This is a genomic window from Streptomyces sp. NPDC001858 (genome assembly GCF_053594615.1).
On the sequence record NZ_JBSFEV010000004.1, the window covers coordinates 56,858 to 111,970 of the forward strand.

At 71.8% G+C, this 55,113-nt stretch carries 52 protein-coding genes, 1 pseudogene and 1 riboswitch (2 of these 54 only partly in view); of the genes and pseudogenes, 28 read left to right on the forward strand and 25 right to left on the reverse strand.

Annotated features, from left to right (window positions below; all coding sequences use genetic code 11):
* The 3 genes from ACWCPF_RS06960 to otsB all read left to right on the forward strand — a co-directional run.
* Nucleotides 1-922, forward strand: the 3' portion of a protein-coding gene (locus ACWCPF_RS06960) for an extracellular solute-binding protein (RefSeq protein ID WP_451043920.1). 374 nt of this gene lie to the left of the window's left edge; the window shows 922 of its 1,296 coding nt (coding positions 375-1,296); the start codon falls outside the window, past its left edge; it ends in the stop codon at nucleotides 920-922.
* Between the two features lie 69 nt (nucleotides 923-991).
* Nucleotides 992-1,249 (forward strand): DUF3263 domain-containing protein, encoded by a 258-nt coding sequence (locus tag ACWCPF_RS06965; RefSeq protein WP_451043921.1) that lies wholly within the window; start codon nucleotides 992-994, stop codon nucleotides 1,247-1,249.
* 42 nt (nucleotides 1,250-1,291) lie between these two features.
* A complete protein-coding gene (gene otsB, locus ACWCPF_RS06970; RefSeq protein ID WP_451043922.1) occupies nucleotides 1,292-2,125 on the forward strand; it encodes a trehalose-phosphatase in 834 nt (277 codons plus the stop codon).
* Here the strand turns inward: otsB and ACWCPF_RS06975 are convergent.
* Together ACWCPF_RS06975 and ACWCPF_RS06980 are read right to left on the reverse strand one after the other, a co-directional pair.
* Nucleotides 2,113-3,516, reverse strand: coding sequence for an alpha,alpha-trehalose-phosphate synthase (UDP-forming) (locus ACWCPF_RS06975; protein ID WP_451043923.1), 1,404 nt, complete (start codon nucleotides 3,514-3,516; stop codon nucleotides 2,113-2,115). The genes otsB and ACWCPF_RS06975 overlap by 13 nt on opposite strands.
* A 94-nt stretch (nucleotides 3,517-3,610) precedes the next feature.
* Nucleotides 3,611-4,555, reverse strand: a complete 945-nt coding sequence (locus tag ACWCPF_RS06980; protein WP_451043924.1) for a glucosyl-3-phosphoglycerate synthase — start codon at nucleotides 4,553-4,555, stop codon at nucleotides 3,611-3,613.
* A 134-nt stretch (nucleotides 4,556-4,689) separates the two neighbouring features.
* Nucleotides 4,690-4,836: riboswitch (SAM riboswitch) on the forward strand.
* Nucleotides 4,837-4,853: 17 nt separating this feature from the next.
* Here ACWCPF_RS06980 and thrC point away from each other — a divergent pair.
* The 4 genes from thrC (at nucleotide 4,854) to groL (ending at nucleotide 9,187) form a co-directional block, all read left to right on the forward strand.
* Complete coding sequence (gene thrC / locus ACWCPF_RS06985; protein WP_451043925.1) at nucleotides 4,854-6,152, forward strand: threonine synthase; 1,299 nt, start codon at nucleotides 4,854-4,856, stop codon at nucleotides 6,150-6,152.
* Between the two features lie 53 nt (nucleotides 6,153-6,205).
* Nucleotides 6,206-6,481, forward strand: a complete 276-nt coding sequence (locus ACWCPF_RS06990) for a MoaD/ThiS family protein (RefSeq protein ID WP_451043926.1) — start codon at nucleotides 6,206-6,208, stop codon at nucleotides 6,479-6,481.
* A 463-nt stretch (nucleotides 6,482-6,944) separates the two neighbouring features.
* The gene (locus ACWCPF_RS06995; RefSeq protein WP_007493268.1) at nucleotides 6,945-7,151 is read left to right on the forward strand and encodes a cold-shock protein; all 207 of its coding nucleotides are present in this window, start codon (nucleotides 6,945-6,947) and stop codon (nucleotides 7,149-7,151) included.
* A gap of 413 nt (nucleotides 7,152-7,564) precedes the next feature.
* Nucleotides 7,565-9,187 carry a chaperonin GroEL gene (gene groL / locus ACWCPF_RS07000; RefSeq protein ID WP_351904467.1) on the forward strand — a complete coding sequence of 541 codons (1,623 nt, stop codon included), beginning with the start codon at nucleotides 7,565-7,567 and terminating at the stop codon, nucleotides 9,185-9,187.
* A 72-nt stretch (nucleotides 9,188-9,259) separates the two neighbouring features.
* On the opposite strand, the gene ACWCPF_RS07005 is transcribed toward groL, so the two are convergent.
* A complete protein-coding gene (locus ACWCPF_RS07005) occupies nucleotides 9,260-10,525 on the reverse strand; it encodes an acyltransferase family protein (RefSeq protein ID WP_451043927.1) in 1,266 nt (421 codons plus the stop codon).
* 312 nt (nucleotides 10,526-10,837) lie between these two features.
* Here ACWCPF_RS07005 and ACWCPF_RS07010 point away from each other — a divergent pair, with 312 nt between their 5' ends.
* The 5 genes from ACWCPF_RS07010 to ACWCPF_RS07030 all read left to right on the forward strand — a co-directional run bounded on the left by ACWCPF_RS07010 (nucleotide 10,838) and on the right by ACWCPF_RS07030 (nucleotide 16,382).
* Complete coding sequence (locus ACWCPF_RS07010; RefSeq protein ID WP_451043928.1) at nucleotides 10,838-11,977, forward strand: NADH:flavin oxidoreductase; 1,140 nt, start codon at nucleotides 10,838-10,840, stop codon at nucleotides 11,975-11,977.
* 79 nt (nucleotides 11,978-12,056) lie between these two features.
* Entirely contained in the window at nucleotides 12,057-12,911 is an 855-nt protein-coding gene (locus ACWCPF_RS07015) for a metallophosphoesterase (protein ID WP_451043929.1), read from the forward strand.
* Nucleotides 12,912-13,100: 189 nt separating this feature from the next.
* Entirely contained in the window at nucleotides 13,101-14,576 is a 1,476-nt protein-coding gene (locus ACWCPF_RS07020; protein ID WP_451043930.1) for an MFS transporter, read from the forward strand.
* Between the two features lie 281 nt (nucleotides 14,577-14,857).
* Nucleotides 14,858-15,088: a hypothetical protein gene (locus tag ACWCPF_RS07025; protein ID WP_451044226.1), complete on the forward strand. Its 231-nt coding sequence runs from the start codon at nucleotides 14,858-14,860 to the stop codon at nucleotides 15,086-15,088.
* Nucleotides 15,021-16,382, forward strand: a complete 1,362-nt coding sequence (locus tag ACWCPF_RS07030; RefSeq protein WP_451043931.1) for an RNA-guided endonuclease TnpB family protein — start codon at nucleotides 15,021-15,023, stop codon at nucleotides 16,380-16,382. The genes ACWCPF_RS07025 and ACWCPF_RS07030 overlap by 68 nt, the downstream gene beginning before the upstream one ends.
* 7 nt (nucleotides 16,383-16,389) lie before the next feature.
* On the opposite strand, the gene ACWCPF_RS07035 is transcribed toward ACWCPF_RS07030, so the two are convergent.
* Nucleotides 16,390-16,965: a hypothetical protein gene (locus ACWCPF_RS07035; RefSeq protein WP_451043932.1), complete on the reverse strand. Its 576-nt coding sequence runs from the start codon at nucleotides 16,963-16,965 to the stop codon at nucleotides 16,390-16,392.
* Nucleotides 16,966-17,163: 198 nt separating this feature from the next.
* Between ACWCPF_RS07035 and ACWCPF_RS07040 the strand changes: the two genes are divergently transcribed.
* A complete protein-coding gene (locus ACWCPF_RS07040) occupies nucleotides 17,164-18,696 on the forward strand; it encodes a subtype B tannase (protein ID WP_451043933.1) in 1,533 nt (510 codons plus the stop codon).
* Between the two features lie 8 nt (nucleotides 18,697-18,704).
* On the opposite strand, the gene ACWCPF_RS07045 is transcribed toward ACWCPF_RS07040, so the two are convergent.
* From ACWCPF_RS07045 to ACWCPF_RS07055, 3 genes are read right to left on the reverse strand one after another with little or no spacing between them, the layout of a single operon-like run.
* Nucleotides 18,705-20,126, reverse strand: a complete 1,422-nt coding sequence (locus tag ACWCPF_RS07045; protein ID WP_451043934.1) for a PTS transporter subunit EIIC — start codon at nucleotides 20,124-20,126, stop codon at nucleotides 18,705-18,707.
* A 16-nt stretch (nucleotides 20,127-20,142) separates the two neighbouring features.
* Nucleotides 20,143-21,066 (reverse strand): N-acetylmuramic acid 6-phosphate etherase, encoded by a 924-nt coding sequence (murQ, locus tag ACWCPF_RS07050; protein WP_451043935.1) that lies wholly within the window; start codon nucleotides 21,064-21,066, stop codon nucleotides 20,143-20,145.
* 40 nt (nucleotides 21,067-21,106) lie between these two features.
* Nucleotides 21,107-22,066: a MurR/RpiR family transcriptional regulator gene (locus ACWCPF_RS07055; protein WP_451043936.1), complete on the reverse strand. Its 960-nt coding sequence runs from the start codon at nucleotides 22,064-22,066 to the stop codon at nucleotides 21,107-21,109.
* Nucleotides 22,067-22,121: 55 nt separating this feature from the next.
* On the opposite strand from ACWCPF_RS07055, the gene ACWCPF_RS07060 reads away from it, so the two are divergent.
* Together ACWCPF_RS07060 and ACWCPF_RS07065 are read left to right on the forward strand one after the other, a co-directional pair.
* Complete coding sequence (locus ACWCPF_RS07060; protein ID WP_451043937.1) at nucleotides 22,122-22,505, forward strand: hypothetical protein; 384 nt, start codon at nucleotides 22,122-22,124, stop codon at nucleotides 22,503-22,505.
* The gene (locus tag ACWCPF_RS07065) at nucleotides 22,502-22,771 is read left to right on the forward strand and encodes a DUF4031 domain-containing protein (protein ID WP_451043938.1); all 270 of its coding nucleotides are present in this window, start codon (nucleotides 22,502-22,504) and stop codon (nucleotides 22,769-22,771) included. Before ACWCPF_RS07060 ends, ACWCPF_RS07065 begins: the two co-directional genes overlap by 4 nt.
* On the opposite strand, the pseudogene ACWCPF_RS07070 reads toward ACWCPF_RS07065, so the two are convergent.
* Both ACWCPF_RS07070 and ACWCPF_RS07075 read right to left on the reverse strand, forming a co-directional pair.
* Nucleotides 22,764-23,264 (reverse strand): annotated as a pseudogene (locus ACWCPF_RS07070) (GNAT family N-acetyltransferase); the annotation flags it as partial. The gene ACWCPF_RS07065 and the pseudogene ACWCPF_RS07070 sit on opposite strands and share 8 nt — an antisense overlap.
* 47 nt (nucleotides 23,265-23,311) lie before the next feature.
* Nucleotides 23,312-23,956 (reverse strand): HD domain-containing protein, encoded by a 645-nt coding sequence (locus tag ACWCPF_RS07075; RefSeq protein WP_451043939.1) that lies wholly within the window; start codon nucleotides 23,954-23,956, stop codon nucleotides 23,312-23,314.
* A gap of 112 nt (nucleotides 23,957-24,068) precedes the next feature.
* On the opposite strand from ACWCPF_RS07075, the gene ACWCPF_RS07080 reads away from it, so the two are divergent.
* On the forward strand, nucleotides 24,069-24,770 hold the full coding sequence (locus tag ACWCPF_RS07080; RefSeq protein ID WP_451043940.1) for a copper homeostasis protein CutC: 702 nt from the start codon (nucleotides 24,069-24,071) through the stop codon (nucleotides 24,768-24,770).
* A 131-nt stretch (nucleotides 24,771-24,901) separates the two neighbouring features.
* Here ACWCPF_RS07080 and ACWCPF_RS07085 read toward each other — a convergent pair whose 3' ends face one another.
* A complete protein-coding gene (locus ACWCPF_RS07085; RefSeq protein ID WP_451043941.1) occupies nucleotides 24,902-26,971 on the reverse strand; it encodes a HelD family protein in 2,070 nt (689 codons plus the stop codon).
* Between the two features lie 289 nt (nucleotides 26,972-27,260).
* Between ACWCPF_RS07085 and ACWCPF_RS07090 the strand changes: the two genes are divergently transcribed.
* Complete coding sequence (locus ACWCPF_RS07090; RefSeq protein ID WP_451043942.1) at nucleotides 27,261-27,449, forward strand: hypothetical protein; 189 nt, start codon at nucleotides 27,261-27,263, stop codon at nucleotides 27,447-27,449.
* Nucleotides 27,450-27,505: 56 nt separating this feature from the next.
* Here the strand turns inward: ACWCPF_RS07090 and ACWCPF_RS07095 are convergent, their stop codons facing one another.
* Complete coding sequence (locus ACWCPF_RS07095; RefSeq protein ID WP_451043943.1) at nucleotides 27,506-29,152, reverse strand: DNA repair helicase XPB; 1,647 nt, start codon at nucleotides 29,150-29,152, stop codon at nucleotides 27,506-27,508.
* 173 nt (nucleotides 29,153-29,325) lie between these two features.
* Between ACWCPF_RS07095 and ACWCPF_RS07100 the strand changes: the two genes are divergently transcribed.
* Nucleotides 29,326-29,880, forward strand: a complete 555-nt coding sequence (locus ACWCPF_RS07100; RefSeq protein WP_451043944.1) for a hypothetical protein — start codon at nucleotides 29,326-29,328, stop codon at nucleotides 29,878-29,880.
* Between the two features lie 63 nt (nucleotides 29,881-29,943).
* On the opposite strand, the gene ACWCPF_RS07105 is transcribed toward ACWCPF_RS07100, so the two are convergent.
* Entirely contained in the window at nucleotides 29,944-32,523 is a 2,580-nt protein-coding gene (locus ACWCPF_RS07105; RefSeq protein WP_451043945.1) for a helicase-associated domain-containing protein, read from the reverse strand.
* Between the two features lie 186 nt (nucleotides 32,524-32,709).
* Between ACWCPF_RS07105 and ACWCPF_RS07110 the strand changes: the two genes are divergently transcribed.
* Entirely contained in the window at nucleotides 32,710-33,726 is a 1,017-nt protein-coding gene (locus ACWCPF_RS07110) for a hypothetical protein (protein WP_451043946.1), read from the forward strand.
* 156 nt (nucleotides 33,727-33,882) lie between these two features.
* Nucleotides 33,883-34,533, forward strand: coding sequence for an HAD family hydrolase (locus ACWCPF_RS07115; protein WP_451043947.1), 651 nt, complete (start codon nucleotides 33,883-33,885; stop codon nucleotides 34,531-34,533).
* Here the strand turns inward: ACWCPF_RS07115 and ACWCPF_RS07120 are convergent.
* A complete protein-coding gene (locus ACWCPF_RS07120) occupies nucleotides 34,509-34,760 on the reverse strand; it encodes a hypothetical protein (protein ID WP_451043948.1) in 252 nt (83 codons plus the stop codon). The two genes, ACWCPF_RS07115 and ACWCPF_RS07120, sit on opposite strands and share 25 nt — an antisense overlap.
* A 211-nt stretch (nucleotides 34,761-34,971) precedes the next feature.
* Here ACWCPF_RS07120 and ACWCPF_RS07125 point away from each other — a divergent pair, with 211 nt between their 5' ends.
* Entirely contained in the window at nucleotides 34,972-35,355 is a 384-nt protein-coding gene (locus ACWCPF_RS07125; protein WP_451043949.1) for a cold-shock protein, read from the forward strand.
* A 12-nt stretch (nucleotides 35,356-35,367) separates the two neighbouring features.
* Here ACWCPF_RS07125 and ACWCPF_RS07130 read toward each other — a convergent pair whose 3' ends face one another.
* From ACWCPF_RS07130 to ACWCPF_RS07145, 4 genes are all read right to left on the reverse strand, one after another.
* The gene (locus tag ACWCPF_RS07130) at nucleotides 35,368-36,240 is read right to left on the reverse strand and encodes a 1,4-dihydroxy-6-naphthoate synthase (RefSeq protein WP_451043950.1); all 873 of its coding nucleotides are present in this window, start codon (nucleotides 36,238-36,240) and stop codon (nucleotides 35,368-35,370) included.
* On the reverse strand, nucleotides 36,209-36,943 hold the full coding sequence (locus tag ACWCPF_RS07135) for a futalosine hydrolase (RefSeq protein ID WP_451043951.1): 735 nt from the start codon (nucleotides 36,941-36,943) through the stop codon (nucleotides 36,209-36,211). Before ACWCPF_RS07135 ends, ACWCPF_RS07130 begins: the two co-directional genes overlap by 32 nt.
* A 17-nt stretch (nucleotides 36,944-36,960) precedes the next feature.
* The gene (locus ACWCPF_RS07140; RefSeq protein WP_451043952.1) at nucleotides 36,961-37,479 is read right to left on the reverse strand and encodes a DUF2771 domain-containing protein; all 519 of its coding nucleotides are present in this window, start codon (nucleotides 37,477-37,479) and stop codon (nucleotides 36,961-36,963) included.
* 74 nt (nucleotides 37,480-37,553) lie between these two features.
* Nucleotides 37,554-38,897 carry an MFS transporter gene (locus ACWCPF_RS07145; protein ID WP_451044227.1) on the reverse strand — a complete coding sequence of 448 codons (1,344 nt, stop codon included), beginning with the start codon at nucleotides 38,895-38,897 and terminating at the stop codon, nucleotides 37,554-37,556.
* A 557-nt stretch (nucleotides 38,898-39,454) separates the two neighbouring features.
* Here ACWCPF_RS07145 and ACWCPF_RS07150 point away from each other — a divergent pair.
* Nucleotides 39,455-40,381, forward strand: a complete 927-nt coding sequence (locus tag ACWCPF_RS07150) for a DUF3027 domain-containing protein (protein WP_451043953.1) — start codon at nucleotides 39,455-39,457, stop codon at nucleotides 40,379-40,381.
* Nucleotides 40,382-40,458: 77 nt separating this feature from the next.
* On the opposite strand, the gene ACWCPF_RS07155 is transcribed toward ACWCPF_RS07150, so the two are convergent.
* Nucleotides 40,459-40,707, reverse strand: coding sequence for a hypothetical protein (locus ACWCPF_RS07155; RefSeq protein ID WP_451043954.1), 249 nt, complete (start codon nucleotides 40,705-40,707; stop codon nucleotides 40,459-40,461).
* A 154-nt stretch (nucleotides 40,708-40,861) separates the two neighbouring features.
* Between ACWCPF_RS07155 and ACWCPF_RS07160 the strand changes: the two genes are divergently transcribed.
* Both ACWCPF_RS07160 and ACWCPF_RS07165 read left to right on the forward strand, forming a co-directional pair.
* Nucleotides 40,862-44,011: a sacsin N-terminal ATP-binding-like domain-containing protein gene (locus ACWCPF_RS07160; protein ID WP_451043955.1), complete on the forward strand. Its 3,150-nt coding sequence runs from the start codon at nucleotides 40,862-40,864 to the stop codon at nucleotides 44,009-44,011.
* 226 nt (nucleotides 44,012-44,237) lie between these two features.
* A complete protein-coding gene (locus ACWCPF_RS07165) occupies nucleotides 44,238-45,170 on the forward strand; it encodes a hypothetical protein (protein WP_451043956.1) in 933 nt (310 codons plus the stop codon).
* A gap of 61 nt (nucleotides 45,171-45,231) precedes the next feature.
* Here the strand turns inward: ACWCPF_RS07165 and ACWCPF_RS07170 are convergent, their stop codons facing one another.
* Nucleotides 45,232-47,598 carry an HAD-IC family P-type ATPase gene (locus tag ACWCPF_RS07170; protein ID WP_451043957.1) on the reverse strand — a complete coding sequence of 789 codons (2,367 nt, stop codon included), beginning with the start codon at nucleotides 47,596-47,598 and terminating at the stop codon, nucleotides 45,232-45,234.
* Nucleotides 47,599-47,747: 149 nt separating this feature from the next.
* On the reverse strand, nucleotides 47,748-48,017 hold the full coding sequence (locus tag ACWCPF_RS07175; protein WP_451043958.1) for a DUF2530 domain-containing protein: 270 nt from the start codon (nucleotides 48,015-48,017) through the stop codon (nucleotides 47,748-47,750).
* A 123-nt stretch (nucleotides 48,018-48,140) separates the two neighbouring features.
* Between ACWCPF_RS07175 and ACWCPF_RS07180 the strand changes: the two genes are divergently transcribed.
* Entirely contained in the window at nucleotides 48,141-49,526 is a 1,386-nt protein-coding gene (locus ACWCPF_RS07180; protein WP_451043959.1) for an NCS2 family permease, read from the forward strand.
* 43 nt (nucleotides 49,527-49,569) lie between these two features.
* Here ACWCPF_RS07180 and ACWCPF_RS07185 read toward each other — a convergent pair whose 3' ends face one another.
* Nucleotides 49,570-49,752 (reverse strand): ribbon-helix-helix protein, CopG family, encoded by a 183-nt coding sequence (locus ACWCPF_RS07185; RefSeq protein ID WP_451043960.1) that lies wholly within the window; start codon nucleotides 49,750-49,752, stop codon nucleotides 49,570-49,572.
* Nucleotides 49,753-49,903: 151 nt separating this feature from the next.
* Between ACWCPF_RS07185 and ACWCPF_RS07190 the strand changes: the two genes are divergently transcribed.
* On the forward strand, nucleotides 49,904-50,341 hold the full coding sequence (locus ACWCPF_RS07190; RefSeq protein WP_451043961.1) for a MarR family winged helix-turn-helix transcriptional regulator: 438 nt from the start codon (nucleotides 49,904-49,906) through the stop codon (nucleotides 50,339-50,341).
* A 133-nt stretch (nucleotides 50,342-50,474) separates the two neighbouring features.
* Nucleotides 50,475-51,752 carry an MFS transporter gene (locus ACWCPF_RS07195; RefSeq protein WP_451043962.1) on the forward strand — a complete coding sequence of 426 codons (1,278 nt, stop codon included), beginning with the start codon at nucleotides 50,475-50,477 and terminating at the stop codon, nucleotides 51,750-51,752.
* 21 nt (nucleotides 51,753-51,773) lie between these two features.
* Here the strand turns inward: ACWCPF_RS07195 and ACWCPF_RS07200 are convergent, their stop codons facing one another.
* Nucleotides 51,774-52,295 (reverse strand): GNAT family N-acetyltransferase, encoded by a 522-nt coding sequence (locus tag ACWCPF_RS07200; protein ID WP_451043963.1) that lies wholly within the window; start codon nucleotides 52,293-52,295, stop codon nucleotides 51,774-51,776.
* 50 nt (nucleotides 52,296-52,345) lie between these two features.
* Here ACWCPF_RS07200 and thpR point away from each other — a divergent pair, with 50 nt between their 5' ends.
* Nucleotides 52,346-52,918: an RNA 2',3'-cyclic phosphodiesterase gene (thpR, locus tag ACWCPF_RS07205; protein ID WP_451043964.1), complete on the forward strand. Its 573-nt coding sequence runs from the start codon at nucleotides 52,346-52,348 to the stop codon at nucleotides 52,916-52,918.
* 228 nt (nucleotides 52,919-53,146) lie between these two features.
* Here thpR and ACWCPF_RS07210 read toward each other — a convergent pair whose 3' ends face one another.
* The 3 genes from ACWCPF_RS07210 to ACWCPF_RS07220 all read right to left on the reverse strand — a co-directional run.
* The gene (locus ACWCPF_RS07210) at nucleotides 53,147-54,139 is read right to left on the reverse strand and encodes an aldo/keto reductase (RefSeq protein WP_451043965.1); all 993 of its coding nucleotides are present in this window, start codon (nucleotides 54,137-54,139) and stop codon (nucleotides 53,147-53,149) included.
* A 49-nt stretch (nucleotides 54,140-54,188) separates the two neighbouring features.
* Nucleotides 54,189-54,776, reverse strand: a complete 588-nt coding sequence (locus ACWCPF_RS07215; protein WP_451043966.1) for a Uma2 family endonuclease — start codon at nucleotides 54,774-54,776, stop codon at nucleotides 54,189-54,191.
* Between the two features lie 84 nt (nucleotides 54,777-54,860).
* Nucleotides 54,861-55,113: the final stretch of an SGNH/GDSL hydrolase family protein gene (locus ACWCPF_RS07220; protein ID WP_451043967.1), read on the reverse strand. It continues 428 nt past the right edge of the window; only the last 253 of its 681 coding nucleotides appear in the window; its start codon lies beyond the right edge, outside the window; it ends in the stop codon at nucleotides 54,861-54,863.

A 55,113-nucleotide genomic window follows, 5' to 3' on the forward strand; every position in this document is an offset into this window, starting at 1 on the left:
CCTCTCCATCCCCGTCGAGGCCGACTTCGTGTCCCGGCTCGCCAACGCGGGCGAGGTGCGCGGGATCCAGTACGGCATGCCGTTCGCCTCCTCCACGCGCCTGCTGTTCTACAACAAGACCCTCTTCGCCAAGGCCGGGCTCACCCCGCCGACCACCTGGGCCGAGCTCGCCGAGGACGCGCAGGCGCTCAAGGACGACGGCGTGACGTACCCGTACGCGCTGCCCCTGGGCTCCGAGGAGGCGCAGGCCGAGACCCTGCAGTGGCTGCTCAGCGGCGGGGGCGGCTACTCCCGGACCGTCAGCAGCTACAGCATCGACTCCGCCGAGAACGTCGACACCTTCAACTGGCTGAAGAACGACCTGGTCGGCAAGGGACTGACCGGGCCGGTCGCGCCGGGCGAGCTGAACCGGGCCACCGCGTTCGCCGCGTTCGCCGCCGGCGAGGTGGGCATGCTCAACGGGCACCCCTCGCTGATGAAGGCGGCCGAGGCCAAGGGCGTCGAGTTCGGCATGGTGCCGATGCCCGGCGTCGACGGCCCCAGCGAGGTCTCCATGGGTGTCGCCGACTGGATGACCGCGTTCAAGCAGAACGGGCACGGCGAGCAGATCGGCGACTTCCTCGACTTCGTCTACAGCGAGGCGAACGTGCTCGACTTCTCCCGCGAGTACGACCTGCTGCCGGTCACCAACTCCGCCTCCCAGGTCATGGGCTCGGCCGAGGAGGACGCCGACCTCGAACCGTTCCTCGCGGAACTCCCGCTCTCCGAGTCCTACCCCGTCGGGCGGACCTCCTGGGCGAAGGTCAGCGCGCAGATCAAGAAGCGGATCGGCCGCGCCGTCACGGCGAACGGCAGCCCGGCCGAGGTGCTCGGCGAACTCCAGACCACGGCCACGACGCTGGAGAGCGCCTCCGGCGAGTAGGGCCTGTCCGGGTCGGGGGTCGGGTCGGGTGCCGGGTCGGGTGTCAGTCGGGCGCGTTACCTTGCGGGTATGGAGCAGCGAGCGGACGAGCCGCAGGAGACGGGCGGGCTGGGGGCGGTGGAGCGGCGGATCCTCGCCCTGGAGCGGCGCGGGTTCTCCGGCCCCGGCGTGAAGGAGCGGGCGATACGCGAGGAACTCGACCTGTCCCCGGTCCGCTACTACCAGCTCCTCAACGCCCTTCTCGACGACATCCGGGCGCTGGCCCACGATCCGGTCACGGTGAACAGACTGAGAAGGGTGCGGGACACCCGGCGAGCCGATCGCTGAGGCGTGGGTCCGACGGGTGGATCGCGTGGCTATCGTCGCCGTATGGGCATCCACGCACCCACCACCGCAGCCGGACGCACCGCACTCGACGCGATCCTCGCCGAACCCTCCCGCACCCTCGTCGCCCTCGACTTCGACGGCACCCTCGCCCCGATCGTCGAGAACCCCGAGGACGCCCGGGCGCACCCCGACGCCGTGCCCGCGCTCGCGGCCCTCGCACCGAAGCTCGGGGCCGTGGCCGTCGTCACGGGGCGGCCCGCCGAGGTCGCCGTACGGCACGGCGGGTTCGCCGGGGCGGCGGGGCTCGCGCACCTGACCGTCCTCGGGCTCTACGGCGCCGAACGCTGGGACGCGCGCACCGGCGCCCTGACCGCCCCCGCCCCGCACCCGGGGGTCGCCGCCGTCCGCGCGGAGCTGCGGCAGGTCCTGGCGGCGGCCGGGGACCCGCCGGGCGTGTGGGTGGAGGAGAAGGCCGGCCAGGCCGTCGCCGTCCACACGCGCCGCGCCGACGATCCCCAGGGCGCGTTCGAAGCGCTGCGCGCGCCCCTCGGCGACCTCGCGGCCCGGCACCAACTGATCGTCGAGCCCGGCCGGATGGTCCTGGAGCTGCGCCCGCCGGGCATGGACAAGGGCATGGCCCTGCTGGAGCACGTCCGCGAGACCGGCGCGCGCAGTGTTCTGTACGCCGGTGACGACCTCGGCGACCTGCCCGCCTTCGCCGCCGTCGAGCGGCTGCGCGCCGACGGCGTCCCCGGGCTGCTGGTGTGCAGCGGCAGCTCCGAGGTCGGTGAACTGGCCCAGCGCGCGGACCTCGTCGTCGACGGGCCCGCCGGGGTCGTGGCGCTGCTGCGGGAGCTGGCCGGTCAGCTCGGCTGAATCTCCCGCAGGGCGTTCAGCTGGTCCAGGAACCACTGGGCCGGGGGGAGCGCGGTCGCCGCCGCGGACAGCCGTTTCGTGCGCTCGGCCCGCTCCTCCGGCTTCATCGACAGGCCCTCGTGCAGGGCGCGGGCGGTCTCCAGGACGTCGTACGGGTTCACCGTGATCGCGTCGTCGCGCAGCTCCCAGTACGCCCCCGCCTCCCGGGACAGCACCAGCGCGCAGCCCTCGTCGGAGACCACCGGGACCTCCTTGGCGACCAGGTTCATGCCGTCGCGGACGGGGTTGACCAGGGCGACGTCCGCGAGGCGGTAGGCGGCCAGGGAGCGGGCGAAGTCGTCCTTGAGGTTCAGCAGGACGGGCGTCCAGTCGGGCGTGCCGTACGCGGCGTTGATCTCGTCCGTCACCCGCCGCACCTCGGCCATGTAGTCGCGGTAGACGGCGAGGTCCTGGCGGGAGGGGTAGGCGAACGCCACATGGACGACGCGCTCGCGCCACTCGGGGCGGTCGTCGAGCAGCTGCCGGTAGGCCAGCAGTCCGCGCACGATGTTCTTGGACAGCTCGGTGCGGTCGACCCGGACGATCGCCTTCCGGCCCTCCCCGCCGATCTCCTCGCGCAGGGCGGCGATCCGCTCCTCGACGTCCGGCCGGTGCGAGCGCTCCCGCAGGAAGTCGGCGTCGGCCCCGAGCCCGTGCACGCCGACCTGTGTCTTCCCCGGCCCTCCGGCGAACTCCGCGCAGCACGCGGTGAACGCGTCCGCCCAGCGGTGGGTCAGGAAGCCCAGGCGGTCCGCGCCGAGCATGCCGGTCAGCAGCTGCTCCCGGATGTCCTGCGGCAGCAGCGCGAAGTAGTCCACCGGGGCCCACGGCGTGTGGGAGAAGTGGCTGATCCGCAGGTCGGGGCGGAGTGCGCGGAGCATGCCCGGGACCAGGCACAGGTGGTAGTCCTGGACGAGGACGGCCGCGCCGTCCGCCGCCTCCTCCGCCAGGGCCTGCGCGAACGCGCGGTTGTACGTCTCGTACGCGGCCCACTGGCGGCGGAACTCCGCGTCGAACACCGGTTCGAGCGGGGTCTGGTAGAGCAGATGGTGGATGAACCACAGGACCGAGTTCGCGATGCCGTTGTACGCGTCGGCGTGCACGTCGGCCGGGATGGGCAGCATGCGCACGCCCTCCTCGCCGACCCCGCGCCGGACCGCCTCCCGGTCGCCGTCGGACAGCGCCGAGCACACCCACAGCGCGCCCGCGTCCGGCCCGATGGCCGACAGGCCGGAGACCAGCCCGCCGCCGCCGCGTTTCGCGCGCAGCGAGCCGCCCTCGTCGACCGTGTACGAGACCGGGCCGCGGTTGGACGCGACCAGGACCTGAGCAGCTCCACCGGTGGTAGCCATAGACCTCAACCTAGCCCGCTCCGGAAACGCTCAAACGTACGGTCGCCCTGTGTGGCCAGGACGTATACAACAGGTGTGCGGTGCCGCGACGGCGTCACGCGACCTTGCGGGACTGGTACTCCGCGATCTCCGCCATCGGCGGCCGTTCCTCGGTGTCCACCGAGTAGGTGCGCGGTTCGAACCCGTCCGAGCTGCGTTCGAACTGGGTGAGCGAGGGGCGGATCAGATGCCCGCGGGCCAGCCGGAGCTGGGCGGTGCGGTAGATCGCCGCAGCCATCCGGCCCAGGGCCTGACCGTCCTGATGGCGGTGTTTGCGCACGCCGACGTCGACCTGGGCGAGGGCGTCGAGGCCCACCAGGTGCAGGGCGTCGACCAGCATGCCCAGCTCCACGCCGTAGCCGACCGGGAACGGCAGCTGCTCCAGCAGGCTGCGGCGGGCCGCGTACTCGCCGCCGAGCGGCTGCACGAACCCGGCCAGCTGCGGCCAGTGCATGTTGAGCAGCGGCCGGGCCATCAGCTCGGTGACCCGCCCGCCCTGGCCGGCGGCGCCGCTCAGCGGACGGTCGTACATGCCCTTGACGAGGTCCACGTCCGGGTCGGTGAGCAGCGGGCCGACGATGCCCGAGACGAAGTCGGAGGAGAACTCCTTCAGGTCGGCGTCGATGAAGCAGACGATGTCCCCGCCGGTGACCAGCAGCGAGCGCCACAGGACCTCGCCCTTGCCGGGCACGGCCGGTATGCGCGGCAGGATGTCGTCCCGGTGCACGACCCGGGCCCCGGCCGCCGCGGCGACCTCGGCGGTCCGGTCGGTCGATCCGGAGTCGACGACGACGATCTCGTCGACGAGCGGGACCTGCCGCATGAGGTCGTGGCGGATGATCGCGACGATGTCGCCGACCGTGGCCTCCTCGTTCAGCGCGGGCAGGACCACGGACACCGACCGGTTCGTGGCGCGCTTGGCGGCCAGGATCCGGTGCAGCGGGCGATCGGTCACCGACCAGGAACGGGTGGCCAGCCAGCGCTCGACCTCTTCCAGCACGGCGGCTCCTCACATCTCGCGGTACATCTCGCGGTTCGGACGACTATCTCAACGATCCTGGGCTTCGGTTACAGTCTTGAACAACGCGGATGACCATCGCATGTCCGAGGTCGCTGTCGTCTACAACTTAATACCGCTCATCCAGAGGGGCAGAGGGATACGGCCCGATGAAGCCCCGGCAACCCTCCAGCCGGTCTGACCACGTCGTCGTGGTGAGGCTCCCGGCTCGGGAAGGTGCCAAATCCGTCTCACGGCGAAGTGCGTCGTGAGGAAGATGAGGAGAAAGGGCCTCCCCTCCATGGCTGCGCAGCCTGTTGCAACCGAATCCACCGCTTCCTCCGCTTCCGGGGTCGACCTCGGTCCCGCGGCGGCGTTGAACTGCCGGGAGTGCGGTCACCGCGTCCCCCTCGGGCCCGTCTTCGCCTGCGAGGAGTGTTTCGGCCCGCTGGAGATCGCGTACGACTTCTCCTCCTACGACACGGAGGAGCTCCGCAAGCGCATCGAGGCGGGCCCCGCGAACATCTGGCGCTACGCGCCCCTCCTGCCGGTCCCGGCCGACGTCGCGGACAAGCCGAACATCAACCCGGGCTGGACCAAGCTCGTCCAGGCCGACAACCTCGCCCGTGAGCTGGGCGTCGACGCCGGAAAGCTCTTCGTCAAGGACGACTCCGGCAACCCGACGCACTCCTTCAAGGACCGCGTCGTCGCACAGGCCATCGAGGCGGCGCGCGCCTTCGGCTTCACCACCCTCTCGTGCTCCTCGACCGGCAACCTGGCCGGCGCCGTGGGCGCGGCGGCGGCCCGCGCCGGCTTCCGCTCCTGCGTGTTCATCCCGCACGACCTGGAGCAGGGCAAGGTCGTCATGGCCGCGGTCTACGGCGGCGAACTCGTCGGCATCGAGGGCAACTACGACGACGTCAACCGCTTCTGCTCCGAGCTCATCGGCGACCCGGCGGGCGAGGGCTGGGGCTTCGTCAACGTCAACCTGCGGCCGTACTACGCGGAGGGGTCCAAGACCCTGGCGTACGAGATCTGCGAGCAGCTCGGCTGGAAGCTTCCCGATCAGCTGGTCGTGCCGATCGCCTCCGGCTCGCAGCTCACGAAGATCGACAAGGGGCTGCAGGAGCTGATCAAGCTCGGGCTCGTCGAGGACCGGCCGTACAAGATCTTCGGCGCTCAGGCCGAGGGCTGCAGCCCGGTGTCCGTCGCGTACAAGGCGGGGCACGACGTCGTCCGTCCGCAGAAGCCGAACACCATCGCCAAGTCGCTGGCCATCGGCAACCCGGCGGACGGTCCGTATGTGCTCGACATCGCGCGTCGGACCGGCGGTGCGGTGGAGGACGTGACGGACGAGCAGATCGTCGACGCGATCAAGCTGCTGGCGCGGACCGAGGGCATCTTCGCGGAGACCGCCGGCGGGGTGACGGTGGGTGTGACGCGGAAGCTGATCGAGAACGGTCTGCTCGACCCGACGCTCACGACGGTCGTGCTGAACACGGGCGACGGTCTCAAGACGCTCGACGCGGTGGCCGGCACGGGACTGACCGCGACCATTCGGCCCAACCTGGAGTCGTTCCACGAGGCGGGTCTCGGCTAGTCACTGCCCTGTGCCCCTGTGGGGGCGCGTCACCTGACCGGAGGTCGAAAGTCATGAGCGTCACCGTCCGCATCCCCACCATCCTGCGCACCTACACCGGCGGTTCGGCCGAGGTGAAGGCCGAGGGGGCGACCCTCGGCGAGGTCATCGCCGACCTGGAGCAGCACCACACCGGCATCGCCGCCCGCGTTCTCGACGATCAGGGCAAGCTGCGCCGGTTCGTCAACGTGTACGTCAACGACGACGACGTCCGCTTCGAGCAGGGTCTGGAGACGCCGACCCCGGACGGCGCCGGCGTCTCGATCATTCCGGCGGTCGCGGGCGGCTGAGAGGTCGCTGTACCCGCCGGTAGTACCCATCGGTAGTAACCGTCGGTAACAGTGATTACCGAGCGTTCATCGAATTGCCCTCTCCGCGATAGAAGCGGAGGGGGCAATTCAGTGTGGTTGAGCGCGGTACAGTTGGGGAACCCGGTCCGGATCAACGGATCCGGAGCCTTTGATTTCTGCCCCACGCCCGATAAGAAGCAGCCAAAGTGTGCATACCTTTCGCGGCTTTTGTGGCCTTTGTGGGGCCCGACTTGCCCCGAATTCAGGCGAATTCTCGCCACATTCCCGATCCTTTGCGTCCAGAATTCTCGTCCAAGTGACCTGTTGCAGAGGGCAGTTGGACAGATACATTCAGCCGCGGTCGACGCGTTCCGGCGCACGCCCCCAATCGTTGGGGGGTGAGGTCTGACCCGGATCCGCGAAGTGTGGATCTGTGCAAGGGCCAGTAATAGGGGAGTTAGGCATGGCTCAGGGCACCGTCAAATGGTTCAACGCGGAGAAGGGGTACGGCTTCATCGCGGTCGACGGTGGTGCGGATGTTTTCGTCCACTACAGCGCGATTCAGATGGACGGCTACCGCACCCTGGAAGAGGGTCAGCGGGTCGATTTCGAGATCTCGCAGGGTCAGAAGGGGCCGCAGGCGGACATGGTCCGTCTCGCGACCGGCTGAAGCGCGCGCCGACTGACAGCGTCGTTCTTCTGTACGTCACGTCCGAAGGGCTTGTACCTCCTGGGGGGTACGAGCCCTTCGGTGCGTCTGGTGCGCCTGCGAAGCGCCCGGAGCCTCTGGCGCCCCTCCGCTCGCACCGTTGTTCACCTGCGGATCCTCCCGAGTCGCTTGCGCCCACCCGTCGCCCGACCGCCACCCCCCAACGAGCCCGCTTCGCGGGCGCACCTTGCACTCTCGCATGCCGAGTGCTAATCATTGGCGTTAGCACTCTGAAGGTGAGAGTGACAACGAGGACCGGGTCGGTGAGGCCCGCAGGCCAGGTGGGGCAAGGAACCACGGGGCCGGCGAGCCGTCCGTCGCGGGCGCCAGCGCGGTCCGGAGCAATCCACCCCAGTCCGGGAGGACCACTTCACATGGCCAAGATCATCGCGTTCGACGAGGAGGCACGGCGCGGCCTCGAGCGCGGCATGAACCAGCTCGCGGACGCCGTGAAGGTGACGCTCGGCCCCAAGGGCCGCAACGTCGTCCTCGAGAAGAAGTGGGGCGCCCCCACGATCACCAACGATGGTGTCTCCATCGCCAAGGAGATCGAGCTCGAGGACCCGTACGAGAAGATCGGCGCCGAGCTGGTCAAGGAAGTCGCGAAGAAGACGGACGACGTAGCCGGTGACGGCACGACGACCGCGACCGTCCTGGCCCAGGCCCTGGTGCGCGAGGGTCTGCGCAACGTGGCCGCCGGCGCCAACCCGATGGCTCTGAAGCGCGGTATCGAGAAGGCCGTCGAGGCCGTCTCCGGTGCCCTGCTCGAGCAGGCCAAGGATGTCGAGACCAAGGAGCAGATCGCTTCCACGGCCTCCATCTCCGCCGCCGACACCCAGATCGGCGAGCTCATCGCCGAGGCGATGGACAAGGTCGGCAAGGAAGGCGTCATCACCGTCGAGGAGTCCCAGACCTTCGGTCTGGAGCTGGAACTCACCGAGGGCATGCGCTTCGACAAGGGCTACATCTCGGCGTACTTCGCCACCGACATGGAGCGTATGGAGGCCGTCCTCGACGACCCGTACATCCTGATCGCGAACTCCAAGATCGCGAACGTCAAGGACCTGCTCCCGCTCCTGGAGAAGGTCATGCAGTCGGGCAAGCCGCTGCTGATCATCGCCGAGGACGTCGAGGGCGAGGCCCTGTCGACCCTGGTCGTCAACAAGATCCGCGGCACCTTCAAGTCCGTCGCGGTCAAGGCCCCGGGCTTCGGCGACCGCCGCAAGGCGATGCTGAACGACATCGCCATCCTCACCGGTGGCGAGGTCATCTCCGAGGAGGTCGGTCTCAAGCTCGAGAACACCTCCCTGGACCTGCTGGGCAAGGCCCGCAAGGTCGTCATCACCAAGGACGAGACGACCATCGTCGACGGCTCCGGCTCCTCGGACCAGGTCGCCGGCCGGGTCAACCAGATCCGCGCCGAGATCGAGAACAGCGACTCGGACTACGACCGCGAGAAGCTGCAGGAGCGCCTGGCGAAGCTCGCCGGCGGTGTCGCGGTCATCAAGGCCGGCGCCGCCACCGAGGTGGAGCTCAAGGAGCGCAAGCACCGCATCGAGGACGCCGTCCGCAACGCGAAGGCCGCCGTCGAGGAGGGCATCGTCGCCGGTGGTGGCGTGGCGCTCATCCAGGCCTCCGCCGTCTTCGAGAAGCTGGAGCTCGAGGGTGACGAGGCGACCGGCGCCAACGCCGTGCGGCTCGCCCTGGAGGCCCCGCTCAAGCAGATCGCCATCAACGGCGGTCTCGAGGGTGGCGTCGTCGTGGAGAAGGTCCGCAACCTCCAGGTCGGTCACGGCCTGAACGCTGCGACCGGCGAGTACGTCGACATGATCGCCGAGGGCATCATCGACCCGGCGAAGGTGACGCGTTCCGCGCTGCAGAACGCGGCCTCCATCGCCGCGCTGTTCCTCACCACCGAGGCCGTCATCGCCGACAAGCCGGAGAAGGCGTCCGCGCCGGCCGGCGGCGGCATGCCGGGCGGTGACATGGACTTCTGAGCCCGCTCCAAGGCTCGGCTTTCCACCGAGGGCGGTACCCCTGTTCCCACAGGGGTACCGCCCTCGGGCGTTTTACTCCACGTACTCCTTGAATTCCTCGGTGTCGCGGGTTCGGGGCCTGTCGGGCTGGTTTCGTGGGGCCTGTGGGGCCTGTGAGGGCGCTGCGGGGCGGGACAGGCGGCGGCCCCAGTTCTGGGCTGGGGTTTCGATGTAGCGGTAGGTCAGGGCGCTCAGCGGGAGGAGGGCCGCCAGGAATGCCGCTTCGAGGAGGAGGCTGTCCTGGGGGCGGCGGCCGATCGTGGCGTCGGTGACCGCGAGCAGGGCCGGGTGCACCAGGTAGAGCGAGTAGCTGATCGTGCCCAGGGCCAGCAGCGCGCGCGGTATGCGGCGGTCGCGCAGCGCCAGGCCGATGCCGAAGGTGAGGACGGCCAGCAGGAAGGCCGTGATCCAGCCGCGCTGGGTGGCATGGGTTCCGTCGCCGTGCCAGCAGGCGCTCGCCACCGCGCAGCCGATCACGAGGACGGCCGTGGCGGCCGCGTACCGCCAGGTGGTCAGGCCGTGTTCGGCCCGGTGGACGACCGTGCCGAGGAACATCACGGCGAGGATGACCAGGCCCTCCCACAGGGGGACCGTGCCGTTGAGGGCGACCAGGGCCAGTGCCAGCAGGCCGCCCAGGACGCCGCCGAAGACGCGCAGCGCGCGGGAAGCGGAACTCGCGCAGCAGACGGCGAGCAGCAGGACGATCGCGGTGAGGGCGATCAGGGAGCCGGAGCCGAGCCGGTCGGAGAGGGCGGAGGCGGGGAGCGCGACCCCCGCCGCCGCACTCGCCGCGGCCAGTACCGCCAGGGTCGCCGAGACCGCCGCCGACCGCTGGTGCCGGCGGACCGTGAACAGGGCGACGACCAGCAGGTAGAAGGCCATCTCGTAGGAGAGCGTCCACAGGACGAGCAGGAGGTTGGGCGTTCCCAGCAGCTCCTGGAGGAGGGTGGCGTGGGCGGCGGCCACCGTCAGCGGGTTCTGGCCGCCGAATTCCGTGCGCAGCTCCGCGAAACCCAGCAGCTGTGCGGTCAGGACCGCCAGCACGACGGCCGCGGCCAGCGGGTACACGCGGAACAGCCGGCCGATCCAGAACGTCCGGACGCAGCCTCGGCGTTCCAGCGACGCCGGGATGATGTAGCCGCTGACCAGGAAGAACACCATGATGCCGTAGCGGCTGGTGTTGAACTCCGGCATCACGGCCTGGCGGGTCTCGGCCATGAAGGAGTACGACGAGTGGTCGAACACGACGACGAGCGCCGCGATCCCGCGCAGCGCGTCCAGCCAGCCGAGCCGGGACATCGCACCTCTCCCGCCCGCCGCTGCCCGGTCCCGGTGAGCGGGTAATCGCGCGGAGGGGGCACGGGAAGCGGAATGGGAACTTCCCGTTTCAGGATAAAACAGGTCAAGGGATCTCATGCTCCTCTTCACGTGGGAGCGCTCCCCTCTGTTCATGTGCGCCGCACGCGTCCGCGGGTGGTGGCCCGGATCACAGGACGTATCCCGTACGGGCCGGAATGCGGGCGGGGGGCGGGGAGGTTCTCGTTGCAAAGACACTTGATGCATGTGCACATACCAGCTGGTCCACCGTCCCCGTCAAGAGGAGCCCCCCACGTGAGCGTCAGCCAGCCCGTTCCCGCCGCCGCCCCCGAGCGCGCCGCCGAGATCCTGTCCCGGCCGGTCTCCATCAACGGACTGACCGTCCCGAACCGCATCGCCATGGCGCCCATGACCCGTATGTTCTCGCCGGACGGCATTCCCGGCGAGGACGTGACGTCGTACTACTCGCGGCGCGCCGCGGCCGGTGTCGGTCTCATCGTCACCGAGGGGACGTACGTCGGACACGAGTCCGCCGGGCAGAGCGACCGGGTTCCCCGGTTCCACGGCGAGGAGCAGCTCGCGGGCTGGGCGAAGGTCGCCGAGGCCGTGCACGCGGCCGGCGGGACGATCGTGCCGCAGCTGTGGCACATAGGCATGGTGCGCAAGCAGGGCGAGCCGCCCTTCGCGGACGCCCCGGCCGTCGGCCCCTCCGGTCTGCGCCTCGACGGCACCGAGGGCACCGGCAAGGCGATGACCCAGCGCGATCTGGACGACGTCATCGGCGCGTTCGCCGAGGCCGCGGCCGCCGCCGAGCGCATCGGCTTCGACGGCGTCGAGCTGCACGGCGCCCACGGCTATCTGCTCGACCAGTTCCTGTGGGCCGGCACCAACCGCCGGACCGACGCCTACGGCGGCGACCACGTGGACCGGACGAAGTTCGCCGCCGAGATCGTCGCCGCCGTCCGCGAGACCGTCTCGGCCGAGTTCCCGATCATCTTCCGCTACTCGCAGTGGAAGTCGGACGCCTACGACGCGCGGCTCGCCGAGACCCCCGAGGAGCTGGAGGCCATCCTGGCCCCGCTCGCCGCGGCCGGCGTCGACGCCTTCCACGCCTCCACTCGCCGCTACTGGCTCCCGGAGTTCGACGGCTCCGACCTCAACCTCGCGGGCTGGACGAAGAAGCTCACCGGCCGCCCGGCCATCACCGTGGGCTCGGTCGGCCTCGACGGCGACTTCATCAAGGGCTTCACCGGCGAAGGGGCCCCGGTCAAGGGCTTCGACGACCTCTTCGACCGGCTGGAGCGCGACGAGTTCGACATGGTCGCCGTCGGGCGGGCGCTGCTCCAGGACCCGGACTGGGCGGCCAAGGTCCTCGGCGGTCGGCACGGCGAGCTGAAGCCCTTCGACGCGGCCTCGCTGCGCACCCTCAGCTGAACCCCGAGGCTCGAGTCTCAAGGACTGGAGCCTCGGATCCCTCTGATCCGGGGCTCAACTGCTGTGTAGTGTCCGGGAGATGAGGATTCTCCAGCTCTCGGACACGCACATCGGGCGGACCGACGGCCCCGAAGGCCGGCGGGTCGACGCCGTCGACTCCCTGCGGCTCGTCCTCGACGAACTCCGCCATCAGCGGGACGTGGACGCGGTCGTCGTCACCGGCGACCTGGCCGACGCCGGCGCGGTGGAGGAGTACCTGGTCGTGCGGGAGCTCGTCGGCGGGTTCGCGCGTTCGCTGGACGCGCCCGTCCTCTACACCACCGGCAACCACGACGAGCGGTCCGCCTTCACGAAGGTGCTGGGCAACGGGCACGCGGAAGCCCTGCTGGAGTACCCCGGCGCCGAGCGGGCCGCCGTCAGCACGGTCGACGGCTGGCGGCTGATCACCCTCGACTCGCTGGTGCCGGGGAAGGTGTACGGCCGGCTCGGCGCCGGTCAACTGGACTGGCTGCGGGAGGTGTTGAGCACGCCGGCCGAGCACGGCACCGTCCTCGCCTTCCACCATCCGCCGATCAGCCTCGGCGTCTCGGCCACCCAGCAGGTCTTCGGGCTCCGGGAGCCGGAGGAGCTGGCGGAGGTGATCCGGGGGAGTGACGTCCGGGCCGTCCTGACCGGGCACTTCCACCTTCAGCTGTGCGGTTTCCTCGCGGCGGTGCCGGTGTGGGTGACGCCCGGGGTCGTCAACCGCATCGACCTGACCACCGCGCCCGGCACCGAGCGGGCGGTGCGGGGCGCGTCCGCGTCCCTGGTGGAGCTGGGCGGGGCGACCGGGCCGATCTTCCACACCCTCCACGCGCGGGATCCGCGGGCCCACGAGACCGTCTATGAACTGGACGAGGAGCGGACCCGGGAGATCGTCGCGCGGCACGGCTGAGCTGCGGCTGGCTGCAGTTGTACTGCAGTTGTACTGCAGTTGTACTGCGGCTGAGCTGCGGATGAGAGCGGTCGCGTCCCTCGCGCGGCAAAGGTGCGGCCTGTTTCGCTTGCTTAACTCAATCAATCTGCATAAGCTTGCTTGAGTCAAGCAGTTCGAATCCCTCGTGCATCCGACGGAGGCCCTGTCATGTCCGACGCCCTTGCCCGACCCGCCGCGGCGGGAACAACCGCCCCGCCGAGGTCGAACGCCGTGGTGGCGGTGCTGGCCCTGGCCGGGATCGTCGTCGCGCTGATGCAGACCCTGGTCATCCCGATCGTCCCCGAACTTCCGAAGCTGCTGGACGCGCCCGCGTCCGACACCGCCTGGGCGGTCACCGCCACGCTGCTCGCCGCGGCGGTCGCCACCCCGGTGGTCGGCCGGCTCGGCGACATGGTCGGCAAGCGGCGGATGCTGCTGGTCAGCATCGTGATGCTGATCGCCGGCTCGCTGGTCTGCGCCCTCGCCGACTCGCTCGTCCCGATGATCGTCGGCCGTGCCCTGCAAGGCCTCGCGGCCGCCGTGGTGCCGCTGGGCATCAGCATCCTGCGCGACACGGTCCCCGCCGACAAGCTCGCCGGTTCGACCGCGGTGATGAGCGCCTCCCTCGGTGTCGGCGGTGCGCTCGGTCTGCCCACCGCCGCGTTCATCGCGGACAACTGGGACTGGCACGTCCTCTTCTGGACCTCCGCCGCCCTCGGTGTCGTCTCCCTCCTGCTCGTCGTGGCGTTCGTCCCCGAGTCGAAGACCCGCACCGGCGGCCGTTTCGACCTCGTCGGCTCGCTCGGTCTCTCGGCCGGTCTGGTCGCCCTGCTGCTGGCCGTGTCCAAGGGCGCCGACTGGGGCTGGACCTCCGGTACGACGCTCGGTCTCGGCGTCGCCGCCGTCGTGATCCTGGCCGTGTGGGGCTGGTGGGAGCTGAAGGCCGAGCAGCCGCTGGTCGATCTGCGCACCACCGCGAAGGCACAGGTCCTGTTCACCAACCTCGCCTCGATCGCCCTCGGCTTCTCGATGTTCGCGATGTCCCTGGTGCTGCCCCAGCTGCTGCAGCTGCCCGAGCAGACCGGCTACGGCCTGGGCAGGTCGATGATGACCGTCGGCCTGGTGCTGGCCCCGCAGGGCTTCGTGATGATGGTCATGTCGGCCGTGTCCGCCCAGATCACCAAGGCCAAGGGCCCCAAGGTCACCCTGATGATCGGCGCGCTGATCGTCGCCTCCGGCTACGCCCTGAACATCGTGCTCATGAGCGAGGTCTGGCACCTCGTCCTGGTGTCCTGCATCATCGGCGCCGGTGTCGGCTTCACCTACGGCGCGATGCCCGCCCTGATCATGGGCGCGGTCGACCCCTCCCAGACGGGCGCGGCCAACAGCCTCAACACCCTGATGCGGTCCCTGGGCACCAGCTTCGCCAGCGCCATCGCGGGCGTCATCCTCGCCCAGATGACCACTGACTTCGGCGGGTACGCGCTGCCCTCCGAGAACGGCTTCAAGGTCGTCATGGCCATCGGCGCGGGAGCGGCCCTGCTGGCCTTCCTGCTCGCCGCGTTCATCCCGAAGCGGAAGGCCGTCCCGGCCGAGCCCGCGGCCACGGACGAGGTCGAGGAGGCCGCGCCGGCGCGGGCGTGACCGACCGACCTGCCGACGGCGGCCGTCACCCACCTTGCTTTAGGGCAGGGGCAGCCGGATCGCCGTCAGGGCGATCCGGCGTCCTCGTCCAGGATGCTGAGGGTGGCCGTGGGCAGGTGGTGGTGACGGGGAGTCGATGACCCGGTGGCCGGTGGCCGGTGGGGTGTGGTCACTCGGACGGGTGACGGTGATCGATGGTGTGCGCGGGCGGGGAATGTGCGGTCTATGTTCGCGGCATGGCGCGGTTTCGGATGTACCCGACGAGCGGGCAGGAGCGGCAGATGCTGCTGCACTGCGCGCACGCCCGCTACGTCTGGAACCTCGCTGTCGAGCAGCATGCGCACTGGAGGCCGGGCCGCGGGTCCGCGCCGGGGTTCGCGGAGCAGTGCCGTCAGCTGACCGAGGCGCGGCGACAACGAGTGGCTGGCGGCGGGGAACGCGGACGTGCAGCAGCAGGCGTTGAAGGACTTCGCCGCGGCCAGGAACGCCTGCTTCACGTCCGGGTTCGGTGAGCCGACCTGGCGCAAGAAGTTCACGCATGAGGGCTTCCGTGTCATCGGCACCGACCGTGTCCCCGAGTGCCACGCGGACGGCTCGGCGAAGCTGAATGCGAAGACCGGCAGGCAGGTCATGGGCCGGTCCGTCGTGGTGCGGAAGCTAAATCGGCGCTGGGCGCAGGTGAAGGTGCCCGGCTGCGGCTGGGTCCGCTTCCGTCTCAGTGCCGGGGGCAAGGGCGCGCAGCTCCCTGCGGCGAAGACGTTTCGGGTCACGTTCCGCAACGGGCAGTGGCATGCCGCGTTCGCCGTCGTCCCGGAGCCGGTGCCCGCGCCCGGCACCAGTGGGGTCATCGGCATCGACCGGGGCATCACGATCACCGCGGCCCTCTCCGACGGCCGGAAGCTGAACTGCCCGCAGCTCACCGGCCGCGAGCGCGCCCAGATTCGCAAGCGCCAGCGGCGCGCCGCCCGCGCCCCCAAGGGCAGTGAGCGCAAGACCGTCGAGTACGCGAAGGCCGCGCAGCTCAAGGCTCGCGAGGCGAACCGGCGCAAGGACTGGTGCGAGAAGACCAGCACTCTGCTCGCCAAGTCCTACGACCTGATTCGCTTCGAGAAGCTGGACATCAGGAACATGACCCGCTCCGCGAAGGGCACCGTGGAGCAGCCCGGCAAGAACGTGGCGCAGAAGGCGGGGCTGAACCGGGGCATCCTCGCCCAGGGCTGGGGCCTGCTCCGCCAGCGCACCGGACACAAAGCACCGGGCCGGGGCGAGGACGTTCCCGCCCTCTACACGTCTCTGCGGTGCAGTGCCTGCGGTTGGATCGACAAGAACTCGCGCAAGAGCCAAGCCGAGTTCGTCTGTTCCTCCTGCGGTTTCACCTGTAACGCGGACACCAACGCAGCAGCCAACGTCGCGGCAGGACAGGGCGGGATCCCCCGCCCCCGGCGAACAGCCGGTGCCGGAGGGACGACACCGCCCGAACAGTGGTCGAGCGTCCGTGAACCTCAGCCCATATCGGCTGGAATCCCCCCTCTTTTAAGAGGGGAGGATGTCAAACGAGGGGTGACGGCCGCTTCGCTTCCCGCTGCCGCTTCAGCTTCCGACACTTTCGCCGACCACGGCGCGTTCCGCACCGCGTGGACGGCCTTCGCGCGGACCGGGGACCCGGGCTGGCCGGCGTACGAGCGGGAGCAGCGGCTGGAGCCGGTGCTGGACGTGGAGCCGGAGGTGCGCCCGTACCCGGAGGAGACCTCCCGCCGGCTGTGGGAGGGGTACGACTTCCCGCCGCTGCCGTTGATCGGCGGCTGACTGGGCCCTACAGGTTGCCCAGCGGCTCGATGTCGACCTTCACCGGGGTGCCCCAGATCCGCAGCACCTCGTAGTCGGTGAACTCGTGCACGAGCCGGTAGGCCATCGCGGGGCGGGAGCCGCGGCGCAGGGCGTTGATGTACTGCTCGGCCTCGCGCCGGTCCCTTCTGGGCGTCCCGCACAGGTGCCACTCCTGGCCGTTCCACAGCTCCGCCAGCCAGCGCTGCTGCGGCTGCGGGCGGTCGGCGCGGGTGCCGTAGCGGGAGACGGAGGGGGTGGGGGCGGCGTACGGCGCCTGCGGGGCCGGGCCGTTGAACTCGGCGCGCCGGGCCGACCGGCGGCGCGTCTCGCACAGCAGGCACAGGTCGGGGGCCGCCTCGTCGACCGGACCGTACGGATGCTCGGCGCAGCGGGTGGTGGGCGCGGCGCCGACGACGCTCTCGTCCAGGAGCTCCAGGGCACGCCGCAGATCGGCCTTGACCTCGTGCAGCTTGGCGTCCGGGGTGTCGCCGGTGAGCGCGTCGCCGTGCTCGCCGAGCACACGGAGGGCACGGCCGAGCGCGGTGAGCTGGGCGTGGTTCATGACACCCAGGGTAGGGGCGGCGGGGGCAGGGGCGGCTCTCGGCCAAGTTGTGACCGCGGGCTAGCATTGTTGACAATTTCGATGACGATTGGGGGTGAGAGCCGTCTACAGAAGAGACGGAAGTGAAGTCGAGTGAAGAAGCGAGTGATGAAAGTGTCGAGAGTGACGCGAGTGACGCGCAGGAGTGTGGTCCGGGGGATGGGAGTCACCGCCGCCGCGGCGGCCGTGCCCGGGGTCGGGCTCACCGGAGTCGGGGTCGCCAGGGCCGCCGCCGACTCCCCGGTCCTCGACTCCTCCCTGGCCTTCGACTCCTCCCTGGTCTTCGACCCCTCCGCCTACACCGAGCAGACCATCGGGATCAAGGACACCACCGGCACTGTCCACAGCGTGACCTACCGCTTCTTCAAGGTCGCCAGCTATGTGGCCGAACCGGTGAACGCGGCGTACCAGTCCCTGAACGTCAGCGTCCCGGTCGTGATCGACGGCGTCGCCGTGGACGCCTCCGACGCGCCCATCCTGTTCGCCAACCAGGTCGGCGGTTACATGCCGTCGTCCGTGGCGAACGCGACCGGGATCAGCGCGTCGGGGATGGGCGGCGGCACCAGTCGCCAGGGTCTGGCGCTCGCCGCCGGGTACGTCGTCGTGGAGCCCGGCGCCCGCGGCCGTAGCCTCGTCGACGCGAACGGCGTCTACTACGGCACCGCGCCCGCCGCGATCGTCGACCTCAAGGCCGCGGTGCGGTACCTGAAGTTCAACAAGGGCCGGGTGCCGGGCGACACCGACCGGATCGTGTCGTCCGGGGTCAGCGCCGGCGGCGCGCTCTCCGCGCTCCTCGGCGCCTCCGGCGACAGCCCGCTCTACGACCGCTACCTGGCGGAGATCGGCGCGGCCGACGCCTCCGACGCGATCTTCGCCAGCGGCGACTGGTGCCCCATCACCGACCTGGAGCACTCCGACGCCGGCTACGAGTGGAACTGGGGCGCCAACCCGCTGGCCTCGGGTGCGACGGTCGACGCGACCGTGTCCGCCGACCTCAAGGCCCAGTACACGGACTACCTCGCGTCCCTCAGACTCCGGGCCAGGGGCTACGGCGCCCTCACCGTGCGCAACCTGGACGCCTACATCCTGGAGACCTTCATCCAGCCGTCGGCCGCCAAGTACCTGGCGGCACTCACGGACACCGCCCGCGACGCCTACCTCGCGGCGCACCCCTTCATCACCTGGTCCGCCGGCAAGGCCGCCTTCACCTGGGCGGACTTCCTCACCCACGTCGGCCCGAGGAAGAAGAACGCGCCCTCGTTCGACGGCTTCGACCTGGCCACGCCCGAGTGCAACCTGTTCGGCGCCGGCGTCACCAGGGCCCGCCACTTCACGCTGTACAGCCTGCGCCATGAGTCCGGCGGCAGCGCACGCCTCGACCCGGACATCCCGGCCAAGCTCCATCTGATGAACCCGATGTTCCACCTCGTCGACAAGGTCAACCCGCACCGCGCGAAGCACTGGTGGATCCGCGTCGGCACCAAGGACAGCGACACCTCCCTGTCGGTGGTCGCCAACCTCGCCACCCGCCTGGGCAACCTCGGCGACGACGTGAACACGTCCTACTACTGGGACGGCGGCCACGGCGCGGACCAGGACCCGGGCGACTTCATCGCCTGGATCGCGAAGGTCTCGGGCCACAAGGCCCACGGGAACCACGGGAGCCATGGGGGCCACGGGAACCACGGATAGCAGTGACCTCAAGGGGCGTGGGCGGCAGCCGAGTCAGCCGTGGCAGCCGCGGCAGCCGCCCGTACCCCGCCGAACGCGTACGTCGCGGCGAAACCGACCGCGTACCCCGTCAGCAGTCCGCCCGCGTAGATCGCCGCCGTCGCGCCCAGCCCCCGGTTCCCGGCCAGCAGCGGGAACAGGGCCCAGCCGGACGGGCCGATCGCCGTCGCGCCCACCTGGTCGCCGAGCATCGCGAAGAACCCGACGAAGGCCCCGCCCGCCGCGCCGCCCGCGCAGGCCGTGAGGAAGGGCCGGCCCAGGGGGAGCGACACCCCGTAGATCAGGGGTTCGCCGACGCCCAGCAGTCCGGCGGGGAGCGCTGACCTGATCGTCGTCCGAAGGGAGGCTCCCGGCCCGCTGTCGCGCAGTCGGACGTACACCGCGACTGCCGCGCCGACCTGGCCCGCGCCCGCCATCGCCAGGATGGGCAGGAGGGCGGTGTGGCCCTGCTGTTCGATGAGGGTGGTGTGGATGGGGATGAGGGCCTGGTGGAGGCCGAGCATCACCAGCGGCAGGAAGAGCCCGCCGAGCACCAGACCCGCGAACGGGCCCGTCGTCGCGAGCAGCCAGTTCGCCGCCGTGCCGATGGCCGAGGAGACCGCGCCGGCCGCATACATCAGGCCGTAGAGCGTGCCGAGGCCGGCGACGAGGACGGTCAGGGCGGGGGTGAGGAGGACGTCCAGGGTCTCCGGGACCCGGCCGCGGCACCACCGTTCCACGCCCGTCGCCAGCAGGGCGGCCGCCAGCGCGCCGAGGACCCCGCCCTGGCCGGGGGCGAGCGTCACCCCGAACGCGGTCACCTTCGCGACGCCCGGATAGACGACGATCGCCGCGACCGCGCCGCCCAGGATCGGGGTGCCGCCGAACTCCTTCGCCGTGTTGTGGCCGACGAACACGGCGATCAGCGCCATGAAGGCGGAGGCGACGGCGGCCAGGGCGGGGGTCAGCCCCGGCAGCCAACCGGCGTTGAGGAGCAGGCCGCCCAGGCCGGCGAGGATCCCGCAGCCGATCAGCGCCGGGATGAGCGGGACGAACACGGCGGCGAGCCGGCGCAGGGTCCGCTTCAGCGGGGTCGCGTTGCGCTGTGCCCGCGCCGCCTTCAACTCGGCGCCGCGGGTGGCCAGCGCGTCCACGGCCGCGGTCGTCAGCTTCTCGAACTCGGCGGTCACCCGCGTCACCACGCCCGGTCCGAGGACGATCTGGAAGGTGTCGTCGGCCACCACGACCCCCAGCACCCCGGGCACCGCCCGCAGCGCCGCCTCGTCCGCCCGGGACGGATCGGCGAGGCCCAGCCGCAGCCGGGTCATGCAGTGGGCGACGGACGTGACGTTCGCGGGGCCGCCGACCAGGGGCAGGATCGCGGCGGCCGTGGAGGAGGAGTCGATACGCACGCTCCGAGCGTGCGGCTCAGCGGCTCGCGGCGGCGAGCGCGGCGCGCAGATGTCCCCCGGACTCCTCCAGAAGGCGGGCGGCGGTCGGCCCGTCCACCTCGGCCAGCAGGACGAGGATCGCGTTCTTCACCTCGCCGCCGGCGGCCGCGAGGGCGGCCTCGATCTCGTCGTCCGGCGCGCCCGTCGCCAGCGCGACGATCCGCCGGGAACGCGCGCGCAGCTTGTCGTTCGAGGCACGGACGTCGACCATCAGGTTCCCGTAGGTCTTGCCCAGCCGGATCATCGTGATCGTCGAGATCATGTTCAGCACCAGCTTCTGCGCCGTGCCGGCCTTCAGCCGGGTGGAGCCGGTGAGCAGTTCGGGCCCCACGACCACCTCGATCCCGTGCTCGGCGGCGGCGGCCAGCGCGCTGCCCGGGTTGCAGGCCAGCCCGACGGTCAGCGCGCCCCGGGCGCGGGCGTACTCGACCGCGCCGACGGCGTACGGAGTGCGGCCGGAGGCGGAGACCCCGATCACCGTGTCGGCGGAGGTGAGGGAGAGGGCGGCGAGGTCCGTCTCGGCCAGTTCCCGGGAGTCCTCGGCGCCCTCGACGGACGTGATCACGGCCTCCGGGCCGCCCGCGATGAGCCCGACGACCTGGTCGGGCGCGGTGTTGAAGGTCGGCGGGCATTCGGAGGCGTCGAGCACCCCGAGCCGCCCGGCGGTACCGGCCCCGGCATAGACGAGCCGCCCGCCGCGCGCCATCCGCTCGGCCACGGCGTCGACGGCGGCGGCGATGCGGGGGAGCTGCGCGGCCACGGCGGCGGGGACGCCGGAGTCCTCCGCGTTCATCAGCCGGGCGAGCTCCAGGGTGGGCAGCCGGTCGATCTCGGCGAACTCGGCCCGAAACGCTTCGGTGGGCAGGGAGTTCAGTTGGGCGCGAAGGTCAGGGGAGTTCATCGGGGGTGCTCTTTCCAACGAGGGTCCGGTACGACTACCTCTACCGGTGCCGGTGGGCCAACGCCTCGTAACTCGCCGCCAACGCGGGCGCGGCCGTCGGATAGGTCCGCTGCGCCACCCCCACGAACAGACAGTCGACCACCAGCAGCTGACTGGTCCGGGAGGACATCGCCGCAGGCCGCAGCTCGCTCTCCCGCGCGGTGGACGTGGTCAGCACATGATCCGCGTACTGCGTGACCGCGCTCTGCGGCCGCCCGGTGATGGCGACGGTCGTGGCCCCCCGCTCGAACGCCACCCGCAGCGGCTCGACGACGTCCCGGGTCGATCCCGAGTGCGTGACGGCGACGGCGAGATCGCCGGGGGCGAGCTGCACCGCGGTGGTCACCGCGAGATGGGTGTCGCTGTGGGCGTGCGCGATGCGCCCTATCCGCAGCAGCTTCTGGGTGAGGTCCTGGGCGACCAGCCCGGACGCGCCGACCCCGTACACGTCGATGCGCCGGGCGCCCGCCGCCGCGCTGACCGCCGCTTCGAGCTGGCCGGTGTCGAGGGCGGCGGCGGTGTCGGCGAGGGTCTGCTGCTCGTCGTGGGCGAGTTTGGCGACGACGTCCGCCAGGGTGTCGTCGACCGCGATGTCGGTGGTGAGGGCGGGCGACCGGCCGGACCGCTGCTGGGCCGCGAGCCCGGCGAGGGCGAGACGCAGATCGCGGTAGCCGGCATAGCCGAGGAGGCGGGCGGTGCGCACGACGGTCGCCTCGCTGGTGCCGGTGCGTTCGGCGAGGCCCGTGATGGTGAGGGCGGCGCAGCCCGCGGGGTCGCCCGCGACGGTCTCGGCGACGCGCCGCATGGAACGGGTCGCGGTGGGCGCGAGCGTGCGGACCTTGGCGGCGAGGGCGGCGGGAGTGGCAGGCACGGCAGGTGTGGCAGGCACGGCAGGCGTGGCAGGCGCGGTGGGAGCGGCAGGCGTGGGGAGGCTGAAAGTTTCCTTCGCGTCCTCGGTCACGGGACGAAAGATATTTTTGGTCAGGACGGCGGTCAAGAGTGCGCACAATGGGTGCATGGAACCCGTGAGCTCCCTGGAGCAGGCGTTGCACGCCGCGCGCGCCCTCGTGCTCGCCGATCTGGCCGCCGGGCAGGTCGCCGCGGCGGACGTGGTGTCCATGGTGGAGGACTCCGTCGCGCAGCGCCGCTGGTGGGTCGAGCAGTGGCCGGAGGGCGCGGCGTACGTCGCGGGGCTGGTGGCGCAGGACGTGCAGGACGCGCTGCTGGAGCGGTACGGGCGCTGGCCGTTGTGCCCGGTCTGCGGCTCCGGCGATCCGCACGCCCTGGAGGTCGAGCCCGAGCTGGGACCCGACCCGCACTGGGTGTGCCACCTGGCGGGCGTGAAGGTCGCCGCGGTGGGGACGCTGGGTTCGGCGACCGGGGGAACGGTCTCGTCGTGACGGTCTACATCGACCCGCCGAACTGGCCGGGGCACGGCCGGATGTGGTCGCACCTCGTCAGCGACGTCTCGTACGCCGAACTGCACGCCTTCGCCGACGCGCTGGGCGTCCCCCGCCGCGCCTTCGAACGGGATCACTACGACATCCCGTCGCATCGCTACCCCGAGGTGGTGGCGGGCGGGGCGGTCGAGGTGAGCAGCCGCGAGGTGGTGCGGCTGCTGACGGAGTCCGGCCTGCGCCGACGCAAGGGCGGCCAGGTCAGCTGAGGTGCGGGGCGTGCGGGGCCCGCAGTTCGTACGCGTACTCCCCGTCCCCCTCGCCGACCCTGACGAACCCGGCCCGCTCCAGCACGGCCCGGGAGGCGGTGTTGGCGTGCTCGACGACCGCGAACAGGCGCTGTACGTCGTCCCGCGCCAGCGCCCAGCCGGCCAGCGCGCGCAGCGCCTCGGTGGCGTAGCCGTGGCCGCGGGCGGCTTCGACCAGGTCGTAGCCGATCTCGGTGCGGCCGTCGTCGTCCGGAGCCGCGTGGAAGCAGATGCTGCCGACGGCCCGGCCGTCCTCCCGGCGGACGACGACGTAGAGGCCGAACCCGGGCCGGAGCACGCCGGACGCGTACGCCTTGGCGACCATTCCGGCGGCGTCGCGCGTCCCCTCGAACGGCGCGCCCCCGAGCCAGCCGAAGCCTCCGCCGCCGCCCGCGCGCAGTCCGGCGGCGGCGCCGGGCCCGACGGCTTCGAGGGTCAGGCGGTCGGTGGGGATACCGGGGACACCGGGCATACCGGGGATGCCGCGCCCGACGGGGGTCGTCATGAGGTCAGCAGCTCCAGCTCGCCCCGCAGGTTGTGGCGGGCCGTCTCCTCCCACCGTTCGGCGCCGTACGGGGTCCTGAACAGGCGTGGCAGGTCGAGGAGTTGGCGCAGGACGTCGGCCCGCCCGGCGCGGAAGGCCTCGTTCGGGACGAAGTGGTACTCCTCGCGGACGGCGAGGGTGTAGACGGCGTACGCGGAGGGCGGCGCGGCGAGGATCGCGAGGTCGGCGTCGCACAGGACCTGGCCGTCGGGGTCGTCGTCGGCCGGGTCGTGGGTCACGGTGAGCCGGACGAGCCGCGCGACCTCGGCGGTCTTCGCCGGGGACACCCCGGCCTCGGGCAGGGCGCGCTCGACGAGCCGGGCCGAGCGCTCCTCGTTCTCGGAGCGGTCGGGCAGATAGACGGCGTCGTGGAACCAGGCGGCCAGCCGGACGAGGTCCGGTTCGGCGGCGTGCGCCTGGAGGACGTCGATCCGGTCGAGGACCTCGGTGAGGTGCGTCAGCGTGTGGTAGCGGCGCTGCGGCTCCTGCCAGCGGGCGAGGAGATCGTCGGCGTACGGCGCCGGGTCGGAGCCGCCGACGGGGGGCCGCGCTCTCTCCAGGGCGTGGCTGAAACGGGTGCGCAGGGCGTCGAGATCGGCCATGACCTCATTGTCGCGCGTGCGGCCGGGGTCTCCGGGCGTATTCTGAATTGGACTAGACCTCTAGTCGCCCGATGAAGCAGATGAAGCCGATGCAGCCGATGAATGGGGTCCCATGAGCAAGCGTGCAGTTCTGGAGGTGATCGCCCTCGACGTCGAGGACGCGGTCGCCGCCCAGGCCGGAGGCGCCGACCGCCTCGAACTGGTCACCGACATGGCCGCCGACGGGCTCACCCCGCCGCTCACGGCCTTCACCGGGATCCGGTCCGCCGTCGACCTCTCCCTGCGCGTCATGCTGAGACTCACCGACGGCTTCGCGGCCGGGGACGTCGACCGGCTCGTCCGCGTCGCCGACGGACTGCGGGCGGCCGGCGCGGACGAGTTCGTGCTCGGGTTCCTCGACGCGGAGGGCGGGGTCGACCTCGCCGCGGTGGAGCGGGTCGTCGCCGAGCTGGACGGCTGCCGCTGGACCTTCCACCGCGCCCTGGACCACGTCGGCGACCGCGACGCCCTGCGCAAGCAGCTGGACGGCCTGCCCGGACTGGACACCTACCTCACGGCCGGCTCCCCGGACGGCGTCGACGCCGGCCTCCCCACCCTCCTCGCGGAGGCGGCCCGGCACGGTGAGCAGGGCTATGAGCAGCAGCTTCTCGTCGGCGGCGGCCTGCGCCTCGACCACGTGCCGCTGCTGCGCTCAGCCGGCGTCGACGCCTTCCACATCGGCGGCGCGGCCCGCCCGGGGGGCTGGACCGCACCGGTGTCGCCGCGGGCGGTGGCCCGCTGGCGGCGGACGGTGGACGGGACCCCGGCCGACTGAGCGGGCCGGGCGAAGTCGGCGGTTCGGCAGCGCCCCTTAGGGGCGCGGGGAACTGCGCGACCAGCCACGACGGCGCCGCAGTGCAACGACGGCACATCGCGGCACGTCCAGCGGAGCGCTCCGCGGAGCGCTCAGTCGAGCTGGGTCGGCAGTGGGGCCGTGTGGGTCACGATCAGGCCCGACACGGCTCGGGTCAGGGCCACGTACAGGCGGCGCAGGCCCGTCCGCTCGTCCGGTTCGCCGTCCACCACGGCCCGGGGTTCGTCCAGGACGACGTAGTCGTACTCCAGGCCCTTGGCGAGGGACGCCGGGACCAGGGTGAGCCGGGTCTCGGCCGTCGTCTCCTCGCCGGGGGCCAGATGGCCGATCCCCGCGGCGGTCAGGGCTTCGGCCAGGGCCGGGATCCGGGCGTCCGCCGCGATCAGGCCCGTCGAGCCCTCGTGGCGCAGCAACTCCTCGCAGGCCGCGAGGACCTCGCCGTCCCCGGAGACCGGACGGACGTCGAAGAAGCCGGGGTTCTCCCGGACCGACGCGACGGGCGTGAGGCCCGGCGCGATGTCCGGGAGCAGCCGGGAGGCGTAGGTGATGACGTCCGTCGGGACGCGGAAACCGGCCGTCAGCTCCTCGATCACCGCGTCCGCCTTGCCGAGGTGGGCGAGGGCCTCCTGCCAGCTCCGGGTCGCCCACGGGGTGGTGCCCTGCGCGAGGTCGCCGAGGACGGTCGCCGAACCGGTGGTGCAGCGGCGGCCCACGGCCCGGTACTGCATGGGGGACAGGTCCTGCGCCTCGTCCAGGACCACATGGCCGAGCGAGTGCGTGCGCTCGACGAGGTCGGTCGCCTCGTCGATCAGGACCGCGTCCGCCGCCGACCACCTGGCCGACTTCACGGAGCGCACCGGCTTCTGCCACAGGATCGTCTTCTGCTCGTCCTCGCCGAGCACGCCCTCCGCGTGCGTCGCGAGGAACTCCGGGTCGGTGAGCAGCCGCAGCACCAGCTTCGCCGGGTCGACGACCGGCCACACGGCCTTCACCGCCGCCTTCACCGCGCTGTTGCGGGCGACGGCGTCCTGCACCCGGTCGTCCGGGGCCTCGCCCGAGCGCTCCATCTGCACCAGCACGGCGTGCGCGATGCGCTGCGGCAGGGCCTCGCGGGCCGCGCCGTAGCGGATGTCCCGGTCGAGCAGCTCGCGGACCATTTCCTCCAGTTCATACGCCGGAACCCGCCAGCGCCGGGAGCCGCGCACGACGACGATCGGCTCGCTCGGCATGCTCACGTGCGCGTAGACGGCGCGCCGCAGCACCTGCGCCATCCGCGCGTCGCCCTTCACGATCGCCGCCGCCGCGTCGTCCGCGCCCCGGACCTCCACATGGGCCACCAGGTCGTCGACCGTGCCCTGGCGGACCGTCAACTCGCCGAGCGCGGGCAGCACCTGTTCGATGTAGTGCAGGAACGACCGGTTCGGCCCGATGACCAGCGTGCCCGTGCGGGCGAGCCGCTCGCGGTGGGCGTACAGCAGATACGCCACCCGGTGCAGACCGACGGCCGTCTTCCCGGTGCCCGGCCCGCCCTGGACGCAGACCGTCCCGCCCAGCCCGCTGCGCACGATCTCGTCCTGCTCGGGCTGGATGGTCGCGACGATGTCGCGCATCGGACCGACGCGCGGCCGCTCGATCTCCTGCTGGAGCAGCTTGCTGGTGGCGGCGCCGCCCGACGGATCGGCCGGGTCGGACAGGTGCTCGTCCTCGTACGCGGTGAGGTCGCCGCCGGTGTAGCCGAAGCGGCGGCGCAGCCCGACGTCCATCGGGTCCTTCTTTGAGGCCCGGTAGAACGGCTGCGAGACCGGCGCCCGCCAGTCGATGACCATGGGATCGCCGCCGGAGTCGTGCACATGCCGACGCCCGATGTAGAAGCGCTCCCCTTCCGCCCCTTCCGCCTGGTCGGCGCCGGGGGCGTGCAGGTAGTCGAGGCGGCCGAAGAAGAGCGGGGTGTGGCTGAGGTCGGCGAGCGCCTTGATGCGCTCCTCGATCTGGCGCTCCAGGATCTGGGCGTTGACCCAGTTCGCGGTGACGTCGCTGATGTCGAGCGCCTCGACGTCCTCGCGCATGGCGCGCAGCGCGGCACGGGAGGAGGTGAGATGGGCGCGCTCGCGGGCGAGGGGATCGTCGTCGACGGGCGAGGACGGCGTGGACGTCGCGGACAAGGGGGTGCCTCCGGACCTGTTCAGAGGGTGCTGTGGTGGGGCCGTCCGGTTTCCGTCCGGACGGCGGCTCTCCGGGAAGGGAGGCGGGCAAGAGCGGGGATTCTAGGTGAATGGCAGAGGCGGGCGCCAATGGATTTAGAGGCCGGGCGCTCCGCCCCCTAGGGGATGCAGCCGGTCCCGCTCGGGGGCGGCTCCACCCTCCGGGTGACTCCGGGGGTACTCAAGTAGCACCCGAACCGGGGACCTGAGACCGATGCCCGCTTTATGCCCCGGCTTCCATCATGGAGGCATGAGTGCAGCGACCATCAGCCCAGCCCGAGGCCCGGCCGGCGCCACCCCGCTGACCGGCACCCACACCCACCGTCACCAGCACCGCGTCGGCGACGCCCTGCGCGCGCTGAAGGTGTTCGCCCGCGCCGCCTTCGACGTCATACTTCTCGGCGAGTACGCGGAGGAAGCGGGCGTGCGCCGCAGGTGACCCGGTCCGTCCGGTCCGCCCGGCCCATCCGGCCCGCCCGAACCGTCCGGGGCGGCTCAGGTCTCCTCGGCCAGCAGCTCGTCCGCGTCCATGATCCGGTACGCGTAGCCCTGCTCCGCCAGGAAGCGCTGGCGGTGCGCCGCGAAGTCCTGGTCGATGGTGTCCCGGGCGACCACGGAGTAGAAGTGGGCCTGGTGCCCGTCCGACTTGGGGCGCAGTACCCGCCCGAGCCGCTGGGCCTCCTCCTGGCGGGAGCCGAAGGTGCCGGAGACCTGGATGGCGACGGTCGCCTCCGGCAGGTCGATCGAGAAGTTCGCGACCTTCGACACGACCAGCACGCTGATCTCGCCCTCCCGGAAGGCGTCGAAGAGTTTCTCGCGCTGGGCGTTGGAGGTCTCGCCCTTGATGACGGGGGCGTCGAGATGCTCGCCGAGCTCGTCGAGCTGGTCGATGTACTGCCCGATGACGAGGATCTGCTGCCCGGCGAACCGGCGCACGATCGCCTCGGTCACCTTCCGCTTGGTCGCCGTCGTCGCGCAGAAGCGGTACTTCTCCTCGGCCTCGGCGGTGGCGTAGGCGAGCCGCTCGGAGTCGGTGAGGTTGACGCGCACCTCGACACAGTCGGCGGGCGCGATGTAGCCCTGCGCCTCGATCTCCTTCCAGGGAGCGTCGAAGCGCTTGGGGCCGATGAGGGAGAAGACGTCCGACTCACGGCCGTCCTCGCGCACGAGGGTCGCGGTCAGTCCGAGCCGCCGCCGGGCCTGGAGGTCGGCGGTGAACTTGAAGACGGGCGCCGGCAGCAGGTGCACCTCGTCGTAGAGGATCAGCCCCCAGTCCCGGGAGTCGAACAGCTCCAGGTGCGGGTAGACGCCCTTCCGCCGGGTCGTCAGCACCTGGTAGGTGGCGATGGTGACGGGCCGGATCTCCTTCCGGGTCCCGCTGTACTCGCCGATCTCGTCCTCGGTCAGCGAGGTCCGCTTCACCAGCTCGTGCTTCCACTGCCGGGCGGAGACGGTGTTCGTGACGAGGATCAGGGTCGTGGACTTCGCCTGCGCCATGGCCCCGGCGCCGACCAGCGTCTTCCCGGCCCCGCACGGCAGCACGACGACACCGCTGCCGCCGTGCCAGAAGTTCTCCACGGCCTGCTTCTGATACGGCCTGAGCGCCCAGCCGTTCTCGTCCAGCTCGATCGCGTGCGCCTCGCCGTCGACGTACCCCGCGAGGTCCTCGGCGGGCCAGCCCAGCCTCAGCAGCGTCTGCTTGATCTGCCCGCGCTCGGAGGGGTGCACGGCCACGGTGTCGGGGTCGATCCGGTTGCCGACCAGCGGAGCGACCCGCTTCGACCGCAGGATCTCCTCCAGCACCGGCCGGTCGGTGGTGGTGAGCACCAGCCCGTGCGCCGGATGCTTGCTCAGCGTCAGCCGGCCGTAGCGGTCCATCGTCTCGGCGATGTCGACGAGCAGCGCGTGCGGCACGGGGTAGCGGCTGTACTGCACCAGTGCGTCGACGACCTGCTCGGCGTCGTGGCCGGCGGCCCGCGCGTTCCACAGCCCCAGCGGGGTCAGCCGGTAGGTGTGGATGTGCTCCGGCGCCCGCTCCAGTTCGGCGAACGGCGCGATGGCCCGACGGCAGTCGCCGGCCTGCTCGTGGTCGACCTCCAGGAGCAGGGTTTTGTCAGATTGGACGATGAGTGGACCGTTCACGTACGTGCACATCCCTTCCGCACGGCCAAACCTCCAGTGTGCCGTAAGGCGTCCCGAAACGGGGGGCCGCTGCTCCCCGGCCGACGTGGGCAACGTCTCGCGCAACCCTGCGCGTCCTCCGGGTGTCTCACCGGACGAGCAGCGCGGTGGGCGCGGGCGGTGGGGGGTTCGGTATGGCTGTGCTGTCGTTCCGTCGAGGGGCCGTCGGGGTCGGGGCCGCCGCCGTGCTGGCGGCCACGGGCACCTGGGTGATGTGGCCCGGCGAGGTCGACGCGAGGCTGTGGGCCGAGGTACGGCCCGTCATCGAGGCGCGGATCGCCGCGGACGCGGTGGGCAGCGGCTACGGCGAGACCCTGCCCGCACTCGACGCCCGCTGGTTCTGCCATGCGGAGGCGCTCGAACTGGAGGAGCACGACGGCGACGTACGGGCCGGAGTCAACACGCTGTGCGTCGAGTACGGGGTGCAGGGGGACAGCCTGGTGGAGTGCAGCGCCGGGCAGTATCCGCAGGTGATCCGCCTGGAACGGGACGCGGCGGCCAAGGGCGGCTACCGGGTCGTCTCCCGCGAGGAGCCGCCCGACGGGGCCGGGTACGCGCAGTGGACCCAGGCGCACTTCGGCGTCCTCGTCCGCTCCTCGCTGCGCACTCCGATGTCGTCCGCCGAGGTCGAGTCGCAGGCCCGCGCCCACTTCGGGCTGGCCGCGGACGCCTCCGTCGGCGAGTGCTGACCGTCGCCGACGGCCCCGCTCGGTCTTGGGCCCCTCAGCCGTCGCCCCGTCAGTCGTCGGCCCTCAGTCGTCGGCCAGCTCCGCGACCCCCGTGATCCGGTGCAGCGGGTACGTGCGGACCTCGTCCGCCGTGTGGTCGTACGCCGTCACGAAGCCGCCCTCCACCCGGACCGGGGCGATGACCCGCTGGCTCGCGGCGCCCTCCGCGTTGACGTAGCCGATCCACAGGGCCTCGCCGGTGAGGACCGCGGCCTGCATGGTCGCGAGGGTCTCGGCGGAGCTGGTGCGGGGGAGTTCGCCGGCGGCGAGCGGGGCGGCGTCCTCGGTCGGTTTGCGCGGCGTCGTGGCGGCCAGGTCGCCGGCCCGGATCGCCCGGATCGCCGCCGTGAGGAGGGTGCCGTCCGGCATCGGCGGGCCGTCCGGCACCGGCTCGGGGGCCGTGCGGGGCGGGGTGCGGTGCGCGTGGGCGCGGGTGATCAGGACGTCGCCCTCGGCGGACTCCGCGGCGGGCGCGAAGCCCATCTGACGCAGGCCTTCGAGCAGGGCCGCCGGATCGGCCTGCGCCGCGAGCACCGTGGGGGCGAGGCGGCGCAGCCGCAGGACGACGGCCCGCTTGTCGGCGAGGATCTCGTTCAGCAGTGCGTCGTCGTCGCAGCGGACATAGGCCGAGGCCGCGCCCACCCGCAGATGACCGTGGCGGCGCGCCACGTCGTCGATCAGATACGTCAGCGGCTGCGGCACCGGCGTACGCGAGTGCTCGGCGAGGAACGCGTGCAGGTCGGAGGCGCTGCGGCCGACGTCCAGGGCACGCCGGACCGAGCCGGGCGTGAAGCGGTAGACGGTCGCGCCGCCCTTGGACTCCACGTCCGCGAGCACGCTCAGCACCTCGGCGAGCGGCCGCCGCAGCGGGCCGGGGGCGACCGCGGTCAGGTCCGCCTGGAGCAGGACGTGGTCCAGCGGCTCCGGGAGGAGCGGAGTGAGCAGACGGGCGGCCGTCGCCGTGGCTACGGACTGCTCGGGCGGCGAGAGGGGCGCCGCCGTGGTGGCCGTGCGGGAGGAGTGGTGGTGATGGTGCGTGGGCAGCTTGTCGCCGGGGCCGCCGGGGCCGCCGGGAGCGGTTCCGGTCGTGGGCGGGGTCGGCGCCGGGGGTGCGCCCAGGAGCGCCCTGCCCTGCGCCGACAGCGCGCCGCGGCCGGTCACGCCCAGCAGTTCGGCCTCCGTCAGGGCCCAGCGGGCGAGCCGGGTGCGCAGATCGCCGTCGGTCTGGGCGTCCTGGGGATGCTGCGGTCCGCGCAGCGGGCGCTCCCAGCGCAGCCGGGTCAGCACCGCCTCCGCGTCCGGCGCGGCGCCCTCGGGCAGCCCGGCCAGCAGCGTCAGCACCCGGTGCCGCACCTCGGGCGCGGCGGACCGGTCCAGACCCGGACCCAGCGCCGACAGCGCCCGCTCCTTCAGATCCCGGCCGCCGACCACCCCGGACGTCCGGGTCGCCGCCAGCCACGCCTGCGCGAGCTGCGCCCACCGCTCGGCGGGCGGCCGCTCCAGCCACTCGTCGAACTCCGGGGTCGCCGCGTACCGTTCGTCGGCCTCCCCGTCGGAGGCGAGCAGCCCGGCCGCGTACGCCAGCTCGACCCAGAACGCGGCCAGCGGCTCGGACACGTCCAGCGCCACGGCCGTCCGCTTGAGGTCGCGCACGCTCAGCCCGCCCGCCCGCAGCACGGCCGGACCGCCCTCGTGCCAGTCCTTCAGCAGCTCCTCGACGGTCGTCAGCGCCGTGTACGCCTGACCGGCCGCCGTCGTGTCCACCACCTGTGGACGATGCACGGCGAGTGGCTCGACGCCCGGCGGCAGGGGTTCCGGCGAGCGGTGGGCGAGGCCGCCGCGCAGATGCAGGGCGACCTCGCGGGGGAGCACGACCGTCCCGGGCGCGGTCGGCAGCAGCAGCCCGCGGTCGAGCAGCCAGCGCAGCCGCGCCGCCGGCTCGGCCGTGACCTGCCCGTACGGCGGCCCCCACACCAGCCGGTCCAGGACGTCGAGCGAGTCGGCGGACGCCCCGGCGAGCAGGGCGGCCATCTTCCTGCGGTGCGTGAAGAGGGAGGTGAGCGCGCCGACGGCGGACACCGAGTCGTGCGTGGACGGCAGCCCGGCCGTCGCCACGATCTCCTGGATCCGGCCCGGCGACATGCCCGCGGTCGCCTCCCGCACGCTGGGCCCGAGCCCGGTCGGGGACGGGTGCTGCGGCGACGGCGCGAGCAGTTCGCGGGCCGTGCGGACGAGCCGGAGACGGTCGTCCGCGCCCCAGACCAGCGCCTGTTCGCGCAGCGCCGCGAGCGCGGCGGGCAGCGCCTCGACGACGGTCGGCTCGCGCTTGTCGCCCGCCATCAGGCCGAGCAGCTCGGCGTACGTCGCCGGTTCGCCGGCCACGGCCAGCGCCTCCGCACTCTGCAGGGCGAACCGGTCCAGCCGCTCCAGCGCGCGGACCACGGAGGCGCGGGTGCCGGCGCGGGTGGCGAGCTGCGTGAGGTCGGTGGGGACCGGGGTGATGAGGTCGGGGCGGGCGCGCAGGAGCGCGGCCAGGGAAGCGTCGTCCCGGGCGCGGAGCGCTTCCGCGAGGGACCGGGGGGCCTGGTGGTCCTCGGTGCTCATCTTGCCCACGGTATCGGTTGCCGTCCCCGGGGGCTGCGCCCCCAGACCCCCCACCGGCCCTGAACGGGCCTCGTCCTCAATCGCCGGACGGGCTGATGTGTCCTCACCGGTCCTTGAGAGGTGACGCCGGACGGGCTGAATTGCCCTGACCGGTGCTGACAAGTGAAGAAGCGATAGCGTCTTCCCGTGGGGATCGAGAGCGACCAAGTGGTGTACGAGTATCTGAGTCGGGTCGGGGATGTCGCGCAGCAGCGGCAGTTGTCCTCGGCCACGCGGATGCGGCTCGTCTCCGAGCTGCGCAACGAGATCGACCGGCGGCGGGCGAAGGCCGCCGTCGACTCTCCCGCGGCCGTCCGCCGCATCATCGACCGTCTCGGCAGTCCCGACGACATCGTCGCCGCCGCGGCCGAGCGGGGCAGCGGCGCCCCGGAGGCGCCGGCGACCTCCGTGCCCGTGCAGCGGGACCGGGCGGAGGCGCCGCCGCGGCCGAAGGGCATCCGGCGTGTCGTGCCGCGGCCCCGCTCCGGCACACCGCCCCCCGCCGCCCCCTCCGAGGGGGCCTCCCCGCCGCACCGCGCCCCCGCGCACGAACTGGGCGACTCCCGGGAGTCGCCCGACTGGTGGCTGCACGAGCCGATCCCCTTCGGCCCCGGCGAGGACGTGCACGGGTTCGTCGGCGGCGTCGAGATCCCCGACCTCCTCAAGCCTCCCCCGCGCACCAAGCCCGAGGAAGAGGACGAGGAAGAGGGAGAGGGAGAGGACGAGGCAGCAGGAGACGAAGCGGATGCGGGGGGCGCGGAAGAAGGGCGACCCCGGCGTCGGTTTCGGTGGGCGCGGGGCTCGGGGGAGTCCGCAGGCGCGGGGCGGCGTTGGAGCAATCCGCTGCTCCTGCTCGGCGCCGCCTGTCTCGTCTTCGGCGCGGTGTTCGGGAACTGGTACGGGCTGATCCTGGGGTGGCTCATCGCCTACGCCTCCCGTCGGCTGACCGAGCGGGAGACGAAGCTGGCGGTCATGTGGCTGCCGGGGCTCTCGCTCACCGCCGGGCTCGTCTGGCTGTGGGGGCGCTCCGAGGGGCGCTGGGGCGACCCCATCGCCGAGGGACAGATGAACGACGCGGTCGCCCAGACCTGGCCGTGGGTGATCCGCGGCGCGGCCGTGGCGTCGGCGCTGTTCCTGGCCTGGCGCTCGCAGAAACAGAGCTGAGCGCTCCGCTGGGAGTGCCGCGATGTGCCGCGATAGGCCCTCGTTACGCTGCGGCGCCGTCGTGGCTGGTCGCGCCCGCGCGGCGGAGCCGCAAATGTAAACGCCTCGCGCCCCTTCGGGGCGCTGCCGAGGATCGGCCCTGGGCAGAATGGGTGTATGACGTCACCCGTGCTCACCGTCGGCTTCGACCTCGACATGACCCTGATCGACTCCCGGCCCGGCATCCGCGCCACCTATCTCGCGCTCGCCGAGCGGACGGGGACGTACATCGACGCCGATGCGGTCGTCACCCGGCTCGGTCCGCCGCCGGAGACCGAACTGGCGTACTGGTATCCGGCCGATCGGATCGCGGCCATGGCCCACCTCTACCGCTCGCTGTACCCGGAGCACGGCGTCACCGGCGCGACCGCGCTGCCCGGCGCCCGGGAGGCGATCGCGGCCGTGCAGGCGGCCGGCGGGCGGGCCATCGTCGTCACCGCCAAGCACCAGCCCAACGCGCAGCTGCAGGTGGAGCATGTGCGCCTCGGAGCGGACGCGGTCATCGGCGACCTGTGGGCCGAGCAGAAGGCGTGGGCCCTGCGCGAGCACGCCGCGAGCGTCTACGTCGGCGACCACGTGGGGGACGTCCGCGGGGCGAGGGCCGCCGGGGCGCTGTCGGTCACCGTGCCGACCGGGCCGTGCGACGCGGAGGAATTGCGGACGGAAGGTGCGGATGTCGTGCTCGCCGACCTCACCGAGTTCCCCGCCTGGCTCGCCGCCCACCTCGCGGAACGCCCCGCCGGCTACCCCGCGGAGCCCCGCGCCTGACGTCGGCCGGCGGCGATCGAGCGGAGCAGGCCCGCGCCCGCGATCAGGAAGCCGACGCCCATGAGCATGCTCAATCCGAACATGTATGTAGGAAAAGGCGTCGTGTCGAAGAACAGCGGGGCGACCGTGACGAGTGTGGCCACGGCGCCGACGAAGAAGACGATGGCGCCGGCACGGATCAGTCGGTCACCGGGAGCGGCGGAATTCGTTTGGGTTTTGTCACGCACCGGACCAGGGTAGTTCCCAGCCCTGAGGAACAACCGGGGGACGTCTTGTCACCGGCCCGAAGACCATTAGCCTTGGTACCGGCGGGTCATGGACGACCCGCCCAAGTGCTGTCAACAGCCGTTCCCGTGCTGTTTTTGAAGCATCCGATGTATCAGCAGCATCCGAAGTATCCGAAGCAGTTTTCCGACGAGTACGAGGACGAGGACAGACGTGCCTACCGGCAAGGTCAAGTGGTTCAACAGCGAGAAGGGCTTCGGCTTTCTCTCCCGCGACGACGGCGGTGACGTCTTCGTACATTCCTCGGTCCTCCCTTCCGGAGTCGAGGCACTGAAGCCGGGCCAGCGAGTGGAGTTCGGCGTCGTCGCCGGACAGCGCGGTGACCAGGCGCTCTCCGTCGTCATTCTGGACCCGACCCCGTCGGTCGCCGCCGCGCAGCGCAAGAAGCCCGACGAACTGGCCTCCATCGTCCAGGATCTGACCACCCTCCTCGAGAACATCACGCCGATGCTCGAGAAGGGCCGCTACCCGGAGAAGAACTCCGGCAAGAAGATCGCCGGTCTACTGCGCGCGGTCGCCGACCAGTTGGACGTCTGAGCGGGAAATCCCCTAAGGGAAATCGAGTGCGCCGGGGCCGAGGGGCGGCAACAGTCCCTCGGCCGCCGCGCGTGTCAGCAGTCCGCGCACCGCGGCATAGCCGTCCTCGCCCAGGTCGGCCGTGAACTCGTTGACGTAGAGGCCGATGTGCTGGTCGGCGACGGCCGGGTCCATTTCCTGGGCGTGCGCCATCACGTACGGGCGGGACGTCTCGGGGTCGTCCCAGGCGGCGCGCACCGAGGCGCGGATCGAGTCGGCGAGCCGGGTCAGGGTCTCCGTGCCCAGCGAGCGCTTGGCGATGATCGCGCCCAGCGGGATCGGCAGGCCGGTCGTGGACTCCCAGTGCTCGCCCATGTCCGCGAGCTTGTGCAGCCCGTAGTCGCGGTAGGTGAAGCGGGCCTCGTGGATCACGAGCCCCGCGTCGACCTTTCCGTCCCGCACGGCCGGCATGATCTCGTGGAACGGCAGGACGACGATCTCGCCGAACCCGCCGGGGAGGGTGTCCGCCGCCCAGAGGCGGAACAGCAGGTACGCCGTCGACGTCTCGCTCGGCACGGCGACCGTGCGGCCGGTCAGGTCGAGCCCGGCCTCCCGGCTCAGCACCAGCGGGCCGCAGCCCCGGCCCAGCGCGCCCCCGCACGGCAGCAGCGCGTACGCGTCGAGGACGTACGGCAGCACGGCGTACGACACCTTCAGCGCGTCGGACTCGCCTCGCTCGGCCATGCCGTTGGTGACGTCGATGTCCGCGAAGGTCACGTCCAGCGCGGGCGCGCCCGGCACCCGGCCATGGGCGAGGGCGTCGAAGACGAAGGTGTCGTTCGGGCAGGGCGAGTACGCGATCCGCAGCACGGGCTCACCGGTGGTCATGTGGGTCGTCCGGGTCATGTGGGTTCCAACTCGTGAGGACGGGCGTGAGCTTCCCGAAGCCGGTCGTCAGGGCCGTCAGCGCCTCGCCGATGCGCCAGGCGGCGCGGTCGCGGGGGCCGACGGGGTTGGAGACCGCGCGGATCTCCAGCACGGGCACCCCGTGCGCGGCGGCCGCCTCGGCGACCCCGAAGCCCTCCATCGCCTCGGCCAGGGCGCGCGGATGCCGCTCGCGCAGGACGGCGGCCCGGGCGGCGGTGCCGGTGACCGTGGAGACGGTCAGGACGACCCCGGCGCGGGCCCCGGCGGCGGCCGCGGACTCCCGTACGAGGGACGCGGGCGGACGGTGGGTGACGGCGCCGAAGCCCAGCTCGGTGACCGGCAGGAAGCCGTCGGCGGTCTCGGCGCCCAGGTCGGCGGCGGTGATCTCGTCGGCCACGACCAGGGAGCCGACGGGGGCGTCGGGCGCGAAGCCGCCCGCGATGCCCGCCGAGACGACGAGGTCGTAGGGGGCGCCCGCGAGCGCGGCGGCCGTCAGGGCTGCGGAGACGGAGGCGGCGGCCAGGGCCGGGCCGACTCCGGCGGCGAGCAGGTCGTACGTGTCCCCGGCGCGGTGCAGCGTCACGCCCGGCAGCCGGGTCTCGGTCACCGGTTCCTGCGGCCATGCCTGTGCCACCGCGTCCCGCTCGGCGGGGACCGCGGTGGCCACGAGGATGCGTGTCACGCGGATGCGGGACGTGGTCAGTCGTCCTTCTCGAGCTTGAAGGACCACAGGCCGGTCGCCGCCTGGCTGTCCTTCTTGCCGTCGCCCGCCTTGATCGTGACGAGCGTGGAGTCGCCCTGCGCGCCGTACTGGGCGTTGAAGAAGACGCTGCCCGGGATCGTCCGGTACGTCTTGTCGCTGTCCTCGGTGAGCGGCTGACCGTTCATCAGGATCGTCCAGCGCTCGTCGGCCACATCGGGGTCGACGCCGAAGCGGACGGTCTCGTCCGGGTCGACGCTGATGGACTTGATGTCCTTGTCCGCGAGGCACTTGGTCAGCTCCGCGGCCTGCAGCGCGTCGCCCTCGCCGCCGCAGGTGGCCTCGGAGCTGACCGAGGAGCGGCCGACGGTGATCGTGGACATGGGGGTCGGCTTGTCGCAGGCCGACAGGACGAGCAGGCCGGCGGAGACGGCGCCGGCGGCGGCGACGGCGCGGCGGCGGCGTCGGGCAACGCCGTGTGCATCGGCGGCTCCGCCGCGGGGCAGCATCGAGGTCATGCCCGAAGGCTATCGGGCCCCCGCGCTCGGCCCCTTACGTGGGGTACGACGCGACCGTGTCGCACCCCACGCGCTCAGGTCACGCGGCGTTTTGTGCCGGGGCCGTGGCGGACCGAGGACAGTAGGCCGCGGACCGTGGAGAGCCAGCCGAGTGCGAGCACCGCGGCGGCCACCGACAGGCCCAGCGTGCCGTTCAGCGGCATGACGATGCCGACCGCGCCGCCGAACACCCAGCACACCTGCAGAATCGTCTCCGAGCGGGCGAACGCCGAGGTGCGCACCAGCTCCGGCACGTCCCGCTGGATCAGCGCGTCCAGGGACAGCTTGGCCAGCGCCTGCGAGAACCCGGCGATCGCCGCCATGCACGCCACCAGGAACGCCCCGAAGAAGACGGCGGCGATGAGCACGGCGCACAGCACGACGGCCACCACCGTCACGATGATCAGTTCCGGGGCCTTGGAGCGCAGCGTGGCGCCCACGGACGTGCCCAGCGCGTTGCCCACGCCCGCCGAGACGGCGACCATGCCCAGCGACACCGCCGCGCTCTGCCCGGTCAGCGGGTGCTCGCGCAGCAGGAACGCCAGGAAGAACGTCAGGAACCCGGAGAGCCAGCGCAGGGACGCGTTGGCGCCCAGCGCGTGGGTGACGGCGATGCCGACGGTCCGCAGTCCCGGCCGCTTCACCGGCTTGCGGTGCGGGCCGTGCAGGTGCTCTTCGTCGGCGGCGAGCAGCGCCACGTCCTCGCCCTTGGCGGAGTCGACCTTGCCCGGCAGCGTGAACGACAGGAACGCGCCGGCCATGAAGATCACGAAGGCGCCGTAGAGCGGATAGCGCGGGCCGATGGCCTGGAGCCCGGCCGCGATGGGCGCGGCGACGCCGGTGGCGAGGAGGCCGCCGAGCGTGACCCGCGAGTTGGCCTTGACCAGGGAGAACCCGGGCGGCAGCAGCCGCGGCACGACCGCGCTTCTGACCACTCCGTACGCCTTGGAGGCGACGAGCACGCCCAGCGCGGCCGGATACAGCTCGATGCTGCCCGTGGCGACCGCGCCGGACAGGATCAGCGCCAGCAGCGCCCGGGCGAGCATCGCCCCGGCCATGGCGGCGCGCCGCCCGTGCGGGATCCGGTCGAGCAGGGGGCCGATCACGGGGGCCAGGACGGTGAAGGGGGCCATGGTGATGGCGAGGTAGAGCGCGACGCGGCCGCGGGCCTCGTCGGTCGGCACGGAGAAGAACACCGTGGAGGCGAGGGCGACCGTGATCATCACATCGCCCGCGCCGTTCACACCGTGCAGCTCGATCAGCTTGCCGAGGCCGGACTCGCCGGCGCCGTGCGCGTGCGTGGCCTTGCGGATGCCGCGGGCGGTGCCGGTGAACGGGAGGTGCAGGGCGCGTCCGACCGCGCGGACGGACCCGCTCATCCGGCCCGAACCGCTCACCCGGCTCCTCCCCTTGTTCCCCTTCGTCGCACCGATCCCGGTGGCGCCTGGGGGTGTCTCTCGGCTGCCACCCCGTCATAGTGCCCCGAGAAAGCTGTGCATAGTGCGGTTACCGCACGTATGGCCGTGTGATCGTCGACGCGCCGGGCGGGTCCGACGCGAGTTCCGGGGCCTCGGGGCAGGCTTTCTCAGGCGCCGGCTCGAGCTCCGGCTCGGGCTCCGGCGGGCTGCTCGCGGCGTTCCGAAGCACTTCCGAAGCACTTCCCAAGGACTTCCGAGGGACTTCTGAAGGACTTCTGCCGGGCGGTAAACGTCCCGTCGGTGTAGGCCGAGCGTCCGCGAGCAGGTAGCGTGCGTAGCGCGCCGTGGCGATCGTTCTCGGCCGCGCGCCTCCCGGCCATCCCGCAGAATGGATGACAGCAGGTGCGCCCGAGCGCGATCGGGCGCGGACGTCGACGCGGCCCAGCGGTCCGCTCCGTCCGCACCCGCCGCCTTCAGGCCGGCGCATCGAGAGACGGCGTAGGAGAGAAGCGATACCTGTGAGCGCAGCGACCACGCGAAGCCGCACCCCCGACCGCCTGTGCGCCGAGGCCGTCGACCTCGCACGTGCCGCAGCCGAGGAGGCAGCCGCCCCCGGCGTGGTCGGCGAGCACGTAGGCCTGCTCTCCGAGGGCGACCGCGTGGTCACCCACTACTTCGAGTGCAAGGAACTGGGCTACCGGGGCTGGCGCTGGGCGGCGACGGTGGCGCGGGCCTCCCGCGCGAAGATCGTCACGCTGGACGAGGTGGTCCTGCTCCCCGGCCCCGACGCGGTCCTGGCGCCCGAGTGGGTCCCGTGGAGCGAGCGGCTGCGCCCCGGTGACATGGGTCCGGGCGACCTGCTCCCCACGGACGCGGAGGATCTCCGTCTGGAGCCCGGCTATTCCGGCGAGGACGAGCCGCCGCCGAACTCGCTCGTCTCCGCGGAGATGGCCGAGCTCGCGGAGGCGGAGGACGCGGAGGTGACCCCGGCCGTGCCGGCCAAGCTGCCGACCGCGCCGGTCCGGGGCACGATCGCCGCGGTGGCCCAGGAACTGGGTCTGCGCCGGGCCCGGGTCCTGTCCCGCTACGGCCTGCACACCGCCGCCGACCGCTGGGAGGAGGGCTTCGGCTCCCAGACGCCCATGGCCCAGGCGGCCCCGGCGTCCTGCGTCAGCTGCGGCTTCCTCACCCCCATCGGCGGCTCCCTGGGCCAGGCCTTCGGCGTCTGCGCCAACGAGTTCTCCCCGGCCGACGGCCGTGTGGTCTCCCTGTCGTACGGCTGCGGCGGCCACTCGGAGGCGGCGATCATGCCGACGCCCCCGCGCCCGGCGCCGCCGGTGGTCGACGAGACCCGCGTCGACCCGTTCCCGCTCCGCCCGTCCCCGGACTCGGGCTCGGTCCCGACGACAACGGACGAGGACACGGCGGAGCTGGGCCACTCCTAGGACACCCGGGACGGGTCACACCGGGTCGCACCGGGTCACACCCGGGACGGGTCCGGGCGCTGCGGGGTGCGCGGTGATCAGCAGTTCTCGCTGATCACCTCATCGAGGGTCTGCAGCGTCAGCTCGTTCTGTTCGAGCTGCTCGGTCAGGCTCTGCAGCGTCCGCTCCAGGGCCGAGATCGTCGCCAGGTCGGGCTCCGGCTGCCGCTGGAGCGTGTCGATGCTCTGTTCGACCTGGTGGATCTCCTTGCGCTGTCGGCGGATCGCTTCGCGCTGCGCCTTCGCCACGCGGCGCATCATGTCGCAGGGGCTCTCGTCGGTCGGCATCTGCGTGCTCCTCGCTGCTCCGGTTCCCCCTGCGCCCATCGTGCGGGCCGTGCCGGAACCCGGCCACGCGGAAGGTCCGCAGGCGGGACGGACGGGCGACACGGAGGTTCCCGGCGCGCGATACCTTCTCCTCACGCCGATGAGGAGAGTGAACGTGAGCAAGTTCGTGCGGCCGGCGCCCGAGGGCGCGGATCCCTTCGGCACGGCCCGGCTGCGTCGCGGGGTCCTGGACGCCTGGGCCACGAGCCCCGCCCGGTTCCGGGAGGACGCCAACGCCGAGGAGGACCTGGTCCTCGGCGGGTACCGGGACCGGCTCGTCGTCGAGCTCGCGCAGAACGCCGCCGACGCCGCGGCCCGGGGCGGGGTGCCGGGGCGGCTGCGGCTCACCCTCCGCGACGGAGTCCTGGTCGCCGCGAACACCGGCGCGCCGCTGGACGCCGCCGGCGTCGAGTCCCTCGCCACGCTGCGCGCCTCCGCCAAGCGGGAGAGCCGGCAGTCGGAGGTGGCCGTCGGCCGGTTCGGCGTCGGGTTCGCCGCCGTCATCGCCGTCACCGACGAGCCGGCCGTCGTCGGACGGCACGGCGGTGTCCGCTGGGACCTCGCGGAGGCCCGCGATCTCGCCTCCGACACCGCCCGGCACAGCCCCGGCCTCGGCGACGAGATCCGGCGGCGCGACGGGCATGTGCCCCTGCTCCGGCTGCCCTTCGCCGCCCAGGGCACCGCTCCCGACCCGTACGACACGGCCGTCATCCTGCCGCTGCGCGACACCGCCGCCGCCGACCTCGCCGAGCGGCTCCTCGGCGCCGTGGACGACGCCCTGCTCCTCGCCCTGCCGGGCCTGGAGGAGGTCGTGATCGAGATCGGCGACGACGCTCCCCGCACCCTGAGCCGGTTCGCGGACGGCCCGCTGACCGTCGTCGCGGACACCCGGGAGGGGACCACCCGCTGGCGGACGGTCGCCGACCACGGGGGCCTCGACCCCGAGCTGCTGGCCGACCGGCCGGTGGAGGAGCGGCTGCGGCCGCACTGGTCGGTGACCTGGGCCGTGCCGGTCGACGAGGAGGGGACGCCCGTCCGGCCCCGCACCACGCCCGTCGTGCACGCCCCCACCCCCAGCGACGAGCCGCTCGGCGTGCCCGCCCTGCTCATCGTCTCCTTCCCGCTCGACACCACCCGCCGGCACGCCGCCCCCGGGCCGCTGACCGACCATCTGGTGCAGCGGGCGGCGGACTCCTACGCCCGACTCCTCGCCGACTGGCGGCCGGTGGGCCCCGGCATCATCGACCTGGTGCCCGGACCGCTGGGGAAGGGCGAGCTGGACGGGGCGCTGCGGCAGGCGATCCTGGAGCGGCTGCCGCGCACCGCGTTCCTGCCGCCCGCCGTCGCACCCGTCAAGGACGAGGACGCGGGCGACGAGGGCGTCGAGCTGCCCGAGGCGCTCCGGCCGCGGGACGCCGAGGTCGTCGAGGGCGCCGGCGCCGACACCGTGCGGGTGCTGGCGGAGGTGCTGCCGACGCTGCTGCCCGCCGGGCTGGAGCGGCGCGTCGAGCTGCGCACGCTGGGCGTCGCCCGGATCCCGCTCGCGGACGCCGTCGACCGGCTGGCCGGTCTGGAGAAGGACCCCGACTGGTGGTACCGGCTCTACGACAGCCTCGCCGGGGTCGACCCCGACCGGCTCTCCGGGCTGCCCGTGCCGCTGGCCGACGGGCGGACCACGATCGGTCCGCGCCAGGTGCTGCTGCCCACCCCCGACGCGGCCGGCCTCGACCCGGAGATCCTGGCCCGCCTGGGCCTGAAGGTCGCCCACCAGGACGCCGCCCACCCCCTGCTGGAGAAGCTCGGCGCGCTGCCCGCCACCCCGCGCGCCGTCCTGACCACCCCGCAGGTGCGGGCCGCCGTCGCGGCCTCCCTGGACGACGACGGCGGGGCCTGGGACGACCAGGACGCGCCGGACGCCGAGGAGCTCGCCGACACCGTGCTCGCGCTCGTGCGCGGCGCGGGCCTGGAGCCCGGCGACGAGCCGTGGCTGGGCGCGCTCGCCCTGCCCGACGAGGAGGGCGAGCTGGTCCCCGCCGGGGAGCTGGTGCTGCCCGGCAGCCCGTTCGCCTCCGTCATCCGGGAGGACGAACTCGCCTTCGTCGACGCCGAGTTGGCGGACAAATGGGGCGAACGGCCGCTGGCGGCCTGCGGTGTCCTCGCGAACTTCGCGCTCGTCCGCGCCACCGACGTCGTCCTCGACCCCGACGAACTGGAGCCGCGGGACGGGGACTTCGCCGAGCCGGACGACGCCGGCCTGCTGGACGCCGTCGACGTGTGGTGCGAGGACATCCTCGACCGCTTCCCCGACAGCCCGGTGCCGCCCGTCGCCACCGAGCTGGTCGCCGTCCGCGACCTCGAGCTCGTCGACGAGGACCGCTGGCCGCAGGCGCTCGCGCTGCTCGCCCGGCCGCCGCTGCGCGACGCCCTCACCCAGCCCGTCCGCATCCTGCTCCCCGACGGCACGCACGAGATCGTCCGGCCGTACACGGCCTGGTGGCTGCGGGGGAACCCGGTCCTGGACGGCCGTCGCCCCGCCGGTCTGCTGGCCGCCGGCGGCGACCCGCTGCTGCACGGTCTGTACGAGGAGGCCGACGCCACCGGCTTCGACGACGAACAGGTGCTGCGCGCCCTCGGCGTGCGGACCTCCGTCGCCGCGCTCCTGGAGGAGCCCGGCGGCGCCGCCGAACTCCTCGACCGGCTCGCCGACCCGGAGCGTCCCGTCGGCGCCGCCCAACTGCACGGCCTGTACGGCGCGCTGGCGGAGCTGGACCCCGAGCAGGTGACCCTGCCGGACGAGCTGCGGGCCGTCGTCGACGGGCGGGTCGAGGTGGTGGACGCGGCGGACGCCGTCGTCGTCGACTCGCCCGACCTGCTGCCGTTCACGGACGGCGTCCCGCTGCTGCCCGTGCGGCCGTCCCGGGCCGCCGAACTGGCCGAGCTGTTCCAGGTGCGGCGGCTGAGCGAGTCCGTGACCGGAGGCGTCGACTCCGACGGCGTCGAGCACGACGTGCCCGAGTCGGTGCAGGTGCTGCTCGGCTCGCGCACGCCCGCCACCTATGTCGAGCACGACGAACTCGTCGTCGACGGCGTGGAGATCGACTGGCGGCTGACCGGTGACGGCGTCCTGCACGCGGCCACGGTCGAGGGCGTCGCCGCCGGGCTCGCCTGGGCGGCGCGGCAGTGGCCGCGCCGGTTCGAGGTCGCGGCCCTGCTGGAGGACCCGTCCCGAACCGGAGAACTGGCCCGCGACCGCTGGTTCGACTGATCGGCCGGAGGAGCTTGCCTGATCGGCCGGGGGAACCCGGCCGATCGGACGCGCGGCCCGGTCCGTGAAATTTCTGCACGAATTTCTCACCGCTCGTACAACCATGACGCCCCGTCGGACATCTGATGGGGTGAGTCAACAGACTCCATGATCACTTCGGGCCCCGGATGTGAGGTGAGCCGTGCGAACGGCAACCGTCCGGGCCCCTCTCCTCAGGGGGAAACGCATGCGCAAGCGCGCCACCGTGGTCGCCGTCTCCGGCGCCCTGGTCCTGTCCGCCTTCGCCGTGCCGGCCGCACAGGCCGCGGGCAGTGACTCGCACAAGTCGATCGACAGCCTGACGGCGCTCCGCGCGGCCGCGTCGGGCAAGAGCGCCTACGTCGGCGAGGCGACCACCGCCGACACCGGCACCCCGTACGCGCTGGACGCCAAGTTCGGCAACGTCAAGATCAACAACGGCTTCCCGATCGTCGCCGGCACCGGCGGCAAGGTCACCGTCCCGGTCACCTTCACGGTCACGCACGGCGCGGGCCTCGACGTCACCGCGGACGACATCGAGCTGGACGTGCTCATCTACCGCGGTTCGTCCGCCGAGCCGGCCAACGTCCTCTTCGGCGACAACTGGCCGAGCTGCACCAACACCTCGGCCACGGTCGCCACCTGCAAGGCCACCCTCGACATCCGCCCGAGTGAGGAGCTGTACAACGCCGACGCGACCACGTGGAAGGCGCTCGGCTACATCATCGACTGGAACGATGTCGACCCGTACAGCGACGACGACATCGACCTGTCCAAGGTCGGTTACGCCGAGACCGACGCCGTGGCCACCACCAAGCTCCAGCGCAAGTCGGCGCTGACGGTCAACGCCACGCCGGAGCCGGTGAAGAAGGGCAAGACCATCACCGTCACGGGCAAGCTGTCCCGTGCCAACTGGGACACCGGTCTGTACGGCGGCGTCTCCACCCAGTCGGTGAAGCTGCAGTTCCGCAAGAAGGGCAGCAGCACCTACAGCACCGTCAAGACCATCAAGTCCAGCACCAGCGGCGGCCTGAAGACGACGGTCAAGGCGACCGTGGACGGCTACTACCGCTTCACCTACGCGGGCAACGCGACGACCCCCGCGTTCAACGCGGCGGGCGACTACATCGACGTGAAGTAAACGGCTCCGTCGCGTAGACGGTTCCACAGAGCAAGCAGCGCAAGCAGCGCAAACGGTTCAGCTACGCCGGGAAACGGCGGTCGACCCATCTCCAGGAGAATTCCAGGGCGGCCGCCGCCACCGCCGCGATGCCGACGGCGATCCACGGCATCGTCATCCCGACCAGCTTCAGCGCGAAGAAGTGCTGCAGCCACGGGACCACCAGCACGAGCAGGAACCCCGCGCCCATCGAGGCCACCAGCAGCACCCGCCAGAAGGTGTACGGCCGCGCGATGATCGCCAGCACCCACATCGAGATCAGAAACAGCGTGAGGGTCGCCGCACTGGTCTCGGCCTCCAACGAACCCTCGCCGGTGTAGTGGTGACGGGCTATCAGATAGGTCGTGAAGGTCGCGACGCCGGCCACGAGCCCGCCCGGGACCGAGTAGCGCATCACCCGTCTGACGAAGTGCGGCCGGGCCCGTTCCGTGTTGGGGGCGAGGGCCAGGAAGAACGCCGGGACGCCGATCGTGAGCGTGGAGAGCAGGGTCAGGTGGCGGGGCAGGAAGGGGTACTCGACCTGCCAGCAGACCACCAGCACGGCCAGCAGCACGGAGTAGACCGTCTTCACCAGGAAGAGCGTCGCCACGCGGGTGATGTTGCCGATGACCCGCCGGCCCTCCGCCACCACCGACGGCAGCGTCGCAAAGCTGTTGTTCAGCAGCACGATCTGCGCGACCGCCCGGGTGGCCTCGGAGCCCGACCCCATCGCCACCCCGATGTCCGCGTCCTTCAGCGCCAGGACGTCGTTGACGCCGTCGCCGGTCATCGCGACCGTGTGCCCGCGTGACTGCAGCGCGCCGACCATGTCCCGCTTCTGCTGCGGGGTGACCCGGCCGAACACCGTGCCCTCGTCCAGGGCCTGCCCCATGCCGGCCTGGTCGGCGGGCAGCCGGCGGGCGTCCACCGTGCCGCCGTCGAGCCCGAGCTTCGCCGCCACCGCCCCCACCGACACCGCGTTGTCGCCGGAGATGACCTTGGCCCGGACGTTCTGCTCGGCGAAGTAGCGCAGGGTGTCCGCCGCGTCCGGCCGCAGCCGCTGTTCGAGGACGACGAGGGCGGTGGCCCGGGCTCCGAGCGCGGGCTCGGCGGCGTCCAGGTCGCGGGCGGCGCGGGCCAGCAGCAGCACCCGCAGGCCCTGCTCGTGCAGCCGCTCGGTCTCGGCGAGGGCGGGATCGTCCTCGGCCAGCAGCACGTCCGGCGCGCCCAGCAGCCAGGTGCTGCTCTCCCCGTCGCCCTCGCTGAAGCTGGCGCCGCTGTACTTGCGCGCGGAGGAAAACGGCAAGGACTCGGTGCAGCGCCAGTCGTCGGCGTCCGGGTAGGCGTCGATGATCGCCTGGAGGGAGGCGTTCGGCCGCGGGTCGGACTCCCCGAGCGCGCCGAGCACCTGCCGTACGTAGCTCTCGTCGCCGCCGTCGAGGGTGCGCAGCTCGGTGACGTCCATCCCGCCCTCGGTCAGGGTGCCGGTCTTGTCCAGACAGACGGTGTCGACGCGGGCGAGGCCCTCGATGGCCGGCAGCTCCTGCACCAGGCACTGCTGCCGGCCGAGCCGGATGACGCCGATCGCGAAGGCGACCGAGGTGAGCAGGACGAGCCCCTCCGGGACCATCGGGACGATGCCGCCGACGGTACGGGCGACGGAGTCCCCGAGGTCGTTCTCCTTGACGACGAGCTGGGTGACGACCAGGCCCAGCGCGGCCGGGACCATCATCCACGTCACGTACTTCAGGATCGTGGAGATGCCGGAGCGCAGCTCGGAGTGGACGAGCGTGAAGCGGGAGGCCTCCTCGGCGAGCTGGGCGGCGTAGGCCTCGCGGCCGACCCTGGTGGCCTGGAACGCGCCGCCGCCGGCCACCACGAAGCTGCCCGACATGACCGGGTCGCCCGGTCGTTTCACGACGGGGTCGGCCTCGCCGGTGAGCAGGGACTCGTCGATCTCCAGCCCGTCCGCCTCCACGCACACCCCGTCCACGGCGACCTTGTCGCCGGGGCCGATCTCGATGAGGTCGTCCAGGACGAGTGCGGAGGTCGAGACCTGGATCGCGGCGCCGTCGCGGCGGACGGTGGGCCGGGCCTCGCCGACGACCGCCAGGGAGTCGAGCGTCTTCTTCGCCCGCCACTCCTGGAGGATGCCGATCCCGGTGTTGGCGAGGATCACGAACCCGAACAGGCTGTCCTGGATGGGCGCGACGGCGAGCATGATCACCCACAGGACGCCGATGATCGCGTTGAACCGGGTGAAGACGTTGCCCCGGACGATCTCGCCGACCGAGCGGCTGCTGCGCACGGGCACGTCGTTGACCTGACCGAGCGCGACGCGCTGCGCGACCTCCGCGGCGGTGAGACCGGTCGCCGTCGGCACAGTGGCGGGTGCGTCGATATGGGTCATGGAATCGACGGTACGTGCGGATTTGGGGGTTCACCCCCCGAAGGAGCGGAAGATCCGACCTGGGGAGGAGAGGGGTAGTACGCCGGGTGTAGGGCCGATCCCCTAGTGCCACCGGAACGTGTTCCCCTAGTGCACCGGAGCGTGTTCCCCTACTCCGCGGGAGCCTGCTCGGCCGTCGTCGCCGCGCGCCTGATCGCCGCGTCCCGCTTGCGGACGTACCAGATGCCGATGAGCCCGAGCCCGGCGCCGGCCAGACACGTCCACAGCCACCACAGCCGGTCCTGGTCGTCGAACCAGCCGTAGAACGGGAGCTGGACGAGGAAGAGGACGAACCAGAGGATCGTGCCGCCGGTGATGGTGGCGACCACGGGGCCCTCCAGGGGCTCCGGCGCCTCGTGCGTAGGGGTCCACTTCGCCATGGGCTCAGCTTACGAGAGGGAAAAATCTACGCGCGGAGATAGCGCCGACGGGGTTATATGTTCATACTGAATCCGTTTTGCATTCGTCCCCATCTTGGCTACTTCTGATCGTAGGAACCTCTAATGATCGACCGCTACTTCAAGATCTCCGAGCGGGGCAGCACCCTGTCCCGGGAGGTCCGTGGCGGCTTCGCCACCTTCTTCGCGATGGCGTACATCATCGTGCTGAACCCGATCATCCTCGGCAGCGCGAAGGACATGTACGGGCATCAGCTCGACAACGGCCAGCTGGTCACCGCCACCTGTGTGACGGCCGCGTTCACCACGCTCCTCATGGGCGTGATCGGCAACGTGCCCATCGCGCTGGCCGCCGGCCTCGGCGTGAACTCGGTGGTCGCGCTCCAGCTCGCGCCCCGGATGTCCTGGGCGGACGCGATGGGCATGGTGGTCCTCGCGGGCTTCGTCGTCATGCTGCTGGTCGCCACCGGTCTGCGGGAGCGCGTCATGAACGCGGTCCCCTTCGGGCTGCGCAAGGCGATCAGCATCGGCATCGGCCTGTTCATCATGCTGATCGGGCTCGTCGACGCCGGCTTCGTCAGCCGCATCCCGGACGTCGCCCACACCACCGTCCCGCTCCAGCTCGGCGCCGACGGTCACCTGAACGGCTGGCCGGTTCTCGTCTTCATCCTGGGCGCGCTGCTCACGCTGGCGCTGATCACCCGCAAGGTGCCCGGCGCGATCCTGATCTCGATCGTCGCGATGACCGTCCTCGCGCTGATCATCGAGGCCGTCGCGACCGTCCCCTCCTGGGGCCTCACCACCCCCGAGTGGCCCGGCAACCCCGTCGCCAGCCCCGACTTCGGGCTGATCGGCGACGTCAGCCTGTTCGGCGGCTTCGACGAGGTCGGCGTCCTGACCGGCACGCTCTTCGTCTTCACGGTCCTGCTGTCGTGCTTCTTCGACGCGATGGGCACGATCATGGGCGTCAGCGACGAGGCCAAGCTGACCGACGCCCACGGCGAGATGCCCGGCATCAACAAGGTCCTCTTCGTGGACGGCCTCGCGGTCGCCGCGGGCGGCGCCAGCTCCTCCTCCGCCACCACCGCCTTCGTGGAGTCCACGGCCGGCGTCGGCGAGGGCGCGCGCACCGGCTTCGCGAACCTCGTCACGGGCGGCCTCTTCACGGTCGCGCTGTTCTTCACGCCGATCGCCACGATGGTCCCGTCCCAGGCCGCGACGCCCGCCCTGCTCGCGGTCGGCTACCTGATCCTGGCCGGCTCGGTCAAGGAGATCGACTGGGCCGACCACACCATCGCCATCCCGGCCTTCATCACCATGGTGATGATGCCGTTCACCTACTCGATCACCAACGGCATCGGCATGGGCTTCATCGCCTTCGTCCTGCTGCGCCTGGCGGTCGGGCGCGGCAAGGACGTGCCGGTGCCGATGTACGTGGTCGCCGCCGTGTTCGTCTTCTACTACCTGATGCCGGCCCTGGGCCTCCTGTGAGCCCGGACGGCGGGCGACGGCGACCTGCGGGCGGACGACGGCCCTACGTGAGCCCGTAGAACTTCTCCGTCTCCTCGACGGCGGTCTGGAACCGCTCGTCGAAGTCGTCGCGAATGAGCGTCTGGACTACGTAGTCCTGGACGCTCATTCCTCTTTTGGCGGCATGTTGCCGGAGCCGTTCGAGCAGCTCCCCGTCCATGCGCAGGCTGAGCACACTGGTCCCCATGAGACGAGGGTCGCGGGCGCGTACCGCACTTCGGTCACTTTCCGCTGCCGACTCACTCGTTCGAGTGATGAAGAGGTTTCCGTGGCCGGTGTCACGGGAATCCTGGCGCGCCCCAGCTTGTTTAGCCAGAGTAATGAGTTACCCTAAAGAGATGCCTGACCTCACCCATGGCGACGACGCTGCCGCCGTGAACTCCCTGCGCTCCGCCGTGATGCGACTGTCCCGCCGGCTCAAGCACCAGCGGGTCGACGAGTCCCTGAGCCCCACCGAGATGTCGGTGCTCGGCACCCTCTCCCTCTACGGCAGTGCCACCCCGGGCGAACTCGCCCGCAAGGAGCATGTCCAGCCGCCCTCGATGACCCGCATCGTGGCGCTCCTGGAGGCCAAGGGACTGGTCCGGCTGGAGCCGCACCCCGACGACCGGCGCCAGAAGGTCGTCACCAAGACGGAGCAGGCCGAGGCCATGCTCGAGGAGAGCCGCGCCAAGCGGAACGCCTTCCTCGCCACCCTGGTCGACGGCCTCGACGAGGACGAGTGGGCGAAGCTGCGCGACGCGGCGCCGGTGCTGGAGAAACTCGCGCACCTGTAGCTTGCGCATCTGTAATTTGCGCAACGGCGTCTCGCGCACCTGTAGGCAGCATTCGAGTAGGCGGCATTCGAGGAGGCGAACCCTTTTGAGTACGGGACCCGGAGCAGACTCCGCCCCCGCTCGCACGTCGTCGATGTTCAGTTCCCTGAGAATCAGGAACTACCGCCTGTTCTTCATGGGCCAGGTGGTCTCGAACATCGGCACCTGGATGCAGCGCATCGCCCAGGACTGGCTGGTCCTCAGCCTCACCGGCTCCGCGACGGCCGTCGGCTTCACGACGGCCCTGCAGTTCCTGCCCATGCTTCTCTTCGGCCTCTACGGCGGCGTCCTCGTCGACCGCCTGCCCAAGCGCCGCGCACTGCTGTTCACCCAGTCCGCGATGGCCGTCACCGGCATCGCCCTGGCCCTGCTCACCCTCTCCGGACACGTCCAGGTCTGGCACGTCTACGTGGCGGCCTTCTCCGTCGGTCTCGCGACCGTCGTCGACAACCCGGCCCGCCAGTCCTTCGTCTCCGAGATGGTCGGCCCCGACCAGCTGCAGAACGCGGTCAGTCTCAACTCCGCGAACTTCCAGTCCGCGCGTCTCGTCGGCCCCGCCGTCGCGGGTCTGATGATCACCGGCGTGGGCACCGGCTGGGCGTTCCTCGCCAACGGCCTGTCCTTCGTCGCGCCCATCGCCGGCCTGCTGCTGATGCGGGCGCGCGAACTGCACGCCGTCGAGCGCGCCCCGCGCGCCAAGGGCCAGCTGCGCGAGGGCCTGCACTATGTGGCCGGCCGCCCCGACCTCATCTGGACCATCACCCTGGTCGGGTTCATCGGCACCTTCGGCTTCAACTTCCCGGTCTACCTCTCGGCCTTCGCCGACGACGTCTTCCACGCGGGCGCCGGCTCCTACAGCCTCTTCAACACCCTGATGGCCGTCGGCTCGCTCGCCGGCGCCCTGCTCGCCGCCCGGCGCGGCACGGCGAAGATGCGCGTGATGATCGCGGCCGCCGTCGCCTTCGGACTGACCGAGACGGTCGCCGCCGGCGCTCCCTCGCTCTGGCTGTTCGCCCTGCTCATGATCCCGATCGGGATGTTCGGGATGACGGTCAACGTCACCGCGAACACCAGCATCCAGATGGGCACCGACCCGGCCATGCGCGGGCGGGTCATGGCCCTCTACATGATGGTCTTCCTGGGCGGCTCGCCCGTGGGCGCGCCGATAGCGGGCTGGATCACGGACGTGTACGGCGTCCGGGCCGGCCTGGCGGTCGGCGGCGTGATCGCGGCCACCGCCGCCCTCGCCATCGGCCTGGTCCTGGCCCGGGTCGGCAACCTGCGCCTCTCCCTCGGCTGGACCGCCGGTCACCCGACGGTCCGACTCGTCCCCCGAGAGACCCCGGAACGGGAACTCACTCCGGCGTCGTGACGGCCGTCGCTACATCCTTCGCTACACCCGCCGGGCCAGCAACTGGCCCGGCCAGCGCTGGTCGCCGACGGTGAACGCCTGCGTCGCCGTGAAACCGTTGCGTTCGTAGTAGGCGACGAGGGCCCTGTCGTCGCCCGCGTAGCAGTCCACGCGGAGCAGCGCGACGCCTGCGCGACGGGTCGCCTCGGCGGCGTGGGCGAGCAGGGCGCCGCCCACGCCGTGGCCCTGGAAGCGGCGGTCGGAGGCCAGCCAGTGGATGTACCGCTCGGGCTCGCCGGGCGGCGGGAGGTGGGCCAGGTAGGCACCGGGTGCGCCGGTCAGGGTGAGGGTGGCGGCCGGCGCCCCGTCGGCCTCGGCGATGAACACCTCGCCGTCCTCCATGTACCGGACGACCGACTCCCGCACGCTCGGACTCTCCGACAGGGGCTTCGTCCCCCACTGGCCGGTGCGCCCCTGTGAGACCAGCCACTCCACGCTGCTGTCGAGCATGCCGAGTATCACGGGGACGTCGTCGGGGCCGCCTTCTCTGATGGTGATCTCCATGACCTCCATCATGCCCGGCCCACGCCCCCGGGAGCCGGGACAATCGGGGCATGAGACTCTTCGCCGCAGTGCTGCCCCCGGACGACGTCGCCGACGAACTCGCCGCCGAGGTGGCCCGGTTGCGCGCGCTGCCCGGTGCGGAGGGCCTGCGCTGGACGGGCCGCCCCGGCTGGCACTTCACCCTCGCCTTCTACGGCGAGGTCGACGACGATCTCGTCCCCGACCTGTCGGCCCGGCTGGAGCGGGCCGCGCACCGCAGTGCGCCCTTCGCCCTGGCGGTGCGCGGCGGAGGGCAGTTCGGGCGCGGGCGGGCCCTGTGGGCGGGCGCGGCCGAGGACGTGCCGGCGCTGCGCCTGCTGGCCGGCCGGGCGGAGGCCGCGGCCCGCAAGGCGGGCGTGGAGATGGACGAACACCGCCGCTACAAGGCCCACTTGACGCTGGCCCGCAGCCGGGACGCGCTGGACGTCCGCCCGTACGTCGAGGCGCTGGGCGCCTTCGTGGGCCGTACCTGGACGGTGGGGGAGCTGGTGCTGGTGCGCAGCAACCTGCCGAAGTCCGGAGTTCCCGGGGAGCAGCCCCGCTACGAGCCGGTCGGGCGCTGGGCGCTCGGCGGGGCCGGTTAGGCTCGACGCGTGGACCCGAAGACCCGGAACCGGATCATGGCCGGTGCGCTCGTGCTGATGTTCGTCGTGGTGGCGGTGGCGGCGGCCGTCGGAAAGTGATCGACGCGATCGACGTGACCGACGTGACCGACGTGACCGATGCGGTCGACGTCGTCGACGTGATCGAGACGAGGACGGCCGCCGCTGTGCCATGCCCCCACAGGGGGCGCGGGGGTGTTGTCGGCGGCCTTACCAGGCGAAGGCCTCCGGCGACGGGCCCGGGCCCGGGAAGATCTCGTCGAGACCCGTCAGCAGCTCCTCGCTGAGCTCCAGCTCGACCGCGCGCAGTGCGGAGTCGAGCTGCTCGGCGGTGCGCGGACCGACGATCGGGCCGGTCACGCCGGGCCGGGTGAGCAGCCAGGCCAGCGCCGTGTCGCCGGGCTCCAGGCCGTGCTTGTCGAGCAGGTCCTCGTAGGCCTGGATCTGGGCGCGTGCGGTGGGGTCGGCGAGCGTGTCGGCGGCCCGGCCGGAGGCGCGGCGACCGCCCTCGACCTGCTTCTTGATGACCCCGCCCAGCAGACCGCCCTGCAGCGGCGACCACGGGATGACCCCGAGCCCGTACTCCTGCGCGGCCGGGATGACCTCCATCTCGGCGCGCCGCTCGGCCAGGTTGTACAGGCACTGCTCGCTGACGAGCCCGATGGTGCCGCCGCGGCGGGCGGCGGTCTCGTTGGCCTGGGCGATCTTGTAGCCGGGGAAGTTGGACGATCCGGCGTAGAGGATCTTGCCCTGCTGCACCAGCACGTCGATCGCCTGCCAGATCTCCTCGAAGGGAGTGCTGCGGTCGATGTGGTGGAACTGGTAGAGGTCGATGTAGTCGGTCTGCAGCCGCTTCAGCGACGCGTCGACGGCCCGCCGGATGTTCAGGGCGGACAGCTTGTCGTGGTTCGGCCAGGCATCGCCGTCGGCGGCCATGTTGCCGTACACCTTGGTGGCGAGCACGACCTGGTCGCGGCGCTCGCCGCCCTTCGCGAACCAGTTGCCGATGATCTCCTCGGTACGGCCCTTGTTCTCACCCCAGCCGTACACGTTCGCGGTGTCGAAGAAGTTGATGCCCGCGCCGAGGGCCGCGTCCATGATCGCGTGGCTGTCGGCTTCGTCCGTCTGCGGGCCGAAGTTCATGGTGCCGAGGACGAGGCGGCTGACCTTGAGTCCGGTGCGTCCGAGCTGCGTGTACTTCATGAAGCACAAGCCAACGGCTTCGAGTGCGCTCCAGGCAAGGGGGATCCGGTCAGTCGCGGGGGAACTCGTCGGTCTTGAGGGTGAGGCCGACGGCGGTACCGGTGAGGTCGATGTCGTCGCCGAAGTCGATCTTCGTCCGCGTGACGTAGTCGCCTTCTTTGGGATGGGTGTAGAGGTAGCAGCGGCCCTTGTAGGGGTCGGCGATGAGGTACACCGGGACCTCGGCGGTGGCGTAAGCGAGCTTCTTCGGCCCGTAGTCGTTCGCTGCCGTGTCCTTGGAGATGACCTCGGCCACGAACTCGACGTCCTGGTAGCGCCAGCGTCCCTTGCTGTCTTTCACCGAGCGGTCTGCCATGGCCGCCATGTCGCATGCGAAGCCGTTCAGATGACCAGGGAAGTCGATGCGCACGTCGGATGCGAGCCGCTTGCGGGGATACTTGCTCCGCAACTGCTCGAAGATGGCCGAGATGATCTCCCAGTGATGCTGCCGTTGCGGTGACATGAAGATGTTTCCCCCGACGATCTCAACCTTTGTTCCCTCGGGGATGGGCATTTTCTCGAGCACCTCGAACATGACGTCCAGAGACAGCTCGACGCTCTCCTCGGCCATCGTGATCCTGTCCTCAGTGACGGTCATCGTGGCGCTCCTCCCCGGCGACCCCATGGACCAGTGCCGCCGCGCAGTACAACGATACGCACGGTGACCGGATCACGGACGGCGTCACGCCGAGCGTGCGTACTCCCCGCCCAGCTCCCAGCCCTGGTACAGCGCCTCCGCGAAGGCCTCCGCGATCTTGTGCTCGCCGCTCGCGTTGGGATGCGTGCCGTCGTAGGTGTCGAGGTGCGTCTCGTAGCCGGGCGGGGGTGACGCCAGCAGCAGGGGGGAGCGGGGCTCGTCGAGGTCGACGACGGCCTTGGCGAGGAGTTCGTTGAAGGCGGCGACCTCGGCGGCGAAGTCGGGCTCCGTCTGCGCG

Bases quoted from the DNA above. Each gene is read 5' to 3' on its own strand.
- thpR (WP_451043964.1), top strand. From the start codon at position 52,346: ATGAGACTCTTCGCCGCAGTGCTGCCCCCGGACGACGTCGCCGACGAA.
- ACWCPF_RS07175 (WP_451043958.1), bottom strand. From the start codon at position 48,017: ATGGCGAAGTGGACCCCTACGCACGAGGCGCCGGAGCCCCTGGAGGGC.
- ACWCPF_RS07210 (WP_451043965.1), bottom strand. From the start codon at position 54,139: ATGAAGTACACGCAGCTCGGACGCACCGGACTCAAGGTCAGCCGCCTC.
- ACWCPF_RS07005 (WP_451043927.1), bottom strand. From the start codon at position 10,525: ATGTCCCGGCTCGGCTGGCTGGACGCGCTGCGCGGGATCGCGGCGCTC.
- ACWCPF_RS07180 (WP_451043959.1), top strand. From the start codon at position 48,141: ATGATCGACCGCTACTTCAAGATCTCCGAGCGGGGCAGCACCCTGTCC.
- ACWCPF_RS07090 (WP_451043942.1), top strand. From the start codon at position 27,261: ATGAGTGCAGCGACCATCAGCCCAGCCCGAGGCCCGGCCGGCGCCACC.
- ACWCPF_RS07060 (WP_451043937.1), top strand. From the start codon at position 22,122: ATGGAACCCGTGAGCTCCCTGGAGCAGGCGTTGCACGCCGCGCGCGCC.
- ACWCPF_RS07100 (WP_451043944.1), top strand. From the start codon at position 29,326: ATGGCTGTGCTGTCGTTCCGTCGAGGGGCCGTCGGGGTCGGGGCCGCC.
- ACWCPF_RS07075 (WP_451043939.1), bottom strand. From the start codon at position 23,956: ATGGCCGATCTCGACGCCCTGCGCACCCGTTTCAGCCACGCCCTGGAG.
- ACWCPF_RS07215 (WP_451043966.1), bottom strand. From the start codon at position 54,776: ATGACCGTCACTGAGGACAGGATCACGATGGCCGAGGAGAGCGTCGAG.
- ACWCPF_RS07140 (WP_451043952.1), bottom strand. From the start codon at position 37,479: ATGACCTCGATGCTGCCCCGCGGCGGAGCCGCCGATGCACACGGCGTT.
- ACWCPF_RS07195 (WP_451043962.1), top strand. From the start codon at position 50,475: ATGTTCAGTTCCCTGAGAATCAGGAACTACCGCCTGTTCTTCATGGGC.
- ACWCPF_RS07130 (WP_451043950.1), bottom strand. From the start codon at position 36,240: ATGACCCGGACGACCCACATGACCACCGGTGAGCCCGTGCTGCGGATC.
- ACWCPF_RS07105 (WP_451043945.1), bottom strand. From the start codon at position 32,523: ATGAGCACCGAGGACCACCAGGCCCCCCGGTCCCTCGCGGAAGCGCTC.
- ACWCPF_RS07165 (WP_451043956.1), top strand. From the start codon at position 44,238: ATGCGCAAGCGCGCCACCGTGGTCGCCGTCTCCGGCGCCCTGGTCCTG.
- ACWCPF_RS06990 (WP_451043926.1), top strand. From the start codon at position 6,206: ATGAGCGTCACCGTCCGCATCCCCACCATCCTGCGCACCTACACCGGC.
- murQ (WP_451043935.1), bottom strand. From the start codon at position 21,066: ATGAACTCCCCTGACCTTCGCGCCCAACTGAACTCCCTGCCCACCGAA.
- ACWCPF_RS07035 (WP_451043932.1), bottom strand. From the start codon at position 16,965: ATGAACCACGCCCAGCTCACCGCGCTCGGCCGTGCCCTCCGTGTGCTC.
- ACWCPF_RS07025 (WP_451044226.1), top strand. From the start codon at position 14,858: ATGCTGCTGCACTGCGCGCACGCCCGCTACGTCTGGAACCTCGCTGTC.
- ACWCPF_RS07080 (WP_451043940.1), top strand. From the start codon at position 24,069: ATGAGCAAGCGTGCAGTTCTGGAGGTGATCGCCCTCGACGTCGAGGAC.
- ACWCPF_RS07015 (WP_451043929.1), top strand. From the start codon at position 12,057: ATGAGGATTCTCCAGCTCTCGGACACGCACATCGGGCGGACCGACGGC.
- ACWCPF_RS06975 (WP_451043923.1), bottom strand. From the start codon at position 3,516: ATGGCTACCACCGGTGGAGCTGCTCAGGTCCTGGTCGCGTCCAACCGC.
- ACWCPF_RS07185 (WP_451043960.1), bottom strand. From the start codon at position 49,752: ATGGGGACCAGTGTGCTCAGCCTGCGCATGGACGGGGAGCTGCTCGAA.
- ACWCPF_RS07200 (WP_451043963.1), bottom strand. From the start codon at position 52,295: ATGGAGATCACCATCAGAGAAGGCGGCCCCGACGACGTCCCCGTGATA.
- ACWCPF_RS07190 (WP_451043961.1), top strand. From the start codon at position 49,904: ATGCCTGACCTCACCCATGGCGACGACGCTGCCGCCGTGAACTCCCTG.
- thrC (WP_451043925.1), top strand. From the start codon at position 4,854: ATGGCTGCGCAGCCTGTTGCAACCGAATCCACCGCTTCCTCCGCTTCC.
- ACWCPF_RS07020 (WP_451043930.1), top strand. From the start codon at position 13,101: ATGTCCGACGCCCTTGCCCGACCCGCCGCGGCGGGAACAACCGCCCCG.
- ACWCPF_RS06995 (WP_007493268.1), top strand. From the start codon at position 6,945: ATGGCTCAGGGCACCGTCAAATGGTTCAACGCGGAGAAGGGGTACGGC.
- ACWCPF_RS06965 (WP_451043921.1), top strand. From the start codon at position 992: ATGGAGCAGCGAGCGGACGAGCCGCAGGAGACGGGCGGGCTGGGGGCG.
- groL (WP_351904467.1), top strand. From the start codon at position 7,565: ATGGCCAAGATCATCGCGTTCGACGAGGAGGCACGGCGCGGCCTCGAG.
- ACWCPF_RS07155 (WP_451043954.1), bottom strand. From the start codon at position 40,707: ATGCCGACCGACGAGAGCCCCTGCGACATGATGCGCCGCGTGGCGAAG.
- ACWCPF_RS07040 (WP_451043933.1), top strand. From the start codon at position 17,164: ATGGGAGTCACCGCCGCCGCGGCGGCCGTGCCCGGGGTCGGGCTCACC.
- ACWCPF_RS07145 (WP_451044227.1), bottom strand. From the start codon at position 38,897: ATGAGCGGGTCCGTCCGCGCGGTCGGACGCGCCCTGCACCTCCCGTTC.
- ACWCPF_RS07170 (WP_451043957.1), bottom strand. From the start codon at position 47,598: ATGACCCATATCGACGCACCCGCCACTGTGCCGACGGCGACCGGTCTC.
- otsB (WP_451043922.1), top strand. From the start codon at position 1,292: ATGGGCATCCACGCACCCACCACCGCAGCCGGACGCACCGCACTCGAC.
- ACWCPF_RS07115 (WP_451043947.1), top strand. From the start codon at position 33,883: ATGACGTCACCCGTGCTCACCGTCGGCTTCGACCTCGACATGACCCTG.